This window comes from Burkholderia sp. MSh2 (assembly GCF_000731655.1).
Classification (GTDB): domain Bacteria; phylum Pseudomonadota; class Gammaproteobacteria; order Burkholderiales; family Burkholderiaceae; genus Burkholderia; species Burkholderia paludis.
Map to the genome: position 1 here is coordinate 56454 of NZ_JPGM01000028.1, position 57671 is coordinate 114124.

Sequence of the window (57671 nt, forward strand, 5' to 3'; positions counted from 1 at the left end):
CGACGACGAACGCCGGTGCCATCGTGACGAGTCGCCGCAGCCACAGGGGAATCCGGAAATCGACGAAGCCCTGCATGATCAACTGGCCGGCCATCGTGCCCACGACGGAACTGGAGATCCCGGAACTGATCAGCGAGACCAGGAAGATCGTGGCGGCGGTTGCGCCGAGCAGCGGGGTCAGCGTGCGATAGGCCGTGTCGATTTCCGCGACGTCGCTGTGTCCGAGGTGGAATGCGGAACTGGCCATCACGACCATCGCCATGTTGACAAGCCCGGCGATCGACAGCGCAACGACCACTTCCCGATTGGAAAAGCGCACCAGACGCCGCCGTCCGCTTGCGTCGCATCCGGCGGTGCGATCCTGAGTCAGCCCGGAATGCAGATAGATTGCGTGCGGCATCACGGTGGCGCCGACGATGCCGACCGCAATGACCAGCGCTTCATGATCGGGCATTGACGGTACGATCGCATGCCGGAGCACCTGCTGCCATGCAACCGGCGCAATGAACATCTCGACGAGATAGCAGAGGCCGATCACGCCGACGAGCGCGCCGATCACGATTTCCATCGGCCGGAAGCCGTTCTTTCCGATGATCAGGATGCCGTAGGTGACGAGCGCGGTGATCGCCATGCCGGCGAGCAGCGGAAGATCGAACAGCAGCGACAGGGCGATCGCGCCGCCCAGGAATTCGGCGAGATCGGTGGCCATGGCCGCGAGTTCGCTGATGACCCACATCACGTAGACGGCAGGGCGGGGAAACTGTTCGCGGCACAGTTCCGCCAGGTTCCGCCCGGTGGCGATGCCGAGTTTGGCCGACAGCGCCTGAAACAGCATTGCGACGAGATTGGCCATCAGCACGACCCACAGCAACGCATAGCCGAACCGGGCGCCTGCCTGGATGTTGGTCGCGAAATTGCCCGGATCCATGTAGGCGATCGATGCGATGACCGCGGGCCCCGCGAACAGCAGCGACGTGCCCGGTCCGCGCCGCCTGCCGGCCAGAACATCCCGGATCGCGACGGTCGTGCGATCGGTCAGGGTGGTCCTGTCTGCCATCGTGTTCATTGCAATTCCTGGATGGATCGGTCATCGGCTGCGGCGACGCACCTCCGCGCCGCGGGTCGTCTGCGTCCACCAGCCCGTCGGCGGACGCGCCGGCTTATCGTCCGGGAGCGGCGGCGTAGCGCCGCCCGACTTCCTGCCAGTCGATCACGTTGTAGAACGCCGCAATGTATTCAGGCCGGCGGTTCTCGTATTTGAGGTAGTACGCGTGTTCCCAGACGTCGAGGCCGAGAATCGGCGTATTGCCCGACATCAGCGGGCTGTCCTGATTGCCGGTGCTTTCCACGACGAGCTTGCCGCCACCGTCGACGCTCAGCCAGGCCCAGCCGCTGCCGAACCGCGTGAGCGCGGCCTTCGTGAACGCCGCCCCGAACGCTTCGAATCCACCCAGCTCGGCGTCGATCGCGCGACCGATGTCGCCGCCCGGCCGGCCGCCGCCATGCGGCGACATTACCGTCCAGAACAGACTGTGGTTGGCGTGTCCGCCGCCATTGTTGCGCACCGGCAGTTGCAGCGAATCCGGCAGGGAGGCGATCCGTGCGACGAGCGTTTCAACGGGCAACTCGTGATATTCCGTACCCTCGAGCGCCGCGTTGAGGTTGTTGACGTACGTCTGGTGATGCCTGCTGTGATGAATTTCCATCGTGCGTGTATCGATGTGCGGCTCGAGTGCGTCGACGGCGTACGGCAGTTCGGGAAGGGTGTAGGGCATCGGCAGTCTCCTTTCAGGTGGATGGCGGATTCAATGACGGACGGCGCTACTGACGTCGAGCGCGAGGGAGCCCTCGCGCAACGCGCGGACGATACGCGGATGTTCTCCGTGCCGTGCCACGTGGCGAACGAGGGCGAGATGGGTTTCCCGGCCATGGCGCAGCGCGGCCCGACGCAGGAGGGCATCGCGCCGTGCATCGAGATAAAGCGCGATCAACGCTTCGTGCGCGTCGCACAAGCCTTCGACGCAGCGTTCCACGTCGCCCTGGCTCGCCAGCAGATCCGCGAGGTTGTGCCAGGAGACCACGAGAGCCGCCACGCAGTCGTCGTGACGCGACGGCGGCGGCGTCTCGATCAACCGCTGCGCGATTTCCAGCGCCCGCCGATAGCCGGCGAGTGCGGGCGTGATGCGTCCGTCGCGCTCAGCACCGACCGCCTCGCGAATCGTGGCTTCCCAGGACGAAAGATCGGAATGCGCCGGACGCGGATCGTCCGGAACAACACGTGAGAAGTGCGGGTGCATGTCGATGGCTCCGGTTGCGGCCCCCTTTACGAGAGGAGTCCTTTTCGTACCTTGATTCCGTAATGATAATCATTATCATTACGGTTTTCCAGAGCGGCGTCTATGAAATCCAGGCGAGCGCGAGACGCGTGAATCGGCCCGATCGGCCGCTAGCCCGCAATCCGGACGACTCCCCGAAGTCTGGTGCTTGCGTGTTGTCGTATCCGGCGGATTCGGGCGCCTGGCGGCATCGACCAAGCAGCGACATCAGGCAAGGGACACCGATCAGCGTCATGACGCCGCCCGGCGGGGCTGGCGAGCGGATTGCCGGTCAGACGCCGCATCAGCGTCCCCACGACCGCGAGCATCGCGACGGCACCGACGGCGCGGACGCGGTCCGCAACGTCCTGAATGACATTGAATTGGCCCAAGTCATCTTGACCGTCCCGGTCGCGATCCTGGGCCAGTGGAAGCGGTCAGGACTATCGAGGCCATGGATCAACTGTTGCCCAGGGAAGGGAGTACGCCGGGATTAAACCGATCACGCTGGGCGCGAACAAGCGACCGTGTGTGTTCGAGAAATGTTGAGATTTTGTGGAGTAGTTTTTTTGCCACTGTCAAGGTGCGCGCATAAGAAAATCGCGGCGAAGATACCGTGCGGCCATTCACGGCTTAACGCAATAAAGACATTTAATAACATAGGCTTGCGTCAATTCATTGGCTTTCTGTTGCCAAAACTGAAATACATAATTTCTACCTTCGTCTGGGGTTCGTTGCTTTCGACGCTCTTACACTCGCCATTCCCAAACGGGCATCTATCCGGGCCTGACCAACAGAACAAGGTCCTCCGGGCGGTTGCAGACCGTTTATGAACAAGGTCGCGAGACCTGCCTCTTTTTAGAAGGGAGCTCCACGAATGAACAAGACTCTGATCGTTGCAGCGGCTGCAGCATCGTTTGCTACCGTCGCTCACGCGCAAAGCAGCGTCACGCTGTACGGCGTGCTGGACGCCGGCATCACCTACCAAAGCAACGTCCAGAACGCATCGGGCCAAGGCAAGTCGCGCTTTTCGATGGGTTCGGGCATTGACCAGAGCCGTTTCGGCCTGCGTGGCTCGGAAGACCTGGGTGGCGGCCTGAAGGCAATCTTCACGTTGGAAAGCGGCTTCAACATCGGTAACGGCAAGTTCGCGAACGGCAACGGCGGCATGTTCAACCGCCAGGCATTCGTCGGCCTGTCGAGCCAGTACGGCACGGTCACGCTCGGCAAGCAATACGACGCAACGCAAGACTACCTGGCACCGTTGACGGCAACGGGCTCGTGGGGTGGCACGTACTTCGCGCACCCGTTGAACAACGACCGCCTGAGCACGAACGGTGACGTTGCGCTGAATAACACCATCAAGTTCATGAGCGCGAACTACGCCGGCCTGCAATTCGGCGGCACGTACTCGTTCTCGAACAGCACGAACTTTGCGAACAACCGCGCATATAGCGGCGGCGTGTCGTACCAGTATCAAGGCCTGAAGCTGGGTGCGGCTTACTCGCAAGCGAACAACGCCGGTTTGTCCACGACAGGCGCGGTGAACCCGTCCATCGATACGAGCGGCAACGCATTCGGCATCCAGGGCCGTACGCGTACGTATGGTGTTGCAGCAGCCTATGCATTCGGTCCGGCACAAGTCGGCGCAGCATGGACGCAATCGCGCCTCGACAACCAGACGAACGGTGCCGGCACGCTGCGCGCTGACAATTACGAAATCAACGCGAAGTACAACCTGACGCCTGCTCTCGGCCTGGGTGCCGCTTATACGTACACGAACGCAAAGCAGAACGGCCAAAGCACGCACTGGAATCAGTTCGGCGTGCAAGCCGACTACTTCCTGTCGAAGCGTACGGACGTCTACGCTCAGGCGGTGTATCAGCGTGGTACGAAGGGCGCCGGTTTGGGTTCGTCGATCTACAACGGCGATATCAACGCGTCCCCGAGCACGAAGGTCAGCCAAACAGCCGCAACGGTTGGTTTGCGTCACCGCTTCTAAGCGTGACGGCTGTCTGGTCAGTTCCGAAAAAGCGCCTTCGGGCGCTTTTTTGATGCCTGAATTAATCACATTTCTTTGATCGATTTGTTTTATGAATTTTAATGGCGTGACGTTCGCCATTGATTAGATGTGACGCGATAACTCGCAACAATTTTACGGCATCGCTGTGGTGAAGGCGCGAATGAATCATTGTGTCCGGTGATGGGGGTATGAAATTTCCGCGAATGAAATTGTGGGGGGATTGGATGATTTCGAATGAATCCAGGGCCGCGAGTGTTCGAAGGTATTAAATGATTTTCTGAAAATTCAAGCGCGAATGCGGCGGGATTGTGACGGCGAAGTGAGGGAGCATGCTTGAGAGGTTGCGACAGTGCGTTGCCAGATATGGCTGGCAATGTTTGGAGGCGGAGTGGATGGGTGTCAATTCACGTCATCGGTTCGCTTGCGCTCGCGGGCACGTTTTTGAGCGTGTGGCGTTGACCTTGCTCTATCGAAATAGCGGTGCACCGGTATGCACATCTTGTCAGCAGGAAGATATTCGTGATAGATGGCTGGGTAAATTGGCCGAACGAGGGGGAACGCTTCTGAGTGGTCCATTCATTGGGCTATTTGCGCGTTACAAAATTCGTTGCGCAGCGGGGCACGAGTGGAGCGTGGAGGGAAGGAAGATCAGCGAGGGGCGTTGGTGTCCGATCTGCGCGCATGGTGACGCGACGCGGCGAAGCTGTTGTCCCGATGGTCTGGCTCGGCTTCACGCCAAGGCACAAGAGATAAACGGAAAATGTCTTTCATCGAACTATACGATCGAAAGTCGTCTATATAGATTTGAATGTGCAAAGGGGCATCGTTGGGAGGCCAGGGCAAACGATATCTTCCGGGGAACCTGGTGTGGTCGTTGCGCAAAATCAACCTTCTCCGGTCAAGTCGACCCCAATGGATTGGCACGTCTGCAGGCGGCCGCCCGGGAAATGGGAGGAGTTTGCTTGGCAGATGCTTATGCGGGTTCGGCCGAAAAATACCCTTTTCGTTGTGCGGTAGGCCATGAATGGAAAGCGATAGCCAGTCGAATCTGGCTCGGACACTGGTGTCGGCAATGTGCAGGTCTTAAATTGCGTCAAACAATTGACGACATGCGAGCGCTTGCGGCCGCTCGTGGCGGACAGTGTTTGTCGACGGAGTATCTGGGCAGGCGGACCAAATTGACCTGGCAATGCCATCGCGGTCACGTCTGGGCGTCTCGGCCGATAAATATAAGTGCGGGAACATGGTGCCCACGATGTGCGATTACTAACCGAACTCGCCGTAGAGACAATTGATACGTAGTAGATCGCGCTCAAACGATCTTCAGGTAGCGTGCCCTTGCTCGCGATTGCCGGGGCGCGCCAAGGTGCCGCTCCGTGATAGGCAGCCTTTGGCTGCCAGGAGCGCAGGGTTGGCGTCGCCGATACACGGTCGCGCCAAATCATCGGATGGGTGCGGCGTTCCCGCGCCGCCCGTCCCTTTTCGGATGTCGCCCGGTCGCTCGTGAGCCCGTCATCTTCGAGCTCGGGCCGCCTCCATATCGCCCCTACGCCATTCTCCAGGCGCCTCCATCAAACCTCCATCTTTCCGCGCAAAAAACTCCATAGTGCGCACGCACACTGCGATCCGGCAATGCGGGCCGTTGGGAGCCTGCGTCCGATGGAGTCCACATGAAGAATCAGAAACGAGCCTGCACCAGCGCCGTGTGCGCGCTGGTGGCGGCGACCCGCGTGTTCACGCGCGGCGAACTGATCGATGCGTGCCTCGCCGACGTCGATGCGCTGGAACGCACCGTCGACAGCCATATCAGCCGGCTGCGCAAGAAACTCGAAGGCGCCGGCGCGTCCGGAACGCCGGAAGTGATGCGCGGCATCGGCTACCGGCTGCGCAGCCGCCAGTGAACACGCGTCGGGAATCGCGGCTGCGCGGTGCGTGGATCGTCGGCTTCCTGACGGTCGCGGTCGTGCTGGCGATCGCGACCGGGTGGTTCGTCGTCTACGGCCTGATCGTTGCCGTTTCGTCCGATGCCACCGACAACCTGATCGCGGTCGTGATCCGGGAGACGCGGAGCTATCCAGCGCTCGCCGTCCTGCTGCTGGCCGGGCTGGTCGCGGCCGTCATCGACCTCGTCAAACTGGCTCGCGGAAAGGGCGCGTAGCAACGGTCCGACGCTCATCGCATGACTGCCGCCACGCAGCGATTTCTCCGTTGTTGAATCGGATTGTTTTCTGAATCGCAGGGCAATATTTAATTTCGTGAAGCTCAGGATCGCCGGCAAGAAAAATCACGACGGCGAATTTCGGATCGAATAGGCATGTATCGGATTTTTCGATTTGAATGTCGGAAATATTATTTTTCATGGGCCTGGTCAACTGCGTGCGCATGCGAGGTGCAAGGTGGGAAATCATGGAAACTTCTCTTCGTCAATCGATGGCCATTCTTGTGATCGTGAAGTAAAGGAAGGTTCGATGATTAATCGCGAAAAATTGACTCCGATCGTCGAAATCGAACCAAGGGAACGCTGGTGCCACATGATGAAATCACTCGAGGCATGCAGTGACGGCACGGGAATGAACTTGCCGCTCAAGGATCGCACGGTCGATTTACTTAGAAAAAAATCTGTGGTCGATCTGTCGCGGTGCGGCGCAACGGTCGATATTCTTGATCAACTTTCATCCAGCACGGTGGTGATTTCGTGGCGGGATTCAACCAGCGGACATTATGGCCATCAGATTTGGCACAAAGGATGTGCCAGACGGTCAACGTTATGTGCGGCGAGTGGAATGCCTATCAACCTGGGCGACGAGATTTTTCGGCCAAGCATGCGGTATGGCCGCCCTGCGAACTGGTCCGCGATGATTCTCGCGCGTCACATCTCCAGTATTGATTTTTCCCGGATCGGGAAATAGGCATGGCTCCCTTCAAACTCCCGGCCGGACGCTTACGCTGTTCGGGGCCTGGAAACCAGGCCCCTCATTGCGCCTTCCGACCGGCTGAAGTACGCATGGGCAGCTCACTACCTAAGCTCCGACGACAAAACCATCGCAATGGCCATTTTTGAATTGATGATCGCGCTGCTGCTGGCGATCCTTGTCTTGCACTATGTCGGGCATAAGCTCGGACTTCCCCCCACCGTCGCACTGATCATCGGCGGCGGTTTCATCGCCTTTCTGCCCGGCCTGCCAGAGGTCCATATCGACCCGGAACTGGTGCTGGTGATCTTTCTGCCTCCATTGCTGATGGACAGCGCCCTTGGAATTTCACTCGACCAACTGCGCCGGCACATGCTGGGCGTCGGGGCGCTGGCGATTGGTGCGGTGCTTTTCACCACGATCGTGGTGGCCCTCGTCACCCACTGGCTGGTGCCGTCCTTGCCCTGGGCAGCTTGCGCGGCCTTGGGCGCGCTGGTCGCGCCGCCGGATGCGGTGTCGGCACGCGCCGCGCTGCAGCAAGTCAAATTGCCACGCCGCCTCCTGATCCTCCTGGAGGGGGAGAGCCTGTTCAACGATGCAACGGGCCTCGTGCTTTTCCGCTTTGCGGCGGCCGCGGGCGTGACGGGCCTGTTCAGTCCGGCGGAAGCCCTCGGCAGCTTCGCACTGCTGGCGCTTGGGGGCGTACTGGTCGGCGCCTGCGTGGGTGGCGCCTGGGTGTTCCTGATGCGCCATCTCGACGACGATAGCCTGGTCATCGCCGCCAGCCCGCTGTGTGCGTGGGGCTCCTATCTTCTGGCCGAACGCTTCCACGTCTCCGGGGTGATCGCCACCGTGACGACGGGCCTCATCTGTGCCTGGTTCCAGCATCGCGTGCTCAACGCGTCGGCCCGCCTGTACGGCACGGGCTTCTGGAGCGTCATGATCTTCATTCTCGAGGCGTTCGTCTTCCTGATCATCGGATCCTCGCTGCATGAGTTGATCCAGCGAGGCGACGGGCTCGACACGATGCTGGCGCAGATGGGTGTACCGGTGCTGATCGTCGTTCTTTCCGTCATCCTCGCGCGGTTTGCCTGGGTGCTTGTCTCGGACGGCGCGCTCATCCTGCTACGGAAGTTTCGCGTGACCCGCTTCCATCCGCTCGGGCTTGCCGATGCCACGGTATTGAGCTGGGCCGGCATGCGGGGGGTGATCACCCTGGCGCTCGCCGCCAGCCTGCCGGACAGTTTTCCGGGGCACGATTTCATCCTCGTCACCGCCATTGCCGTCATCCTCGCCACCGTGCTGGTGCAGGGACAGTCGCTCGGCGCCGTGATCCGCTGGACGGGGCTGGTGGCACCGGAGAGCGACAGGCCTCGCTTGAGCACGAGCGAGGCGGAGGCCGTGATTGCGAGGGTGCAGTACGAGTTGATGGAAAAACTGGCATACAACGACGCAGGCGAACTCGTTCACCCGATGCTCCTGGACATTCACAAGCACAAGGCAGAGGACATGGCCCGTTACGCGCGGCACGCCGACGAATACAAGTCCCGCCTCGATGCACGTTCGGAAGCCGTGCTGGAGTTGATCGCGGCGGGACGTGCCGAGCTCATGCGCCTCTACCGAATCGGCGACATCGACGAGCACACGTTGCACGAACTGACGCGCGACCTCGATCTCGAGGAACTCCGCGCCATTTCCGCTACGGTTTGAGATTACGCTGGCGCCAAGGAAAGTGAATCGCAGCCGGGTTCGGAGGGGCAGCCGACTGGGTGCCGGGTGCCCTATTTGAATGGATTTTTCCGACTTGGTGAATTTTGATGACGCGTTCTTCGACTCGCGGCCGGCGGCCGCTCACCAAGGCCATGCTGTTGCCGCTTGCGACCGATCGTGTCCGGCAGCTGCAGCTCAAACATCATTTCGCCCTTGCAGCGATGCGCGGCGAACATGGAGATATTCAGTCGCTCGGCACGCTCGTCAACGTGTTGTATCTCGCGTTTCATCTGCGCGATGTGGCGGGCGAAGCCGATGTCGCGTTCTATCGCGGAGTCGAAGCGATACTCGACGCGTACGCGGAACGAGCGGAATCAGACGACTGGACGTTGCTGGACGCCGAGCGTGGCGCGCTCGAGCAGTTGCTCGCCGTGCATGATGCACAACTTGCCGCGGTACCGATGCATCGGTTTCTTGACGCCAGCGAAAAAGTCTACCGACTTGTCCAGTCGAACAGACGATTACCGATTCCGATACAAGTGACAGAGGCGAACTGAATGACTATTTCGACACGATGCCGTCGGTCATCCGGCCGACTCGCTCGGTGGGCACCATCAGCACCGCAAGCGGGGCCGTGCGCAGTTGGCCATATGCGATCCGCCAACGACGTTCTTGCCTGGAAATCGCTTCACTCCGATGCCAAGACCTGCTGACACAAATGGATGCGATGTTCGCGAGCCCGCATCGTTGTGCGCATGGCAACAAGAAAGATCGGCAATGAATTGTCGGCGGTGTTGCAGCCGCTGATTCCGGAGTTCGGGCATTCGCGCAAGGGAGGTCGGCGTCGTTCGGTCGATGACCGCGCTGCGCCAAGCGGCATCCTGTATGTGCTCCGGAGCGGCATCCCTTGGGAAGACCTTCCGCAGGAACTCGGCTTCGGCAGCGGGATGACGTGTTGGCGGCGACGACGTGACTGGCGAGCGGCTGGTGTCCGGGACAGACTGCATGTAGCGATGCTTCGTCGCTTGCGCGAGCCCGATCAAATCGATTGGGGACGAGCAAGCCTCGATGGCGCGAGCGTAGCCAGCCCCCGGGGGGGGCAGGAAACCGGCCCAAACCCAACCGATCGGGAAAGCCAGGCACGAAGCGACACCTCGTAGTCGACGCACGAGGTGTCCCGTTGGCGATTGTCGTGAGCGGTGAAAACCGCCACGATTCGATGACGTTCGAGCCGATGTTGGATGCCATTCCAGCCGTATCTGGCCTGAGTGGGAAAGCGCGCAAGCGTCTGGAAAAATTGCACGCCGACAAGGGCTACGACTGCCGTCGATGCCGTAGAGATCTACGACGACATGGCATCACCGTACGAATCGCTCGCAAGGGCGTCGAGAGCAAAACGCGTCTTGGGCGCCACCGATGGGTTGTTGAACGCACGCACGCATGCTTGGTTTGCGGGCTTCGGCAAACTCCGTATCCGTTTTGAACGGCGGATCGACATCCATACGGCGCTGCTCAAGCTTGCCGCGGCGATCATCTGCTCACGATTCGTTGATGACCTGCGTTAGCCACTCCAAGTGTCCACGTGGATTCGCGCGCCTCGGTGGAGACGGTGACGGGTGAAGTCTGCTTCAGCGATGCCCCCAAGTTTCAAGCGAGCGTTCAAGCGATGGACCGGTCGTGGGCCGCGAGAGCGGCGCGAACCTGGATCGGGGGAGGGCAGGCACCGGCGACGCTGCCGCGAGCGACGAGTGATGCACGGAGCGCGATGCGCCGGAATGCCCGCTGCCGCCGCACCGGAATTCGTGGCACGACATCGTGGCAAACCGGAGGCAGACAAATGATCTCGATCCGGAACTCATGCCGGCGGAATCGCGACGCGATGTCCCGATTCCACCAAAAACTGGCCTTGTCACACCATCCCCGATATGCCGCCGTCGGTACACTCGATCGCGAGTAGCGACGCGTACGCAAGGCGCTCGGACGTCGTCTAAAACGGCCCGCGCCCCGCTGGTTCGCCGGCTGCTGCAGTCCCGTCGCGCCGGGCGGTATGCCCGCGAACGGTCAACGAAATCTTCTGGAAGCGAGGACATCGATGGTGAAGCGTTACGACAGGTTCTTTATCGGCGGGCAATGGGTCGCGCCGCACGGCAGTGGCAGCGCGGAGGTCGTCAATCCGGCGACGGAAGCGGTGATCGGGGTCGTGCCGCTCGGCGACGCCGAAGATGCCGGGCGCGCGGTCGCGGCGGCCAAGGCCGCCTTTCCCGGTTGGTCGGCTACGCCGCCGCGCGAAAGAAGCCAGTACCTGCAGCGCGCGTTGTACGCGCTGAGCCGCCGCGCGACGGAACTGGCGCGGCTCATCACCGACGAGGTTGGCACGCCCATCTCGTTCTCGCGGCTCGCGCAGGCCGGATTGCCGGTCGTATCGCTGGGGTCGGCATCGCAACTGGCGGCGCAACTCGGTGGCGTCGAACATGTCGGCAACTCGGAGATCACGAAGGAGCCCGTCGGCGTCGTCGCATGCATTACGCCGTGGAACTATCCGCTGCATCAGATCGTCGCGAAGGTGGCGCCCGCGCTCGCGGCCGGCTGTACCGTCGTCGTCAAGCCGTCCGAAGTCGCGCCGCTCAATGCATTCGTGTTTGCGGAAATCATCGAATCGGCGGGATTTCCGCCGGGCGTGTTCAACCTCGTGAGCGGTCTCGGTAATACGGTCGGAGAGGCGCTGGTATCGCACCCGGATGTCGACATGGTCTCGTTCACCGGGTCGACCGCGGCAGGCAGGCGTGTTTCCGAACTCGCTTCCGGCACGGTGAAGCGGGTTGCGCTGGAGCTTGGCGGGAAGTCTGCGTGCATCGTACTGGACGACGCCGATTTCGAAGTCGCGATTCCGGCAGCGGTTCAGGCGTGCTTCATCAACGCGGGGCAAACGTGCGCAGCGTTGACGCGCCTGCTGGTGCCGGCGTCGCAACGCGAATGGGCAGAAGAGATTGCCGTTGCCGTCGCGGAATCGGTGCGGCTCGGCGCGCCGCAAGACGAGGACGTTGCGATGGGCCCGCTGGTGTCCGAAACGCAGCGCCAGCGCGTACGCGACTACATCGCGCTCGGCGTTGCCGAGGGGGCCGAACTACTCGCGGGAGGGGACGACGCGCCGGACGGGCTCGAAACGGGGTACTACGTCAGGCCGACGATCTTCAGCAACGTGCGCAATGAAATGCGTATCGCCCGTGAGGAGATCTTCGGCCCGGTTCTCGCGATTATTCCGTACAAGGACGACGACGATGCCGTGCGCATCGCCAACGACAGTCCGTACGGGCTCAGCGGCGGAGTGTGGAGCGGCGACGTCGCGCGGGCCAGGCGCGTGGCCGCGAGGATGCGAACGGGGCAGGTCGAGATCAATGGCGGCAAGTTCAATCCGCTGGCGCCATTCGGCGGATTCAAGCAGTCGGGCAACGGTCGCGAGCTGGGCGCCTACGGTCTTGCCGAATATCTCGAGACGAAGTCGCTTCAGCTTCCTTGAAACGGCGCGGCGGCGCTCGGAGTGCAGATGAACAAGGGCGCGCGCGAAGCGCACCTTGCGCGCCCTTGTCGGGCTCCGTCGCTGCCGGTTTTTCGCGGCGCGTCGCGCCGCTATCGCCTGCCAGCTTCGGATTCGCTCGGCAGTTGCCCGGTCCAGCGGACGTAGGCTTTCGAAAAGTTGCTCGGATTGTCGTAGCCGACCGATTCGGCGATCTTTCCCCACGACCACCCCAGACGGCGCAGTTCATGCACGCGCTCGAGCCGGGTTTCGTCCAGCAGTTGAAGGAATCTAAACCCTTCATTTTCAAGATGCCGTCGCAAGGTGCGGCTGCTCACGTTCAGAAAACGGGCGACCTCGTCGATGTCGGGCGAGCGCCCCACGTTCGCGCGCAAATAGCGCCGCGTCGTCGCGATGAAGTCGCTCTCGGTGTTCGGCTGACGAAGCATCGGCTCGATCTGCCCAAGCACGTAGGCGCTGTAGCTGGGGTGCCACGTCGGCAACTCCAGATCGAGGCAATGCGAGTGGCAGGTCATGACGTTCTCCCGTGCGTTGAAATGCACCGGGCAGCCGAACACTTCTTCGTAGAAGCCGTATTCGGCGGGGCGCGGGTAGGTGAGGTCGATCCGGTTCAGCTTGAACTGCGCGCCAAGCAGGTTTCGCGAGATGGTCAAGATCGTCGCGAAAGCTTCGTCGATCCAGTGTCGCTCGACCTCGTGCGTGTCGGGATATTTCGTCGAGATGATGCACTTGAAGAAGCCGGGCGATTCGTCGAACGAGAAATACGTCAGCGCGCCTGCGGTCTGCTGGTGCCGAATCGCGTAGCTGAGCGCTTCCCGGTAGGTCCTGAACGCATACAGCGCGAGGCCGACCAGACCGAGGCACAGGATCGTCTGCTTCATGCCCGACTTCAGCCCGACGGGCACGCCGGGCAATGCCGCTTCCACGCGTTGCAGGAATTTTCTGGATTGCGCATACGAAACGAGGATGTCGTGCTGTTCCAGGTCGCCCAGGGAAAACCCGAGACCGCGGAACAGGCGGCCTACCGCGACCCCGTGTTCGCGGGCGACGAGCGTCAGGCCCCGGATGATGTTCGGTGGCGCGTCGGCGATGGTTTCATTGCGGATGTCCATGACCGACATGTTTGCATGAGCGTGTGGCCAGAAACAACCAATCGATGACCTCAATTGACTACCAGATAATTTTTTGTCGTCTCTAGACTTTGCTCATGAAAAAACACCGATATGTTCTCTCCGTGGACCTCGGAACGAGCGGTCCGAAAGCGGTACTCGTCAGCGAGTCCGGCCGGGTGGCCGGCGCCGGCCGTGCCCACGTGAATACCCTGGCGGTTGGCGACCGCGGCGCGGAACAGGCGCCCGCCGAGATCTGGGCGGCCGTGAAGGACGCGATCAGGGCCGCGGTCGTCGGAGCAAACGTCGACGTCGGCGAGATCGTGGCGATGATCTGTTCGAGCCAGTATTCGTCGATCGTTCCTGTCGACGCGAACGGGCAGGCGCTCGCCAACATGATCCTCTGGGCGGACGGGAGAGGTACCAAGGCGAGCCTGGCTGCGGAATATCGTGCGGCCCGCAAGCTCGACAGGCCCTGGCAATTGGCGAACTGGGTGAGGCTGCATGGCCTTGCGCCGCTCGTGGCCGGAGTGTCGCTGAACCACATGCGCTATTTCCGGTTCGCATGCCCGGAGATTTACGAGCGGACGCATTGCTTTCTCGAGCCGATGGACTATCTGGGCATGAAGCTGTCGGGGCGGATGTGCACGACGCAGGGCAGCACGCTCATGTCGCTGATGGTGGACAACCGAAGGCTGGCGGCCGGCGAATACCATCCGACCTTGCTGCGATACGCGCACATCGACCGGGAGAAGCTGCCGGAGCTGGTACCGACGACCACCGTGCTGGGGCGTTTGTTGCCGGATGTCGCCGCCGAGCTGGGATTGTCCACGAGCACGCAGGTCGTCGTCGGGCTGAGCGACACGGCGGCGGGCGCGATGGGTGGGCTGGCCTTCACGGGCGAGCATGCCGGAATTTGCATGGGCACGACCGGCGTGATGGTCACGCATACGGAATCCATGAAGACTTCCATTCGCGACAGTCTTTTCACGATGCCTTCGCCGGACGAGCGCAAGTATCTGGCGATCGCCGAGAACGGGATGTCGGGCGTAACGCTGGACCGCTTCCTGCGGAACATCGTGTTCCCGAACGATGCGTTCGCGGAATTCAGAGAAAGGCGCCCGGACGAATTGTATGCGGCGCTGGATGCGGTGCTGGAGAACGTCGACGCCGGCGCCGGCGGGCTCATCTTCCTTCCGTGGCTGGGCGGCACGATGGCGCCGAAGGCGAACAGCGACATGCGCGGCGGCTTCATCAACATGAACGGACAGACGACGAGGAGCCACATGGCAAGAGCGGTGCTGGAAGGGCTCGCGTTCAACCTGCGCTGGGTGCGCGGGCCGCTCGAGGATTTTGTCGGTCGCCGGTTCACGCATTTCAACTTCTATGGCGGCGGCGCGAACTCGGCATTCATGGCCCAGACGCTTGCCGACATCATGGGTAGCCCGATTCAGCAAATGGAGAGCCCGCAATACGTGAATTCGATCGGCGCGGCGATGCTGGCATTCGAGCGGATCGGTGAGATGGAGCTGGACGATTTTTGCAAGAATATGTCGATAAATGCGCAGTTCGAACCAACCAAAGCGTTGAAGGGGGGCTACGACGACATGTTCGGCGCGTTCGAATCGGCATTCAACGCCACCCGCCGGCTATACCGGAATATCAGGAAAGAAAATGGTTATGAAGCACACCATTGACGAGTTGATCGATCGCGCGGTACGCGTCGTTCATGGTGCGGGAGACATCGCGCTCAACTATTTTCGTTCGCAAATGCAGATAGACGACAAGCATTCGCGAGGCGTATTCGATCCGGTCACCGAGGCCGACCGGCGCATCGAAAGACTCATCAGCGAGGGGCTGTCGAGCGTCGATCCGGGCCTGGCCGTGATCGGCGAGGAGTACGGTCGTTCCGGCGAAGGGAACAGCTACTGGATCATTGACCCGATCGACGGCACGAGGGCGTTCATTTGCGGCATGCCGCTGTGGGGGATCCTCGTGGGCCTCGTCATCGACGGCGTACCGGTCGGCAGCGTCATGTACCAGCCTTTTACCGGCGAAACGTACATCTCCGACTCGGGCGGCCCGCGTCTGTTCCACCGAAACACCGTTGCATCGATTCGCACGTCGGCGTGCCGATCGGTGTCCGAGGCGATCGTGTACAGCCTGGATCCGCGCCTCATCGAGCGAGCAAACCTGATGCGTCCATTTTCGCGGTTGATGGAGCAATGCCGGATGCTTCGCTGGGGCGGCGATTGCTACAGCATCGCGATGGTCGCGCACGGCTGCATTGATCTCGTCGTCGAAGCCGGGCTCGAACCCTACGACGTCGTGCCGTTGATCCATCTCGTCGAATCCGCCGGCGGGGTAGTGACCGATCTGGATGGCGCCAGGCCGATGAATGGGGGGATCGTGGTGGCGGCCGCGAACCGCGAGTTGCACGAGGCCGTCCTGGCGATCTTCCGCGAATCGTCGGGCTGACCTGTCGTCCGGAGTCCGCGGAACCGCAACGGCTGGGTGGAAGACGGGAGCTGGAATGAATTGAGGAGGGGCGATATTCATTAATTAAGGAATCCTTTTTGAAGAAATGGCAGGAGACGAAAACCGGACGTACGACCGGCGTGTGTCTGCGAGCGGAACGACGGCCGGATGGCGCGAGCGCTCGGGCCGGGAGAATCGCTATCGCGAGCGGGTGCGTGACGGTCGAGTATTGGTGGAACAGGACGGAGAACGATGATGAGAAACAGAACAGGCGGATTCATGTCGGTTGCCCTGGCGGCCGCCTTGCTGTACGTGAACGCAAGCGCAGTCGCGGCCGACGATCTCACCCCGGTGGGCGCCGAACGCGCGGCCGGCAAGGACGGGCTCGTGCCCGCGTTCGCCGGCCGGCAGGCGCCGCAGGCGGGCTGGGAGTACGGTAAGACGCGCGGGGATTTCTGGAAGCATCGCAACGAGAAGCCGCTGTACACGATCGATGCGTCGAGTGTCGACAAGTATGCCGACAAGCTGTCACCCGGCCAGATCGCGCTTGTCAAGCAGATGAAGGGCTACCGGATGGACGTCTACCCGTCGCATCGCGAATGCCAGTTGCCGGACACCGCCGAGCAGAATTCGAAGGCCAACCTCGCCGATGCGAAGCTCGGACCGTCTGGCGAAACGATCCAGACGGCGACGTTCCCCGGCGTGGCGTTTCCGCAGCCGAAGAATGGTGCGGAAGCGATTCTCAACTTCGAGACGCGGTATCGCGGACAAGCGGTCGAATGGGCGCCGGTGGTCACGTCCGTGTCGCCGCGCCCGGGGAGTAACGACTGGATCGAGATCGGCGGCACGCAGATTAACTATACCCCGACCGGCAAGGACGGCAAGGCGACGCCGCAGGGTGTCGACCAGCTCAGCATCGCGGGCTACTTCTCGGCCACGATGCCGGCCGCGCTGGCCGGGCAGGCGGTGGTGCAGCGTCAGTATTTCGATAAGGAATCCGATACGTACTACTACTTCCCGGGGCAACGCCGGGTGCGCCGGATGCCGGCCTATGTGCACGACGCGCCGCAGATCGGCTTCGAGAACCAGTATCTGATCGACGAAGTCAACATGTTCAACGGGGCGATCGACCGCTTCAACTGGAAGCTGGTCGGCAAGCGCGAAATGCTCGTGCCGTACAACGCGTTTGGCATGTACGACTTCAAGCGCAAGCTGCGCGACGTCGCGACGCCGAACGGGATAGCCGCCGACGGCCGGCGCTACGAGGTGCACCGCGTGTGGGTCGTCGAGGGGACGCTCAAGCCGACCGCACGGCATGCGTCGTCGAAGAAGGTGTTCTATCTGGACGAGGATAGCTGGCTGGCGCTAGTCGGCGAAGACTACGACGCGCAGGGCAAGCTGTGGAAGGTGCGGGAAAGCTACCCGATTCCGGTATGGGAGCTCGGCGGCGCCTGCGACAACGAGCCATTCGCTCAGTACGACCTGAGCAACGGCCGCTACGTGTTCGATGGATCGTCGATCGGCCAGGGCAAGGACATTCGTTGGTACAAGGAAACCAGCGATCCGCGTTTCAAGGCCGATTTCTTCACGGCGGAATCGTTGCGATCCGTCAGCGAGCGCTAGGCGCGCGGCATGACCGGCAGGCCCGATGCGCGCCGGTGGCGTGTGTCGGGGTCGAACATGGGTCAGGGGGAGACGACGTAAATGAGAATAATAGTTAGATATGCGATATTTTCGATGACATCGATCGGCGTGGCGACGTCGACCGCGTATGGATACGATTTCACTGCCGGACAGGGCGATCTGCAAGGTTCGTGGGTCACGAACCTGACGGCCGGCATGGGCATTCGCACGAAGAACCCGAGCTGTTCGCTCACGGGCGATCCGAACGCATTCGGCTGTGGCGCGGCTGCGAACACCAACCAATGGGGTTATGCGGACAACGGCGACCTGAACTACCGCAAGGGGCAGCCGTTCAGCACCTACATCAGCGCGACCAGCGAGCTGCTGCTGAAGATGCCGAGCGAAGGGCTCAAGTTCATGGTGCGCGGCACCGGCATGTACGACTTCATGGCCGGCAATACAAACCGCACGCCGTTGTCGAGCACGGCTGCCGCGCAGGTGGTGTACAACGCGCAACTGCTCGATCTGTGGGCGCAGAAGGATTTCACGATCGACGGGCGCAACGCGCACGTGCGCCTCGGCAACCAGGTGATCAACTGGGGCGAGAGCATGTTCGCGCAAAGCGGCATCAACGCGACGAACTCGATCGACGTGCAGAAGCTGCTGATCCCCGGTTCGCAGCTCAAGCAGGCGCTGTTGCCGGCGCAGATGATCAGTTTTGCGTCCGATCTGTCGCATGGCTTCAGCACCGAGGCTTACTACCAGTTCCAGTGGAACGGCAATCGCTACCCGCCGGTCGGGTCGTTCTGGTCGACGTCGAACATCATGGGACGCGGCACGGAGCCATTGACGCTCAACACCAACAACCTCAACGTGGCCGGCCCGAGCGCGGGCACGATTGCGAATGCGCTCGGGCCGGGCGCAGCCGGCAACCAGGACACGCTCAACGCAATCAGGAACGGGCTGGTGAACGGCGCATTCGCGGGGCCGCCTTTCAACGACATCGGTGTTCCCGTTGCGTGGCAGGCACCATCGAAATACAAGCCGCAATTCGGCGTGAAGTTCAATTACTCGCCGCGCGCGTTCGATGCGAACTTCGCGTTCTACTACCTGAACTACACGGACAAGTCGCCGGTGCTGGCGTCGCTGGCAAACGGAACGGAACAGTGGTCGTATCCGCAGAACCGGCAACTGTTCGGCGTCAGCGCGAACTTCGGGCTCGGGCCCTGGGCGATCGGCACCGAGCTGTCGTACCGGCCGCGCGACGCGGTCGCGCTGTCGAGCTGCTACGGCGCCGGCGGCCCGCTCGACCTGAACACGAACGGCGTGGCGGGTATCGACTGCCAGCAATGGGTCGACAAGAAGAAATTCCAGTACGACATCAACGGGCTGCTGGCGCTGACGCGCAGCGAATATCCGTTCCTGAAGCTGCTCGGCGCCGATTCCGCCGCGCTGACCTGGGAACTGACCTGGATCTACTACCCGGGGCTGAATTCGGGCGGCGTCACCCGGACGATCGACGGGCAGACGGTCACGCAGGTGCCGGCCGCCGGTTATATGCCGTGGTTGAACTACGGATCGGGGCTGGGCTATCCGATCGCCGCCGCACAGGGCACGGCGAGCTCGGTGGGCGCGACGATCGATTTCAACTGGACCTACGACGGCACGCTGATCCGCGGGTGGCAGGTCACGCCCGGCGTGACGTTTTCCGACGGCCTCTACGGCTACACGCCCACGCTCACCGGGAATTACATGCAGGGCGCGAAGTCGCTGAACGTCTACGTGCTGTTCAACCAGAACCCGCCGAACTGGCAGGCCGGCATCAATTTCACCGCGTTTTTCGGCGGTCATCAGACGGTGGGACAGCCGTATGCGGACCGGAATTTCGTCGGGATGTTCGTCACCCGTAATTTCTGATGGTGACGCAGTCGCGCCCGGCACGCGTCGCGCGCCGCCGCAATACATGAAGGGGTAAATGTCGTGCTCAATCGCCTGGTTAGCCATTTGGAGCGGCTTTTCTTCGGTCATCGCGTGATCGTGCTCGCGGCGATCGGCTTGTTTACCGTGGTCATGGCCGTGTTCGCCGTGCAACTGCGCATGGATGCAGGTTTCGAAAAGCAGATGCCGATCGGTCACGAGTACATCCGCACGTTCCAGCAATACCGGAACGACCTGCTCGGCGCGAACCGGATCACGGTCGTCGTGCGCGCGAGGAAGGGCTCGATCTGGACGAAGGAGGGGCTGGCGCGACTGTACGACGTCACGCAGGCGGTCACGTACCTGCCGAACGTGGACCGGATCGGCGTGCAGTCGCTGTGGACGCCGAACGCCTATGTGAACGAGATCACCGACGAAGGTTTTCGGGCCGAGCCGATCATTTCCGGCACGATCACGCCGGATCAGCTGACGCCGGCGATCGTCGAGAAGGTCCGCCGCGCGACGACGCTGGGCGGTTATGTCGGCACGCTCGTGTCGCACGGCGAGGATAGCGCGATGATCACCGCCGAACTGAGCGAGCGCGACCGGGCTGGCAAGGTGATCGATTATGTCGCGTTCAATCATTTGCTGGAACAGAAGATCCGACAGCCGTTCGAGGATGCCGGCTACGAGGTTCAGATCATTGGCTTCGCGAAGCAGATCGGCGATATCGCCGACGGCGCGACCGCCGTGCTCGGCTTCTGCGGCATCGCGCTGCTGCTGACCGCGCTCGCGGTGTACTGGTACTGCCATTCGCTGCGCTTCACGGTGCTGCTGATCGTCTGTTCGCTGACGTCGCTGGTCTGGCAATTCGGCACGCTGAAGCTGCTCGGCTTCGGCCTCGATCCGCTCGCGGTGCTGGTGCCGTTCCTGGTGTTCGCGATCGGCGTGTCGCACGGCGTGCAACAGGTGAACTACATCGTGCGCGAGATTTCGCATGGGCACAGTTCGTACGTGGCGGCACGGCGCAGCTTCAGCGGCTTGCTGATTCCGGGCGTGCTGGCGCTGATCACCGCGTTCGTGTCGTTCATCACGTTGCTGCTGATCCCCATCCCGATGGTGCGCGAGCTTGCGGTCACCGCGTCGCTCGGCGTCGCATACAAGATCGTGACGAACCTGATCCTGCTGCCGGTGGCCGCGTCGTGCTTCAACTTCTCCAGGCGCTATGCGGACAGCGCGCTCAAGCGCGCGCAGCAGCGCGCGAGGCCGCTGCGTGCGCTGGCGCGGATCGCCGAACCGCGATACGCCGGCCTGACCGTCGTGCTGACCGTCGCGATCTTCGCGTTCGCCGTATGGCAAAGCCGCGATCGCGTGATCGGCACACTTCAGCCGGGCGCACCGGAGCTGCGCGCGGACGCGCGCTTCAACCGCGACGCGACGTCGATCGCCGGCAACTACGACATGGGGCTCGACTGGCTGACGGTGGCGATCGAGTCGGGCGGCAACGCATGCGACAACCCGGCGGTGGGGCTCTACGAGGACGATTTCACGAATGCCATGCGTACCGAGCCGGGCGTCGTGTCGGTGCAGTCGTACTCGGCGATGCTGCGCCGGTACAACCAGGGCTACAACGAGGATTACCCGAAGATGAACGTGGTGCCGATCGACCCGGAGAACTACGGCGCGGTGTCTGTCGACGTGGGCCGGATGAAGGGTTTCATGAAGAGCGACTGCAGCATGACGGCCGTGCATCTGTTCCTGACGGATCACAAGGCGACGACGATCAACCGCATTCTGGAGGACGTGAAGGCGTACCGGTCGCTGCATCCGTTTCCTGGCGTGACCGTGCGTCTCGCGGCTGGCAATGCGGGCGTGCTGGCTGCCATCAATGAGGAGGTGGCGCGCAGCGAGTTGCCGATGATGCTGTATGTCTACGCCGCCATCCTGATTCTCGTGTTCCTCGCGTATCGCGACTGGCGCGCGATGCTGGCCTGCTGCCTGCCGCTGACGGTCGCGACCTTCATCGGCTACTGGTTCATGAAGGAATTGCAGATCGGGCTGACGGTGGCGACGTTGCCGGTGATGGTGCTGGCGGTGGGCATCGGCGTCGACTACGCGTTCTACATCTACAACCGGTTGCAGGTGCATCTCGCCGGCGGGCAGGACATCGTGACGGCGGTTCGGCAGGCGATGCTCGAGGTGGGGGTCGCGACGATCTTCACCGCGATCACGCTGGCGATCGGCGTCGCGACATGGAGTTTCTCGGCGCTCAAGTTCCAGGCGGACATGGGCAAGCTCCTCGCGTTCATGTTCATCGTCAATCTGCTGATGGCGATGACGGCACTCCCGGCGCTTGCGTCGCTGCTGGAGCGCGGGTTTCCGCGCCGCAAGCCGGCGCGCGCGCCCGGCCTCTTCAGCCATTGATTGACGGAGACCCGGTCATGATCAAGACGATTTTCGCGTGCGTGCTGCTGTGTATCGGTGCGGTGGTCCTGGCCCGGTCCGCGGGCACGGTGGCCGACAGCGTGGCGAGGCCCGCCCATGCATGGTCCGTACCGGCCCGCATGATGCTGCTGGATGCGGCGCGCGCAGGCTCCCGCGTCGTCGCGGTGGGCGAGCACGGCGTGGTGCTGCTGTCCGACGACGACGGCGAGACGTGGCGACAGGCGGGCAAGGTGCCTGTGTCGGCCACGCTGTCGGCCGTCACCTTCATCGATGCGCAGCACGGCTGGGCCGTCGGCCAGTGGGGCGTGATTCTCGCGACCGACGACGGAGGCGAAACGTGGCGCAAGCAGCGTATCGACATCTCGATCGACCAGCCGTTGTTCTCGGTGCTGTTTACGAACGCGCGGGACGGGATCGCGGTGGGCCTGTGGTCGCTGATGCTCACGACGCACGACGGTGGCAAGACGTGGACGCGGACCACCGTGCCGAAGCCGCCGGGCAGCGTCAAGGCGGATCGCAACCTGTACCGCGTTTTCGCGGACGGCCACGGGGCGCTATACGTCGCGTCCGAACAGGGCATGGTGCTGAAGTCCACCGATGGCGGCACGAACTGGACATATCTGCCGACGGGCGGCAAGGGGACGTTGTGGGCGGGGGTAGTGCTGCGCGACGGGCGCATCGTCGTGGGCGGCCTGCTGGGCAGTCTGTACCAGAGTGTCGACGGCGGGACGACGTGGCAAGCGCTGAACCCGCCAACCAAAAGTTCGATTACCGACCTGATCGCAACTCGAAGCGGATGGGTGGGCGTCGGGCTCGACGGACTTGTGCTGAAACAGCGCGCGGACGGCACGCCGATCGACGTGGTCCAGCGTCCGGATCGCGCGCCGTTGACCGCAGTGCTGATCGGCGCGCGCGGCAAGCCGGTCTGGTTTTCGCAGGAAGGGGTGCTGGACATGCCTTGAGACTGTGGGCCGGTGACGACGGACGGTGTGTTTCGTTGGTCCGGAGCCGCACGGGCGGCTCCGAAAATTCTTTGTTACTTTCAATTGGAGTCAAGCTGTGATCGATCCGAAAACGATTAAAGAGATGCTCTATCCGTACGCGGACAGGTTCGACACTATTTCCGGTTTCCCGGAGGCGGGTCTGGACAAGTCGGAGATCCTCGAGCGGATCCGGTTCATGTCGGAGCAGGAGGATAAGGCCTGGGAAGGCGGGAAGGTTTCCGGGTCGCTGTATAGCGGCGAACACGAGCATTACCGGTTTCTCAACGAATGCTTCGGCTTCTTCAGCCATTCCAACGTGCTGCAGCGCGACCTGTGCCCGAGCATGAACATCTTCGAGGCCGAGATCATTGAGATGACGCTCGAAATGCTGAACGGGGACGCGGTCAAGGCCGCTACGCCCGGCCATTCGGCGTGCGGGGTGATCGGCTCCGGGGGCACGGAGAGCATCCTGAACGCGATGCTCGGCTATCGCGAGAAGGCTCGCGCCGAAAAGAAGATCACGCGGCCGAACATCATCTGGCCGGTCAGCGCGCATCCCGCGTTTACCAAGGCGGCCCATCTGTTCTCGATCGAGGTCATTCGCGCTCCGCTGAACGACGACACGACAGTCGATCTCGATTTCGTCAGGGCGCATATCAACGAAAACACGATCGCCATCATCGGATCGGCGACCAACTACCCGTACGGGACGGTCGACGATATTCCGGCGCTGTCGCAGATCGCGATCGAGAAGAACGTGTGGCTCCACGTCGACGGCTGTCTGGGCGGCTGGATTCTTCCGTGGGGCCAGCAGCTCGGTTTCCCGAACATTCCCGTCTTCGATTTCCGGCTGCCCGGTGTGACGTCCATCTCGGCCGATACGCACAAGTACGGCTACGGGCTCAAGGGAACCTCGGTGCTTGCATGGCGGGACGCGTCGTTCCGCCGGTATCAGTATTACATCCTGCCCGAATGGATCGGCGGCAAGTACGCGTCGCCGGGCTTGGCGGGCAGTCGCAGCGGCGGGTTGATCGCGGCGACCTGGGCGTCCATGCGCCATCTCGGCAAGGCCGGTTATCTCGAGCGTGCGAAGCGCATTTTCGAAACTTCCCTCGCGATGCAACAGGTCGTGGCCGGCCATCCGGAACTGAAGCTGCTGGGCAAGCCGACATACTGTTTTTCGTTCAACTCGCCAGCGTTCAATGTCTATCACGTCAACGATTTCATGGCCGGGCGCGGCTGGCGTTTCAACGGGCAGCAGAATCCCGAGGCGATCCATATGTGCGTGACCGGACCGCAGACGCGCGACGGCGTGATCGATCGCTTTGCCGCGGATCTCGACGAAGCGGTGGCCCATGCACGGAAGGCGCATCCCGGGCAGCCTCGTTCGGGGGGGATGTACGGCGGCGGGGGAGGCGTCGACGCGTCGGTGGTGCCGGAGGATTTGGTACTGACGATGCTTCTCGACGCATTTACCGACGGCGTGCCCGGCTGAGCATCGCCGGTGTGTTCCCAGGCCGTCGCCGGTGCGTGACGGCCGTTTCCTTGGGACGGCACGCGGGATCGGAGACACCCGTTTGCCGTTCGCTTTCGCTTTCACAACTCATGCCGGTGTGTGCCCATGCGCGACAGATACAACACAAGACTGATGCTTCACCAGATCGCCACGTCGCTTCTCATCGGCGGGATGGCGTTGCTGATCACCGGCATCCAGCCGATCCTGTTCGGCGCGATGGTAAACGAGAAGCGCATGACCCTCGACGTCATGGGGCTGGTCATCATGGCGGAAATCGTGGCGCTCGGCGTTGGGGCCGGGCTGGCGGTGAAGCTGCCGCTGGAGCGCTTCAGGCGCGTCGTGTTGGCGGCAGGCGGGCTGGTCGTGGTCGGCAACGTGTTGACCGTGCTGCCGCTTTCCCTCGTGCTGCTGTTTCTGGTCCGCATCGGCACGGGGCTGGCGGAGGGCGTGCTGGTCTGGTCGACGGCGTGCATCATCGTTCGGACGACGTTTCCCGCGCGGAATTCGGGCATTTTCAGCGTCGCGCAGGTGCTGATTCAGGCCGTGTTCGCGTCCGTGCTGACGAGTCTGGTCATGCCGGGATATTCGTGGCGCGGTGGGTTCCTTTTGCTGGCCGCCGCGGTGCTCGTGTGCTCGATGCTTGGCGCCGTGCTGCCGAAGCGGCTCGGCGCGGTTTCAGAAGCGTCGGCCGGCCCGTTCGCGTGGGACGTTGCCAGGTTTCTGCCGCTGATGATCGCTTTTCTCCAGCAGGCGGGGTTCGGCGCCGCGTGGGCTTACTTCGAGCCGCTCGGTCAGGATGCGGGGATGAGCAGCCTGCAGGCGGATGCGCTGATCTCGACGGTGCTGTGCGTCGAGGTCGTCGGCGGGCTGGCCGGCACCCTGATGTCACGCCGCCTTGCGCCTGCTCCCGGTGTGCTGCTCGCGGCAGCGGCGACGATCGTGTCGGCCATCGGCATGGGGATGGTTTCGCGAGGATCGATCGTGGAGTTCTCGGCGTTCGCGATGGTCTACGGGTTCTTCTGGCCTTTTGTGATGCCGTATCAATTCGGACTGGCGCTCAAGTCGGATCCGTCCGGAAAGGTTGCGACGTTGTTGCCGGCGGCACAAGTGCTCGGCGTCGCTTTCGGGCCGCTGGTGGCCGCGTTGACCATTGACGGAGGACACGTTCGCACTGCAGCGACGGTTTGTCTCGTACTCACCGCGTGCTCGGCGGTTGCCTGCGTTGTGTCCATGTGCGGTTCGGTATGGAAGCCGCTGCAAAGGGCGGCGAATTGAGCATCGTGACCTCGGGCGCTTCTTGTCGTCATGTTCACTTTTTCACTGGCGGGCTGTTCAGGCTGGCGGCGTATTCAATTGCCACTGGCGCCGGACAGTCAGTGTCCTTGCCGTTGTCGTTCCCGACGGGCGCCGCGAGGACAGGATTCAGTTCCCGGCTTCCGGCGATCAGGCTTGCCACGGGCGCGGAAATGTTTGCTTTCGACGAGGGGTGTCACGGCTTTGGGACGTCCCGGTCGCGGGCAGCGCAATCAGCAGTGCGTGTGAAACGTCAGGTTGGCGAAGTGTCGGATATTTTCCGACGAAATTGCATTACCTCGCTGTATGACTATTAACTGGAGACAAATTGATGATCGAGTCTTTTAGTGTCGCCAATGCGCCGGCGATAGTTGCCGGTCAGGCGACGCGTGCAGACCGTCGTGCGAACGGCGCACGGCTGGCGTGCCGTCCCCCGAGGAGTGAGGCATGACAAAGAGACACTGGACCGGATCGTATGACCCGTTTCCCGCCGAGATCGACCCTGATCGCCATCCTTCCGTAAGCGCGATTCTGGACGACGCGATGCACCGCTTCGCCGATCGTCCGGCATTCCATGCGTACGGCCGCACGCTCACCTATGCCGACGTCGATCGCCTGTCGACCTCGCTGGCCGCCTATCTGCAGCAGGTCGTCGGGGTTCGGAAGGGCGACCGCGTGGCCGTGATGCTGCCCAACGTGCTCGCGTTTCCGGTGGCGTTCGTCGCGGTCGCGAAGATCGGCGCGATCCAGGTCAACGTGAACCCGCTCTACACGGCGCGCGAGCTGGAGCATCAGCTCAACGACGCGGGCGTCGAAGTCGCCGTGGTGTGCGGCGGGTCGATGGGCACGTTCGCCGACGTGGTCGGCAATACGCGCATCCGCAGCGTGCTGAGCGTGGGCCGCCGTGATCTCGGCGTGTTCGACGCGCCGGCCGGCGTGTGCGAAGCGCTGCCGACCGGCTCGATCGCGCTCGCGGACGCGCTGGCCGCAGGCGAAACGCTCGCCTGCGAACCGGTCGCGCTGAGCGGCAGCGACCTGTTGCTGCTGCAGTACACGGGCGGCACCACCGGGCTGTCAAAGGGCGCCGCGCTGTCGCACCGCAACCTCGTCGCGAACATCGAACAGTTCGCGGTGCTCGTGCCCGACGCGCGGCGGCCGGGCGAAGAGGTCATCGTCACCGCGATCCCGCTGTATCACATCTTCGCGCTGACGGTGAACTTCCTGTCCTACTTCGCGATCGGTGCGCAGAACTGGCTGGTCGCGAACCCACGCGACATGGACGGCTTCGTCGACGTGCTGAAGGCCGCACGGCCGACCGTGTTCGTCGGCGTCAACACGCTGTACGCAGGGCTCGCGAGCCATCCGCGCCTGAAGGAAGTCGACTGGTCGCGCCTGAAGCTCGCGGCCGGCAGCGGCGCGGCGGTGATCGACGTGATCTCGTCACGCTGGAAGGCGGTGACGGGCACCTTCATCCGCGAAGGTTACGGCATGTCGGAGACGTCGCCGGTGGTGTCGTTCAACCCGCAGTTCATCGACGCGTTCACGGGCACCACGGGCCTGCCGCTGCCGTCCACCGACGTGAAGCTGCTCGACGAGCAGGACAACGAGGTGGCGATCGGCGGCGCGGGCGAGATCTGCGTAAAGGGGCCGCAGGTGATGGCCGGCTACTGGCAGCAGCCGGACGCGAACGCGCGCTCGTTCACGGCCGACGGCTATTTCCGCACCGGCGATATCGGCGTGTTCGACGACAAGGGGTTCCTGCGGATCGTCGATCGCAAGAAGGACATGGTCATCGTGTCGGGCTTCAACGTCTATCCGAACGAGGTGGAGGCGGTCGTGACCGCTTTCCCGGGCGTCGCCGAATGCGCGTGCATCGGCGTGCCGGACGAGCGGACGGGCGAGGCGGTCAAGCTGTTCGTGGTGGTGGCGCGCGACGCGTTCGTGGCCGAGGCGGACCTGATCGCGCATTGCCGCGCGAGCCTCGCGGCGTACAAGGTGCCCAAGCGCATCCGTTTCGTCGAGCAGCTGCCGAAATCGACGGTCGGCAAGATCCTGCGCCGGGAACTCAGCCGCACCGACTGATCGCATCGGCGCGCCGCGCAAAGCCCGGCGCGCCCAGGGCCCTGAAGGCCCCGCGCGGGCCGCTTAACGACACTGCGAGCGGTTCGATCGACGGGGACGCGATGACCGGTACAGATTCACTTTCCGCCCGGCCTGGGCCAGGGTCGAAGTAATCGGTAGTAGCCAGGGCGATGAATTTGACGCGCTCATAGCAGAACTTCGTGATGTCGTCGCGAGGGCCTGGTACATCACACCCCGGTAGCCGGAAATGCTTGAATAGGTCGCGAGTCGCGGCCGCCGATACTTGCTTATCGGTTGAACGCCTCCGGTCGGACATTAACCGGCTGGAGTCGCCATGATGCGTCCAGAAGATACTTGAGCGCCTGACCCGGTGGATCAACCTGGTGGCCGCCAGTGTCGGTCTCGCCTTTCAGGCGGGGAGGCTGATCTGGTTCTTGTGGCCTCGCCACTCTAATGGACAGCCCGCCCGGGAATGGGCGGGCTGTTCGTAACAGGTGAAATGGCGTCGCGCCCGGCAGGTTGACGAGCTTGGAAACGATGCCCGCAACGGCCACGTTCAATGCGGCTCGGGCGGCAGATACTGTACCCCGAACTGCTTGGCCAACTGCGCGAGAGGTCGATCGCGCGTCCAGAGCCAGGTGCTTGGGGTCAACAGCACCGACGCCAGCAGCGTGCAATCCACGGCGCCGCATCCGCGCCCATGCAATCGTTCTCGGTCGATCCAATCCACAACCTCGACAGGCGTCGCACGCCGGGTTTGCCGCAACAGCGCGAGGTTTCCCAGTGTTCGCGTGCGCGGCTCGGGCAGTGTTCCGCATGCCAGCTCGAGCAGCACCAACGGATGCGTGAGCACGTTATCAAAGCGCAGTAGTTGGATCAGCGCCGGTAGCGGTCGTCGGAAGTGCTCGACCCATACTGACGTGTCGATCAAGACGCTCATCGGGCGGGTGCCTCTGGAGCGCGACGCGGTACGTCCGGCATGTCGGGTACGCAACCGCCCAGCGCAGCCAGGCGTTGGCCGGCTTGGACGCGTACGAACGTTTCGAGCGCCGCCCGGAACAGGTCAGCAGGTGCCATGTCCGACTCGGCGAGTTCGATCGCGCGCGCGTAGAGAGAGTCGTCGACGGTGACGGTAGTACGCATGATGCCTCTATTGATGCGATTGTGCATCAATAGAGGCATCACATTCTGCTGGCTCAATGCTTGACCTGTGGCACGGTGCAAGGAATTATCGAGGGCCTGAGAGAAGCCCTTCATCACATCCAATGGATACCAAAGCGGATCATTCGCGTCGATGCAGATATTCGCGATATCGAAGAAGATATCGATGACGGCGTCGACCGCGAATAGCCGTATCACGGGTCTTTTGGCCCGTGACCGTGAACGCCACCCCGGGTGAAGTGGAGTCGGGCCACCTCGACAGAATGCGTGTCCGCGGGTAATAGTTGGACAAATAAAATGAGAGAGAGGGCAAGCATGCGCAATGGACAATCCCCGCCCGGGCAATTGCATGCCCGCTGGCGGTGCGGCAGCGGATGACATCACGCCGCCGGCGACAACGATCGCCGGCTTGGCAGGGACGGTGTCCGGCAAGCATGATTCATGCATGGGCGTCCGGCGCAATCATTCCCACGTGGCAATAACACGAGGCGCCCCTAATCTACCGCGTTCGTGCGCGAGTTCGCGGAAGGCCGCAAGTGCCAAGCACGCATGTACGGCGCGAAATCTCTTCGGTGTAACGACCGACGCTTCGAATTTCATTCTCGCGAGCCCCTATGAATCTACGTAGCATTGATTTGAACCTGCTGGTCGTGCTCGATGCGCTGCTGACAGAAAAGCACGTGACGCGGGCCGCGACGAAGGTTGGATTGAGCCAGTCGGCCATGAGCAGCGCGCTGCGACGCTTGCGAACGTTGATGCGAGATGATTTGCTGATACGCAACGCCTCGGGCATGGAGCCGACGCCACGTGCGCTGGAACTGGAAGAGCCGCTTAGGCAGTTTCTTCGCCAAGCCGAGCGATTAATCAAATCCGACCGTTCGTTTGATCCGCGAACGACCGAGCAGCATTTTCGACTCAGGATGTCCGACGTGCTTGAATATCTGTTGATGCCGACGTTACTGGCACAACTCGAAAAAGAGGCGCCGGGTGTGACACTTGACGTGATGCATCTGCCGCCACGCGAGACCGTGATCGCGCTCGATGCCGACGATATCGATGTCGCCGTGAGCATGGATCTGGAGCACACGAGCGCGGTGCGATCGACGCCATTGTTCAACGATCGCATGGTGTGTGTGCTGGCACGGGAACATCGGCACGCAGACGACGAGATGACGATGGAGCTGTTTCTCGAGCTGCCGCACCTGAAGGTATCGATCAGCGCTACCGATGGACGCTATGTCGATGCCACGCTCGCTGGCATGCAGCGGGTCCGTAACGTGGCATTGAACGTGCCGCATTGGCTCGTCGTTCCCCACCTGTTGCGCCACTCGTCGATGATTGCGGTGATGTCCGCGCGGCTGGCCGACCGCTTTGCAGAGGACGGCCTCGTAATCAAGGAACTGCCGTTCGTCTCGACAGGTTTCCATTGGTCGATGTACTGGCACCGGCGCCACGACAGCGTACCCGCGCACGCGTGGATGAGGGAGCGAATCCGCGCCGCGGTCGAGCCGCTGGCCTGACGCTGCGTGGTTTTCGTCATCCATCGCGTGTCGATGCCGCGGAATCGGCCTGACCGCGGCCGATCTTCGTGCAGGCGAGCAGGATGCCGACGGCGCCGCAACCTCACTCGTCGATCACCGCGGGGCCGGACATAACGCGTTGCACGGGCGAGAACACTGCGCCGAGTGCCTCGAACTGCGTGAGGAACTCGGGAAACGAGCAGATTACATCGTGAAACCCGTCGATGTGGCTCGGTTGGCGGAACTTCAGCGACGCGACGAACAGCGACATGAAGTTGCGATGATCGCCGCAACTGGTGAAGAATACGCCGCCTTCGTAGTCGGGCCTGCCGCGGGTGACGAAACCGTCGATGTCGCCTTGCTGGTTCCACAACAGCGAGATGTTCGCGCCGAGCTTGGTGGCCTCGGTGACCATAGACTCGATGCGCGACGATTTGTGAAGCCGCGTCACCGAGCCGCCCACGACGCGGAATTCGCCTTCCACGAACAGGCTCAGCGCGACCAGCGTCGGGATGATGTTCGGGCCGTCGCTCACGTCGACCTCATGCGCACCAGACATCCTGGCATGCACGCTGGAAACCAGCAGTTCCTTGGCTGTGTCGTCGTGCATCACCTTCACGCCGAGCGCCTTCACCACGTCGATGAAGATCTGCTCGCCCTGGAGCGTGTCGCTGGTGATGCCGCGGATCACATACTCGCCGGGGAAGATCGTGCATGCGAACAACAGGTAGGACAGTGACGTGTAGTCTGCGTTGATGTGTGAATCGAATGCCGAGTATTCGCCGGGGCGAACGGAGAAATGGCTGAACCGTGCGTCGACGTCGATATCGATCGATGCCCTGCGCAGGAAGTCCACCGTTTGCGCGATGTACGACTTCGACAGCACCGGTTCGCTTTGGTGAATCGTCATCGGCTGGTCCGACAGCGGCGCCAGAAATAGCAGTGCGGTAACGAATTGCGAGCTGACGTCGCCCGGCAGTTCCGCGTGCGTACGCGAGATCCGTTGCCCCCAGTTGATGACGGGCGCCTTGCCGGGGTCGCCGATATGCTGGATGTTCGCGCCGAGCGAAGCGAGCGCGTCAAACAGTGGCTTCATGACCCTGCGGCGCAGCGTGTGATCGCCGGTCAGGATCGTCGGGGCGCGGCGTGCGGATGCAATTGCCGACAGCGTGCGGAACACGAGCCCCGAACCCTTGGCGTCGATAACGAGGGTGTCGTTCGTGAAATCGCGGCCCACGCCCACTATCTCGAGAAAACCGTCGTGCTCGCTGATCTGCGCGCCCAGTTGCCGGCACGCCTGCTTCATTGTGTCGGTTTCGAGGCAGCGCAGGTCATTGTGGATGCGGGAGCGACCGGTCGCCAGGCTCGCGGTGATGATGGCCCGCTGGGTTTCCGGCTTGGACGCGGGAACAGACATGGCCGGCTTCAGTTGCGATGCGGGATTCACTCTCAGGTACATGATGACCTCGGTTGTCTTCGTTGTTTACGTTCACATCGGGGCGATGCGGATATCAGCGTTGCTCGAACGGCTGCCGGGGCAGGGTCGCCCGGCAGCGGCGCTGGCGGAGGGTAGGCTCGGCCGCCAGGGCCCGCAGACGCATCACGCAACTGCATAACCAGCCGTTTTCATGTCCGACATCGGTTTGTTCAGGTGAGAGCCTTCCTGCACCTCATAGAGGGATCCGAAATCGCGCTCCGCGATCGGCAGGTAGTGCAGGCCGGCTTCCACTCGCGCCATGCGGGCCGGTTGGCCGCGCAACAGTCGAACGCCCGGCTCGTTGTGGGCAGCGTGCGGGCCGAAGTAGATCGGAAACGCGTCGGCTGCCCGGTAAGCCGGCAGGAATGTCCGGCGCGGGAGTTTGGACGTGTTCCGTTCGGACGCGTGCAGCGTCAGGCAATGCAGGAACAGTACGCTGCCCGCCTTGACTTCGACATCAACGGCTTCCGATTCGACGACGTCCGACACTGTGCCGCGAAAGTGGCCGTCGATGTCGTGCGATCGGAGTCCGCGGCGATGGGAGCCGGGGACGACGCGCAGGCAGCCGTTTTCCCGCGTCGCGTCGTCGAGGAAAATCAATGCGGTCACTAGGTCCGAGTTCGTATGAGGGTAGTACGAAAAATCCTGATGCCACTTCACGATGCTGCCAACTTTCGGGCCCTTCATGTTGATTTTGCTGTAGTGGAACAGCACGTCGTCGCCGATCAACTGCTGTACGCAGTCGAGCACCGCAGGATCGGCGGCAAGACGTTCGAACACGTCGTGCTTCTGCGTTGGTGACCAGATGCGCCGGACGGTCGAACCGTCCTGGGGCTCCATCTCGAATGCCTTGCCGAGATTGCTCGGGTCGAGCAGTTCATCGATTGCACGGATGGCTTCGTCGATTTTCTCCTGTCCGAGCACGTTTTCGACTACCACGAATCCATGGCGGGCATAGAACTGGGCTTGCTGAGCAGAAATCATCACATCTCCTTCAACAAATGAATGAAAAACGATTACCGGATGGCTGGTTGATGCCGCCGGTACTTTGGCGGCCATGCGTGAAGCGCGAAGCGAGGTGGGACGCAGATCTTGACGATCGATCATCCGAGACTCTCTGCATTCAAGTTAGTACTACGGTGAAATAGAGTGAGTAATGGAATAGCCTGAACCGCACGACCGGCTGCCGCTCATTGTCCTGAAGCTGCCACGCATCGGCATGCGGCAATACCTAGTCCAGCGCGATGTTTCCAAGTAGCGCCGTCCTGAATCGATCCTTGAGGTAGGACCCGTCTCGAGGTGGCATGACGAGGGGCGGCTTGTTCGCCGCGATCTTGACCTGCGAAAACAGTGGGCCGTTGCGTGAATGCACCGAGTAGCGAAGTTCGTTCACTTCCTGGGGTGTACGGGTTACCGATGCGCGCTCGATGCCACATGCCCGCGCTACGCCTGCTAGGTCGACTCCGCTGGCGGTATGGGTGCGTTGCCTGCCGGTTTCGCAATAGCATTCGTTGTCGAGTACGACAATCGAAAGGTTCCGCGGTTGCTGTACGCCGATGGTGGCGAGCGCGCCGAGTTGCATCAGCATCTCGCCATCCCCGGTGACGACGAGCACGGGGCGCTCGGGCTGGGCGAGTGCGAGTCCGAGGCCGACCGTGGAAGCGGCTCCCATCGCACCCCAGACGGGGAAGTTGAGCGGATGATCGCCGGCGGCGGTAATGTCCCACACTGCCGACCCCAGGCCGCCGATCACGAGGAGATTCTCGCGAAATTCGAGCAACGTCGATACGACCCAGCGACGTTCCAGTAACCCATTCAACATCACGTTTTCAGGCATCGGTTTTCCTTGGCGGTGCTTTGTCCGGTTTCGAAGGTGCGAACGGTCAGACGGCAGACGTGGGAAACTCGGGTATCGGTCCGATCGGGTCGATGACAGGCGAGCCGATCGATGGCTTTCGACAGGCCTGAATCGATCCCCCAATGTTGCCGCACCGGCCGCCGTGTGAAGCCGAAGCGACCAGGTTCATCATTTTCCGAACGATTTGGCACCGATCACGCGCTGTGAAATGAGCACGGCGGTTGCCTTGTAGCCGTAGAAAGCCATCTTGAGTGCGGCCTCGACGCTCGGGGCGATGTCTTCTGCCGTTGCGGCATGGATGACGGCGAAATCGAACAGTTCGAAGCACTGGCGTGCAGCCTGTCCCATCGGAATCTGCCACGGGACAAACTCTCCCCATTCCCCCCGCATGGTCACGAGGATGACGGCCGGCATCGTGCAACTGCGGATCAGCGAAAACAGATTGACGCAGTTTCCGACGCCGGACGACTGCATCAGCAGCACTGCACGTTGTCCGCCCAGCCATGCACCTGCGATCACACCGACCCCCTCTTCCTCGGTCGTCAAGGGCAGCGTTCGGATCGAATCATCAGCATCGAGTCTCTCGATTAATCGGGCAAGGCCGGCGTCGGGTACATAGGCGGTTTGCCGGACGTTGAACCTTTTCAACAGCGCATAAATCTCGTCAGGCCATTCGGCCGCATCGCCCGGGGTGCCGAAGTCGTACGACTCGACGTTCGAGGTGGGGTGTGACGTCTGCATTCTTCGTACCTCGGAAAGCGAGCGGGTTGATCTGTACTCGCATGGTTGGGGTATTACAAAACGTCTTGTTGTGCACAAGTTGTGTGCGTCTCCCGGAACATGGTTGCGGGGCATTGCATCGCGCATCCCTTCTTGGGGATGTGTCGGTTACGTCCCATATCGCGAAATCAACGTTGAGCCGGAAAAACCGACGATTTGCTTTCAATGAAACAGGCAAGAGAGATGGTTTTCGGTAATGGTGAATTTTCGCAATAAGACTGCTTGATCGGCTTGGGAATCGATCAATGGTCTCGCTTGATGCATCCAGGAGGGCAATCATAAACGTTTAAATAAAATATTTGAAATTGATATTTTTGATACCGTTATTTATTTGCTGGATGTAAATCTCGACGGTATTGTCGCGAGAGGATGAACGCACGCCGTGTTGGAAGCCGGGCGGTGCTCCAGTTGAGGGCACGGGATCCGGTCGAAGTGGCATGCGAACACCGTGACCTAGGTGGGCTACGAAAGGGACGGCGGCATATCGGCAGCATCCGGCCGTTCTGCCGGCGACGGCTTCGCAGTCCGCATGCGCCTCCGATTCGATTGAATCGTTGATTTCCGGGAATCCGGTTGCCAAAGCCGAGGAAAAACTGCAATCTTTAATCCTGATTTAGATATTTTTAGTATTTCAGGATTTCCCGGCGTCATATTGATGATGCGGCGGGTGCGCTTATACTTTCAATAAATGGCGGTATGCGAGAGATCGATTTAGGTTGAATCGTGAATTATTCCTGGTGTCTGTCGACGTAATCCTGAATGCTGGTAAGGGTGGCCGTCGCGAGGTCGCCCGGCCCGCGTGGTTTCGATTGCGCCGTCGTTGTTGGCGTTGGCGATCCGCGATCACAATCGGTCAGTCTCGGGAGTCGGCCATTTGGTGCATATGACTGCTTCACGCATCACTTCCTTTGACGAACAAGCGGCCACCGAAGGAAGCCCGTTCACAGACTCGCAGGCCGGCGAGGCTCACCTCTTAGACCACGCATGAAACGTTATCTGAACTATATCGATGGGGCTTTTGTCGGTCCTGATTCCAATGCATGGCTAGCCAGTGTCGATCCCTACAAGGGCGAGGCCTGGTGCGAGATTCCGCGAAGCAACGAGTATGACGCGAGGCGCGCAATCGATGCTGCCAGCCGCGCATTCCGAAGCGATGCGTGGTCGTCGCTCAACGCGAGTCGGCGGGGCGCGTTGCTGCGCCGAGTAGCCGATCTGATCAAGGAAAACGCCGAGGCGCTGGCACGCACCGAAGTCATGGACAACGGCAAGTTGATCACCGAGATGCGTGGTCAACTTCGATACATCCCTGAATGGTTCCACTACTATGGCGGCCTGGCCGACAAGATCGAGGGCAGCGTGCTCCCGATCGACAAGCCGGACTATCTGACGTTTACGCGATACGAGCCGCTCGGCGTGGTGCTCGCCATTACCGCGTGGAATTCACCGCTTCTGCTGCTGACCTGGAAACTGGCGCCGGGTCTGGCGGCCGGCAATACGTTCGTGATCAAGCCGTCGGAGCATGCGACGGCATCGACGCTGGAGTTCGCGGCCTTGTTTGAGCAAGCCGGATTTCCTCCCGGGGTCGTCAACGTCGTATCCGGCTACGGGTCCGAGATCGGAGATGCGTTGACGAGCGACAGTCGCGTCGCCAAGATCGCGTTCACCGGCTCCGATTCGACAGGGCGCAGAGTGAACGAGCAGGCCGCGAGGGGATTCAAGCACGTAACGATGGAACTGGGTGGCAAGTCGCCGAACATCGTCTTTGCCGACGCCGATGCGGAACAGGCGATTGCTGGGGCGATCTCGGGCATCTTCGCTGCAGGCGGGCAAACCTGCATGGCCGGATCGCGCCTCCTGCTTCAGGAGTCGATCTATGATGAATTTACGCGGCGGCTGGTAGAAGCGAGCGGGGCGGCCGTACTGGGAAACCCGATGGAGGATGCGACGCAGGTCGGCCCCATCGCCAATCGACCGCAGTACGAGCGTGTGCTGTCCTGCATCGAGATGGGGCTGGACGACGGCGCACGGCTTGCACTGGGCGGCCGCCCGTTCAAGGGCGGCGATGCGAAGCATGGTTTCTTCATCGAGCCCACGATTTTCCGTGATGTTTCTAACGATATGCGGATTGCGAGACAGGAAGTCTTCGGTCCCGTACTGTCCGTCATTCCATTCAAGACCGAGGAGGATGCGGTCGCCATCGCAAACGACAGTCCGTATGGTCTCGCCGCTGGTGTCTGGACGACCAGCATGGGCAAGGCGCTGCGCATGACGCGGAATCTCGAGGCCGGGACGGTGTGGGTCAACTCTTATCGCGCGGTCAGTTATCTTGCGCCGTTCGGCGGGTACAAACAAAGCGGTATCGGTCGAGAGAGCGGGTACGAGATGATCAAGGAGTACCTGCAGACCAAGACGACGTGGATCTATTCCGGCTCGGGCAGTCCCGACAATCCGTTCGTGATGCGATAGTCGACGACGCGAGCCATGCCGTGTGCGTTGCATTCGACCGGCTCCGCGACAGTGCGATCAGAGCCGGGGGGGTGTCAGCAACCTCGATCTGATCGCATGGTCGTACCGGTTGTGACGTTTGCGATCTGCACGTGCTGGCCGGTGGCAGTGCTGCTGATGCACAGGCAGAATCGCGACAATCCCTCCACCCCGCCACGCAGTACGTCACCGGGCTTGACGAGTAGGGCGGGTTGAGTGGCGCCGGTGAAAACAAGATCTCCTGGGCTCATCTGCCGCTGCCGGCCGCAGTTGGTGAGCAATTCCGGGATCTGCCATGACATATCGCCCAACGTCGCCTCGAGAACCGGTCGATTGTTCACGTCCAGCCACAGCAAATTGTTTTCGCACTCGAAGGTGGTGGCTGCAACGGGCATGCTGCAGCCCGTCTGGCGAATCGTCGGCGCAGATCCCGACGCTCCGGATGGCCTCTCAGAGAGGGACGCGACGAAATGAACGGCAACCCCGTAAGCCGACACTTGCGGGTGGGACCCCGACAGCGGCATGCTGGGCGCGGGCTCGCCGATTACGGCAAATATTTCGATCTGACACGAGACGGCGACACCGGCCGGACATGACATGCCACGCTCCAGCGAAACGATCGTACGCATGTCGCGCGCGCGAAACACGGTATCGTCCGTCCGCTTGTGCGGCGGAACATTGAAGTTGCGATCGATCTCGAAAGCGCGATGGATGTCGATGCAGCGCTCCGTGCCGCGGAGGAGCAGTTTCAGGTGTGCCGGCGACGCGGAACTTGCCATCCCGGAGCCCATGATCGGTCGCGCGTTTGCCATGTCGAAGTGTGTTGCATGCAAGGCGTGAGTCACGCGGTTACTCGAGCGTTTCCAGTTCGCCCGAGCGGTGTTCCTCGGGTTCGCGGGTGGAGTCTGTCGCCGCATTGTCGTGCAGCTCACGCAAACTGCGTGCTCCCCGAACACGTGCGGCCTGCTTTTCCCAACTGTCGCGGTCGGTCAGGTAGCGCGGCTTGGCCGCACGGATGGCGCAAACATCGGCTGCTCCATCGCGCAGCAAGTATTTCACGACACCGGTGATGGCGCTGGCTTGGTGGCTGATGAATTGGTCGATGGTGCGTCGCAGGTCGGCAAACCATCGTCCCTCGATTGCTTCGCGAACCCAGATCTGCTCCAGCGACAGTTTTTCCCGCAGCAGTTCAGGGTCGAGCGTGGCCATTTCGAGGTGGCGATAGGCATTCATCAGGAGGTGCGCGGCCGGCGCCTCGCGAACTTCCAATACCTTTTCTCCGTCGTCCAGATGTTCCAGGCCGCAATAGCGTCCGATGCCGTACGAACCGATACGGTCGTTCAACCGGGCGATCAGGTCGACCAGGGGAAGCTCGGCGTCGTCGATTGCCACCGGTGTTCCCTGGTCGAAGCGGACGGAAAGGCTGCTTCGCGAGGCGGAGCGGGTTCGCTTTGCCGTCCACGTGAACAGTTCATCCGGTACGTGGAAGGCCTCCGGATTGTCGAGTGATCCGGATTCGAATTCCCGGCACCAGAGGTTTGCGTCACCACTCATGCCACGCGCCTGAAACGCGGTGAGCCCGAACCGGCGCAGCTCTGCGATTTTCTCCTCGCGTGTCAGCGCCGAGTATTCATAGGGGCTGCCGTGGAATCCGTCGAATCCCAACTGATGCAGCGCCCCGTTCAGCCGGCGCAGGCTGTTCTGCGACTGATTAGCCGTGTGTACGATGGCATCGCATCCGAGCTTCGCGGCCTGATCGACCGCGATGCGGCAAATGACTGGTCGCGACAACGACGAACTAATTGGATACATCGCCATGTACTGGGCATTGCAGCGTAACGCCGGCAACACCGCATCGCGAGCGAAAGTCTGGCGTCCGTCGATGACCAGCGATTTCGCGCCGAAATGCGATGCAATCAGTTTGAGATCGTCGCGATTGACGCCGTCGCCGAGATCGACGGTCAAGGCTGTTACCTCGAGGCTGCGATGCTTTGCCAGTTCCATCAGCACATAACTGCTGTCGACGCCGCCGCTGAACAAGGTCAGGACATGCTTGCAGGTGCGGGACACGTATTCCAGATCGGCAAGGCTTCGAATTCGATGTTGCGTCTTCATAATGTTCCTTGGCGTTGAATGGATCGTCGGACGGCATTTCCGACGGTCGTACTGCGAGGCCGCGACCGTTGCTCGTCGCAATACGGCACGGGCGGCGGCAAGTGCGCGAGTCGGATCAGGCGGTGAAAGTTGGCTGCCGCGGCCGGTCATGCCGACGTCGAAACTGTGATGCGGCAAGGCCGAACGGCTCGCGTCATGCAGGTTGCCGGTCCGGCAACAATCGAAGGCAACTGGCCACGGTGCCGAGCAGCGCGAAAGCACTGCCAGCCCAGAGTGCGACGATCGGGCCGTTTGTCCCCGCGACGTGAAAGCACAGTGCAACCAGCGCGGCACCTAGCGTTTGCCCCAGCAGTCGCGCCGTCGCGACTATGCCGCTGGCGCCGCCGCTGCGCTCGGGCGGGGCGCTGCCCATCAGCGCCTTGAGATTGGGGGCCTGGAAAAAACCGAATCCGGCACCGCACAATAGCATTCGCCACGCAATGTCGAGTGTCGACGGCGCGTGTGGTAGCGTGGCCAGCGAAGCCATGCCGAGGGAGAGTGTGAAGAGGCCGATGGTGCCGAGGATGCCCGCTGGGTATCGATCCGCGAGCCGCCCGGCGACGGGCGCCATGATTGCAACGACGGCCGGCCACGGCGTCATCAGGAAACCGGTCTCGACCTGATTGTTCCCGAGGCCGATCTGCAGGAAAAACGGCAGCGAGACGAACGCTAGGCCTTGCGTCGAGAACGAGCAGACCGATGTAAGGGCGGACAACGAAAAGACGGGGCGACGGAACAGGTCGACCGCCAGCATCGGAGCGGGGTGATTGGCCTGGCGTTTCAGCAGCGCATAGCCGCATACGGCGGCGCCGATCCATTCGGCGGCGATAGTCGGCGTCATGCCGTCGTGCGAAATCGTTCCGAGTCCAAGTATGAGGAGTGCAAAAAAAAATGCACAGAGCAAAGCTGCGACGGCATCAAAACGATGCCGCGCGCGATGGGTGACCGGCAATGTGCCGGCGGCCATCGCGATGGAAAGCAAGCCGACCGGCACATTGACCAGGAACAGCCAGTGCCACGATGCGATGGAAAGAATTGCCGATGCCACGGTTGGGCCGACCGTGAATGAAACCGCAACGACGAGTGCGTTCAATCCCACTCCGCGCCCGAGTAGTTTGGCTGGATACGAGAAGCGAATGAGGGCGGTGTTGACGCTCATGATGGCGGCCGCGCCGACGCCTTGCAACGCGCGCGCCGTGGCGAGCGAAGAAAGCGACCATGCGAGGCCGCAGGCAAGCGAACTCAACGTGAACAATACAAGGCCCGCAATATAGATGCGTCGATGCCCGGTGATCTCTCCCAGCGATGCAAATGGAAGCAGTGTTGCGATCATCGCCAATTGATATGCATTGACCACCCAGATCACGGACGACGGGTCGGCGCCGATGCTGGTCGCAATGGTTGGCAGTGCCGTATTGGTGATGGCCGTATCGAGGTTGGCCATTGCAACCGCAAGCGAAATGGCAATTAGCGCCGCGATCCGTTGTCGCGTCGGCAATCCATCCCGGGATGAGGCGCTGAGGGGTGGCAAGTCGGTGGAGGACATTGCGTAACGAGGCGAGGTTGACGAACGGATACTGTCGCATTTGCCCTGGAATTAATCCAATGGATGTTTGAAATGCCTGTATCTATTTGATGGATAGTGTCGTGGATTGCCAGGTTGTGCGGGACACGCGTGCGGCAACTGCGTGGAACGTTTAGCGTGTTGTGCCAAGGCCGTGTTACCGAGCAGTGTCGGCAGATCGTACTCGCCGTGGTGCATGCGGTACTGGTCACAGCGCAGAGGTGATCCGCTTTAGGAATTCTGGACCAATCTGAGAGCGAGTTTTGCGGCAAACTTGACGCTGAACCAGGAGGTGGTTTGCCATGAAACGGAAGCGCTTTTCGATCGAACAGATTGTGGCCGTACTGAAGCAAGCAGAGCTGGGGATGCCGGTAGCGGATCTGATCCGTCAGGTCGGGATTTCCGAGCAGACGTTCTATCGGTGGAAGAAGCAATACGCGGGGATGCAGTCTGATCAGCTGCGCACGCCGAGCGAGGTCCGCGACGTCGACGAACGGGGGGCGCGCGCAAGCTCGATGCGGCCGGCGGCGTCCTCGTGCATGCCGTGCAAGTAGCGAGAACCCAAGCGGATCAGTCGCTTCATTCATGCGTTGAGGCGAGCCGTCGCTGAAGTGTCGGGCAACATTTGTAACGTGCGGCGCAACGGCATCGCGCTAGACGGTGGTGAGCGAGCCAATTGTGACGAGCTGTGGCGAAGCCAACCAATCGCGCAAGGCGCGCGATGAATGGAAACCTCTATGCGCCAAAAGCAGAAAGAGATCGAGCAGGCGCTGAAAGACGTTCAGGATGGGAGAAGCGGGCTGTGACCTAAAAACTCCACGTACTGCGGATGTGCAACGAATCGGTAGGCGGGCAGTCTGATCGGGTTCTGCTTGCACTTGCCGCGCGGATGGGCAGCCCACGCGGCGGAAGCGGGCGTCCTAATTGTGAGGAGCGAAGCGGGATCGCGCCTCGGCATGGCGACAGACCGCGCAAAGAAGTCGGCAACTGCTTCGCTTACTGCAGGTCAGGCGGTACGTATTGAGCCTCGAATTGTTCCGCCAGTTGCGCGAGCCGCCGATCGCGCGTCCAGAGCCGGGTGCTCGGGGTCAAGAGCACTGATGCCAGCAGGGTGCAATCCACTGCACCGCATCCGCGCCCATACAGCCGTTCCCGCTCGATCCAGTCCGCTACTTCCCCTGGCGTCGCGAGGCGCGTTTGGCGCAAAAGCGCGAGATCTCCCAGCGTTCGTGCCCGCGGTTCGGGCGGCGTCCCGCACGTGAGCTCAAGTAGTACCAGTGGGTGTGTAAGGACGTTATCGACGCGCAGAAGCTGGATAAGCGCTGGTAGTGGCCGCCGGAAATGCTCGACCCACACGGACGTGTCGACCAAGACACTCATCGGGCGGTTGCCTCAGGGGCGCGGCGCGGGACATCTGCCATGTCGGGCGCGCGACCGCCCAGGGCGGCAAGGCGTTGACCGGCCTGGACACGCACGAAGGTTTCAAGTGCCGCCCGGAACAGGTCGGCCGGAGGCATGCCCGGTTCGGCGAGTTCGAGTGCGCGCGCATAGAGAGTGTCGTCGACGGTGACGGTGGTACGCATGATGGCTCCTTTGATGTCTTTTAGCATCAATTTTAGCATCAATTCAACAGCGGCTCAGTTGCTGATAAACGGATCACATGCCGGCCTGAACTGGGGCCGTGACACTTTCGTGGCCGAGAGCCGGCTGAGAAGGTGGTTGCGGCTGGCGAAAATTCGTCATGACGCTGCTGGCGCGCGCATGAGTGGGCGTCCCGATCCGTATGGCCTAAACGCTGCGCGACCATGCGTGCTCGAGCGAATTTTCCGTGTGCCAATGTGGCCGCGGGTGCAGGCAAGCTTGTCGTGCTACGAGCTGTTGCACAAATTACGACTGAGGAGAGAGGTTTGGCCCGAAAAACTCTCTCTGCCTCAGTCGCAATCGATACGCGCAGCCGGTGGCGAGCATCAATTTTACTCAGACCCCATTTAATCGATAATACATATTATGTCAAATAATATACCCACAATACTAAGCGCCACCGCGCCTGCGCGCGTCCCCCGTCATTGGTCTCGCCGATGTTGAGCATTTCAAGCAAGACAACGACGTGTTCGAGCATCTCCAGGGAGATGCCTGCCTGGCGGCCAGCCAGCATCGAAGGGTTGTTGAGCACACACACGCATGGCTTGCTGGATTCGGCAAGTTGCGCATTGGCTTCGAGCGTTCTCTTCAAACCCATCTCGCTGTGCTCCGCCTTGCATGCGCCGCTATCCGCACTCGGTTCGTTGACCGGTTTTGTCAGCGACTCTACCGTGGTCACCGAGCGACGTCGCCAAGACCGGTGTCAACTCCCCCGCATTTCTCTGCAGCGCGGACGACGATGCGCGAACTGCACACGTCCCGTTTTTCTACGACATACATCCACACGGCCTCATGTTTAACTCATGCCCAGCCGGGTCGGGCACATTCCGAATCCTGGCGGCACCATGAATTTCCATGAAGCGAATCAACGCTTCCTCGACTTCTCGCGTGCGGCTTCGCGGCCTTCGTACAGCGCTAACGAACCGGCTATGGAAACGGCCTTGCGCATCGCGAAGCCGCGCCGGGTGTTCAGCCCGATTCCCTCCAGGTGAAGATGACCGACGCATCACCATGAAAACGATGACCGGACCTTTAGTCGTGAACAACGCCGAACCCGAGAATGCCTGCAGCGCGACCTCCAGCAGCCCGGCAGCAAGTGTGCCGCTCGAGTACCCGCCCGCATGCGTCTGATCTGTTTCCCTTACGCGGGCGGCTCGGCCGCCGTCTATCGTGGCCTGCAACCGCTATTGCCCGGGATCGAGGTGCACCGTCATGAGCTTGCCGGCCGAGGCAGCCGCCTGTCGGAGCCAGCCGTGCCCGATATGGCGACGCTGATCGACGCGTTGCTGGACGACCTGGGCAGTTGCTTCGATCGTCCCTTCGCACTGTTCGGCCACAGCATGGGCGCGGCGATTGCCGTCGAACTGGCGCTGCGGCTTCCCGCCCATGCGCAACCGAACCTCCGGCATCTGTTCGTGAGCGCGCGCGCTGCACCGGGCAAGGAGCGCCCCGCTCGACGGATGCAGGCGCTGGACGACCGCGCGTTCATCGATGCGTTGCACGAGATGGGCGGTACACCGAAGGCGGTGCTGGAGAACCGCGAAATGATGGCGTTGATGATGCCGGCGCTGCGCGCGGATTTCACGATGATCGAAAACTACCGGGCCGTGCCCGGGCGCAGGCTGGCAGTCGACATCACCGCGTTCGCGGGCGTGGCGGATGAACAGGTCCCTGCCGATTCGGTTTCAGGCTGGGATGCCGTGACGACCGGGCGCTGCGATTTTCATGTCATCGACGGCGATCACTTCTTTATCCGGAGCGAAATGCGGGCGATGGCCGACATCATTGCGACGCGCCTGCGGCGCGCGGATCAGGTTGCACCGAACGCCCTGCAAGCATGACGGGCATCGCACACGTCGGGATCCGCATCGCGCGATCGGCGTGCCGTGATCGTCGAAGCGAAGCGCATCGCGGTCCCGCCGAAGGTGCCCGGGGGCAACTCGCCACTTACCTACGCGTCAAACCTGGAGTGCAATTGTGCAACGTAATCGAAAGCGGATCCTCGTAACCGGTGGCGCGGGTTTCCTCGGTTCGCATCTGTGCGAGCGCCTGGTCGAACTCGGTCATGACGTCCTGTGCGTCGACAACTATTTCACCGGCACCAAGCAGAACGTGGCCGCGCTGCTCGGCAACCCGAGTTTCGAGGCGCTGCGCCACGACGTGACCTTTCCGCTGTACGTGGAGGTGGACGAGATCTACAACCTCGCCTGTCCGGCATCGCCGATTCACTATCAGTTCGATCCCGTGCAGACCACCAAGACCAGCGTGATGGGCGCGATCAACATGCTGGGGCTCGCGAAGCGCACGCACGCACGCGTGCTGCAAACTTCCACGAGCGAAGTGTACGGCGACCCCGACGTGCATCCGCAACCGGAGACGTACCGGGGCAACGTCAACCCGCTCGGGCCGCGTGCGTGCTATGACGAAGGAAAACGGTGCGCGGAGACCCTGTTCTTCGACTATCACCGCCAGCAAAACGTGAAAATCAAGGTGGTACGGATCTTCAACACGTACGGGCCGCGCATGCATCCCAACGACGGTCGCGTCGTGTCCAACTTCATCGTGCAGGCGCTGCGCGGCGAGGACATCACGCTGTATGGCGACGGCAGCCAGACCCGCGCGTTCTGCTATGTCGACGACATGGTCGGCGGCCTGATCCGGATGATGGGCACGCCCGCGGACATCACCGGCCCGATCAATCTCGGCAATCCGCATGAGATCGCGGTCAGTGAGCTCGCGCAGATCATCTTGCGCCTGACGGGCTCGAAGTCGCGAATCGTATTCCGGCCGCTGCCGAAGGACGATCCGACGCAACGTTGTCCGGATATCGACCTCGCACGCACCCACCTGGACTGGAAGCCGACGGTCGGGCTCGAAGTGGGACTGCGTCGAACCATCGACTATTTCCGCTCGACCCTGCCTGCCTGACGCCACGCCGGTGTCCCGCTTTCCCGTGGCAGACGCGGTACGGAGACCATGCTTCAATCAGCCGTACCGCTGCACCGTTCCCGTTGCACCATTGGCCGACACGAAGCGATGCGGATTCGCCAGTGTCCATCATCCGCGCTGCAAGCCGGATCCATAAGCATGGAAAAACTCGATTATCTCAAGCATGTCGAATCGAACGCGCGAACCTACGCGACGTCGTTTCCACGGCTGTTTACCCATGCCGAAGGCATACGCATGCGCGACTCCGACGGGCAGGAATACATCGACTGCCTGTCCAATGCCGGAACGCTCGCACTCGGGCACAATCACCCGGAAGTCAACGAAGCCGTCATGCGGTTCCTGTCCTCCGGTCAACTGCAACAGGCGCTCGACCTGGCGACGCCGGCCAAGCACGCGTTCGTCGAACAACTGTTCTCGATGTTGCCGAACGCGATCGCCGATACCGGCAAGATCCAGTTCTGCAGTCCGAGCGGAGCGGATGGCGTCGAAGCGGCGATCAAGCTGGCCCGGCATCATACGGGCCGCCCGACGATCATGGCGTTCCACGGCGCCTACCACGGCATGACGGCCGGCGCACTCGCCGCATCGGGCAATCTCACGCCGAAATCGGCCGGCAGCAACGGGCGCGACGTTCATTTCCTGCCCTACCCCTATGCGTTTCGCTGCCCGTTCGGCACCGACGGCTCGGCAACCGATCAACTCAGCATCAACTATATCCGGACGGTCCTGTCCGACCCCGAGAGCGGGATCACGAAACCCGCGGCCGTCATCGTCGAAGTCGTGCAAGGCGAAGGCGGCTGCATCCCCGCTTCCGACGCCTGGCTGATCGAGTTGCGCGAGCTGACGCTGCGGCATGAAATCCCGCTGATCGTCGATGAAGTGCAGACCGGCCTCGGCCGAACCGGTGCGCTGTTCGCCATCGAGCATTCCGGCATCAGGCCGGACGTCCTGGTGTTGTCGAAGGCGTTCGGCGGCGGCTATCCGCTGTCGGTGGTGGTCTATGACAAGCGCCTGGACACCTGGCCGCCCGGCTCGCACGCGGGCACCTTCCGCGGCAACCAGATCGCGATGGTGGCCGGTTTGTCGACCATGCGCATCGTCGATCGAGACGGGCTGTCGGCGCACGCGGAGACGGTCGGCAAGCTGCTGGTCGCCGGCCTCGAACGTATTGCCGAACGCTTCCCGAGTCTAGGCCAGATCCGCGGCCGCGGCCTGATGATCGGCGTCGAAGTCGTGCTGCCCGGCCGCGATGGCCAACCCGGCCCGCCCCATGCGGCGCTCGCGAAAGCCATCAAGCTGCATTGCCTGCGCAACGGGCTCGTGATCGAAACCGGCGGCCGTCATGGCGCGGTACTCAGGTTCCTGCCGCCGTTGATCGTCTCGGAAGCGGACATCCACGAGATTCTCGACCGCTTCGAACAAGCGGTGGAAACGGCCTCCCGCGCATAGGCACGCCGCAGTAACCGTGAAGACCGGTCGGTCCGCGGTGCGTCGCGATCCACATTCAGATAAGGAATAGTTGACCATGCTGGGCATGACGGAACGCAAGCTGCTTGCCGCCGGGGCCTCGCCGTTGCTGCTGGAGCCGGCATCGAGCGGGCGAGTGAACGGGCACGATCTCGTGCTGGCGGTGAACGACAATCGAGTCGAACTCGAATCGCGGCTTCTGGAACATGGCGCGCTCCTGTTTCGCGGTTTCGACGTGTCAACGGTCGCCGAATTCGAGGCGTTTTCGAACGCGGTGTCGGCTCGTCAGTCGGACTACGTCTATCGTTCCACGCCACGCACCTCGATCGGCAACGGCATCTTCACCGCCACCGAGTATCCGCCGAGCGAGACGATCGCGCTTCATTGCGAAAACGCGTATCAGCGCAGCTGGCCGCTGCGCGTCGCATTCTGCTGCCTTTGCGCGCCCACGGCCGGCGGCGAAACGCCGATCGCCGACATGCGGGAGGTGAGCCGCAGGATCGGAGCGCGCATCCTGGAGAACTTCGAGGCGAAGCGGGTCCGCTATGTCAGGCACTACCGGCGGCACGTCGACATTCCGTGGGAAACCGTCTTTCAGACCACCGACCGCAGCCAGGTCGCGGCCTTCTGCGCAGACAACGGCATCGAGCACGAATGGCTCGACGACGACACGTTATGCACCGCACAGATCAACCAGGGCGTGGCCTACCATCCGGTCACCCGTGACAGGGTTTTCTTCAACCAGGCCCACCTCTTCCACCTCTCGAACCTGGACGCATCGCTCGCCAGTGCGGTCGTCAGCCTGTTCGGCGAGGATCGCGTTCCGCGCAACGCGTTCTACGGCGACGGGAGTCCATTCGATCTCGACGACATCGAGCAGATCCGCAACGCGTACCGCGAATGCGCGATCCAGTTCCCCTGGCAGCGAGGCGACGTCCTGCTCGTCGACAACATGCGATTCGCGCATGGTCGCAATCCCTTCAACGGCGAGCGCAAGGTGATCGTGTCGCTGCTGGACCCCTGCTCCCCCGACACGGAAACGCCGTCGGGCAGGTAGTCGGCAAACCGTGACTGCGCGAATGAATGACCGGCCCGATTGAATACGCGCACGAAACGCCGTGTCCTTGAATTACAGGGCAGACGCCGATTTGGCGCGATGCTCTAATCTCAATATAACCCGGTTCAAGAAGCAAGGCTGGCGGGCGCGCCGCGACTGGTCCTGAGGTCGAGCGACGCGACAGTGAACCCGGTATGCGCCCGGCACAGGGCTTGCATCGCGGACTGTCTTTGCCCGCCGGAATGAACGCACGGAGTCACAAGTGCCGTTCATTCAGATCAACGTTTGGCAGACAACGAAGGTTGAGTATGCTTCCCGATACAAAATTCAGGACTGTTACGGAAATACTGCGGTTTCGCGGCAAGATCGAACCTGAGAAGACGGCGTTCATTTTTCTCGATAACGGCGAATCGGAACTGGCCCGACTCACGTATGGCGACCTGGACGAGCGCGCGCGCGGCATCGCCGCCCGCCTGCAGGAGATTGCACAACCAGGCGATCGTGTCCTGCTGGTCTATCCGCCCGGACTGGAATTCATCTGCGCGTGGGTGGGATGCCTGTACGCCGGCCTGATCGGCGTGCCCGCCTATCCGCCGCGCAGGAATCGCCCCGCCGATCGCCTCAAGTCGATCGTGGCCGACGCCGGGCCGGTCGTCGCGCTGACCGACGCAGCCACGCTCGGCGGCATCGCGCATCGCGCGGACGGTTACTCCGACACGCTGGAACTGCGGATCCTGGCGACCGATCAGGGCTTCGACGCACCGGCCGGGCAATGGCGCGCGCCGGACATCACGCCGCAGACGCTGGCGCTGCTGCAGTACACGTCGGGCTCAACCGGTACGCCCAAAGGCGTGATGATCAGTCATGCGAACATCCTGAGCAACATGGCGGTCATCGCCGAAGCCAGCGATGCCGATGCGTCGGCCGTGTTCGTCAGCTGGCTTCCGGTGTTTCACGACATGGGTTTCTTCGGGAAGGTGCTGCTGCCGATCTATCTCGGCGTGCTGTCGGTGCTGATGGCGCCGGCGGCGTTCGTGCAGAAGCCGCACCGCTGGCTGAAAGCCATCACGAAGTATCGCGGCACGCATTGCGCGGCACCGGATTTCGCGTACGACCTGTGCGCACGCAAGATTTCGGACGAAGCCGGCGAACAGCTGGACCTGAGCAGCTGGCGGGTGGCATTCAACGGCGCGGAACCGGTGCGTGCGGAATCGGTGGCGCGCTTTTCGCGCGCATTCGCATCGCGCGGCTTCCACGCGGAAACCATGCGCCCGGTGTACGGCATGGCCGAGGCGACCTTGTTCATCTCCGGCCAGCCGGCGCGCTCGCAGCCGCTCGTGGCCGACTTCGACGCCGACGATCTTGCGCAAGGCGTGGCGACGCGAAGCGCGCACGGCAAGCGCCACGCGCTGGTCTCATGCGGCCGCGCCTGGGCGGGGCATCGCCTGGAGATCGTGAACCCGGAGACCGGTCAACGCTGCCAGCCCGGCCGAATCGGAGAAATCTGGGTGACGGGCCCGAGTGTCGGCGTCGGCTACTGGAACCGCGCCGAGGAAACGGAGCGCACCTTCCGCGCGAGGCTGGCCGGCGATGACGCGCGCTACCTGCGCACGGGCGATCTCGGCTTCGTCGATGGCGAGCACCTCTTCGTCACCGGCCGCCTGAAAGACCTGATCATCGTCGCGGGCCGCAATCACTACCCGCAGGATCTCGAGCAATCGGCCGAGTCGAGCCACCCCGCGCTGGCGCCCGCCGCATCGGCGGCGTTCTCGATCAACGTCGATAACGTGGAGCGGGTCGTCGTCGCCGCCGAAGTGCGCCGCGAAGCGCTCAACACGCTGAACGCCGAAGCCGTCGCCACGGCGATCCGGCGCCAGCTCGCCGAAGTGCACGATGTCGATCTGTATGCGGCGATCCTGTTGAAACCGGCGACGATCCTGCGCACGTCCAGCGGAAAAATCCAGCGCAGCCGAATCCGGCAAGCCTTCCTCGATGAACAGGGGCTCGCGATCGCGGGCGAATGGCGGCGTTCGTTCTCCCGGGAGGCCGCACGCCCGGCCACCGGGGGGCGCGACACGCATGAACTGGTGCAATGGTGCATCGAGCGGGTCGCGCATCTGTCGGGCATCGCGCCCGGCAAGCTCGACCCCGACGCGCCGTTCAGCACCTTCGGGCTCGATTCGAAAGACGCGATCCTGCTCTCGGGAGAATTGCAGGACTGGCTCGGGCAGCCGGTTTCTCCTACGGTCGTCTACGATTTCCCGAGCATTGCCCTGCTGGCGCGCCATTTCTGCGGCGCCGGGCATGCGGCGTCGGACGACACGCCCGTTGCCGCCGCACGCGCGGATATCGCCATCGTCGGCATGGGATGCCGCTTCCCCGGCGCCAGTCATCCCGACGCATTCTGGCAGCGCCTGCTGGAGGGCCATGACGCGGTCGGCGCGTCGAACGCACGCGCCGGCGGCCTTCCGACCACGGGATTGCTGGACCAGGTCGATCAGTTCGATGCGGAATTCTTCGGCATCAGCGCCCGCGAGGCCGAAACGATGGACCCGCAGCAGCGCCTGCTTCTCGAGGTGGCGTGGGAGACGTTCGAGCACGCGGGGATCGTGCCCCGGCATCTCGCCGGCAGCCGCACCGCGGTCATCGTCGGCATCAGCAATGCCGACTACGTCCGGCTGGCGCAGGAACAAGACGCGGATGTCGGTCCGTATGTCGCGACCGGCAATGCGCTCAGCGTCGCCGCCAACCGCATTGCCTACACGCTCGATCTGCGCGGCCCGAGCTGGGCGGTCGACACGGCGTGTTCGTCGTCGCTCGTCGCGGTTCACCACGCGTGCCGCGCGCTGCAGCGCGGCGAGAGCGATGCGGCGCTTGCCGGCGGGGTCAACCTGATCCTGGCGCCGCAATTGAGCGCGTCCTTCACGCAAGCGGGCATGCTGTCGCCGGATGGCCGCTGCAAGGCGTTCGACGCGGATGCCAACGGCTATGTGCGCGGCGAAGGCGTGGGCATGGTGCTGCTCAAGCGTCTCGACGATGCGCTTGCGAACGGCGACACCGTGTTCGCGGTGATCCGCGGTTCGGCGGTGAACCAGGATGGGCGCAGCAACGGTCTGACCGCGCCGAACGGCCCGGCTCAGCAGGCCGTGATTCACGGCGCGCTGCGCGATGCCGGCGTGCGGCCGCAGGACATCGGCTTCGTCGAGGCGCACGGAACGGGCACGCCGCTGGGCGACCCCATCGAGCTGAACGCGCTGACGGCCGTGCTGGGCGAATCGCGGCAACCTGAAGCGCGCTGCTGGATCGGTTCGGTGAAGACCAACATCGGCCACCTGGAATCGGCTGCGGGCATCGCGAGCCTGATCAAGACCACGCTGGCGCTGCACCATCGCACCATTCCGCCGAACCTCCATTTCCGGTCGCTCAATCCGCATATCGCGCTCGACGACACGCCGTTCCGCATTCCGCAGCAGGTCGTACCCTGGCATCCGGAACACGGGCCGCGTGTGGCCGGCGTGAGTTCGTTCGGCTTCGGCGGCACCAATGCGCACATGATCCTGTCCGAAGCGCCGCGCGCCGGAATGGTCGAAGACGATCCGGCGGCGCCCGCGACGCACATCGTGACACTCTCCGCGCGCACGCCCGAAGCGTTGCAAGCGCTGGTGGCGTCCTATGCGGCGTATTTCGACGCCCATCCCGAGGTTCGCTTGCGGGAGGTCGCGTCGACGGCGAACACCGGGCGCACCCACTTCGCGCGGCGGGCGGCCATCGTCGCATCGAGTCTCGATGCGTTGCGTTCACGGCTGCATGCCGTTTCGGCCGGCGAGGCTGCCGACACACTGCCCGCGGTGACGTTTCACTTTTCCGCCGACGACGGCGCCAGCGCCGATGCGGTTCGGCAATTGCGCTCGGCGAGCCCCGCTTTCAGCGCGCTGATGCAGCAGCAACCGGACGCGGCCGAGGCCGGCTTCACGGCCTTCCAGCGCGCGCTCGCGCAACTGTGGATGTCCTTCGGCATCACGCCGGACGCCGTCAGCAGCACGGGCGAAGGGCATCGCGCCGCGGCCTCGCTGGCGGACGTGCCGCAGGCCCCGGACGGCGCCGCGGCGGGCACCCCTGGCATCGTCATCGAGATCGGTGCGCGGGCGGCCGCCTGGGACGCGATCCTGCACACGCTCGCCGAGCTCTACGTCCGTGGCGCATCCGTCAACTGGCACGCTGTCGAACCGCCCGCCCCGTCCCGCCGGCTCGCACTGCCGACCTATCCGTTCGAGCGTCGCAGTTTCTGGCTCAACCCGCGTGCGCCCCGGCATCCGTTGCTCGGGCGCCTCATGACGCAGCACGCGCATTTGCCCGGCACGTGGATCTGGGAGTCGAGTCTCGACGCACCGGACACCGCCTTTCTCGCCGGTCATCGCGTGAAGGGACCGCCCGTCCTGCCCTATTCCGCCTATGTGGAAATGGCGCTAGCGGCCACCGCGGAGATCGGCGCCGACGGCCATACCACGCTGAAGGACCTCGCACTGCATGCCCCGTTGCCGCTGCACCGGCATGCATCGCGCGCCGTGCAGACCGTGCTGAGCCGCCAGTCGTGGGGACCGTTTTCGTTTGCCGTCTATCACCGGATCGAGGACACGAGCGCCGCCGCGACATGGCAGATCTGCGCCAGTGCCGAAATTCACGAATCGGATCGGAGCCACGCATGAAATTCGGCCTGATGTTCTTCGCCAGCAGTGAAGAGGCGCTGTCCGGCAACAAGTACCAGCTCGTGATGGAGAGCGCGCGCTTCGCCGATGCGAACGGGTTCTCCAGCGTCTGGGTGCCGGAGCGCCATTTCACCGAATTCGGCTCGCTGTACCCGAATCCCGCCGTCCTGCACGCCGCCCTCGCCGCGGTCACCGGCCGCGTGCAACTGGTCGCGGGCAGCGTGGTGGCCGCGCTGCACAACCCGATCCGGATCGCGGAAGAGTGGTCCATGGTAGACAACCTGTCGAACGGTCGCGTGGGCGTGTCGTTCGCCTCCGGATGGAATCCGGACGACTTCGTGCTCGCGCCTGACAAATACGCGACCCGGCAGGACGACATGCTGACGACGCTGCGCGCCGTCCGGAATCTGTGGCGCGGCGGATCGCTGAATGCGAACAATGGCGTCGGCAAGCCGGTGCAATTGCGCATCTACCCGACGCCAGTGCAGCCGGAACTGCCCGTCTGGGTGACCGCCGCCGGCAATCCGCAGACGTTCGTCCGCGCCGGCGAAGTCGGCGCCAACCTGCTGACCCACGTGCTCGACCAGGACCGGGACCAGCTCGCGCACAAGATCGCCCTCTACCGCGAGGCGCGCGCGAAACATGGCTTCGACCCGGCGGCCGGCACCGTGTCGGTGATGCTGCACACGTTCGTCGGCGACGATGAGGCGCGGGTGCGCGAGCAGGCGCGCGCGCCGTTCTGCAACTACATCCGCAGCAACATCGGACTGCTGAACGGGCTGGCGCAAAGCCGTGGCCAGTCGGTGGACGTGCGTGCGATGGGGGCGCGCGAACTGGACGAGTTCGTCGAGTTTCTCTATGAACGCTTCGCGCAATCGCGCGGCCTCATCGGGACGCCGGAATCCTGCGTCGAGCGGGTGCGGGACCTCGAGTCGATCGGCGTGGACGAAGTGGCGTGCCTGCTCGATTTCGGTCCGCCGGTCGAGCTGATCCTGGGCAATCTTCCTCACCTGCGCCGGCTGCGGGAGCTGTGCGCGCCGAAACGGCGCGCCGAGCCGGCGAGATTCGATGCCGCCGAGGTGCAGGCGCGCTGCACCGAAACGACGTCGGGCGCGGACTTCAACGGCGAAATCCGGCAGTACGGCGTGCAGATCGACGGCGTGTTCGATGCGATCCGGCAAATCTGGCGCACGACCGGTGAGGCGCTGGGGAAAATCAGCCTGCCGGCCGACGCGCTGGCGTCGTCGCAATTCCAGGTGCATCCGGCGTTTCTCGATGCGTGCAGCCGCGTGCTCGCGGCCGCCATCGATCCGGACGCGCTGGAGGCCGGGGACCTGTACCTGCCCAGTTCGATCGGTGCGGTACGGATTCATCAGCCGCCGTCGTCAGCGGAGGCATGGAGTCACGCGACGCTGCGCAAGCCGGCCGGGCAACACGCGCTGGAGGGCGATATCCACGTCCACGACCTCGCCGGCCGGCTGCTGATCGAGATCGATGCGCTGCGGTTGCAGCAGGTGCGCACCGGGCGCGCCGCCGAGCGGCACGACTTCGCCGCCCTGCTTTATCGGCGTGTCTGGAGACCGTCGAGCATCGAAGCGGCAACCGGCGCTTCGGCGCAGGGCGAGTGGCTGATTCTCGCGGACCGTGGTGGCGTCGGCGCGCAACTGTCGGCCCTGCTGGAAAGCGCGGGCGATACGTGCGCGCTGCACTTCGCCGACGCGAGCGCGGCGCTGCCCGCGCTCGACCGGCCGCTGAAGGGCGTCATCCATCTGTGGAGTCTCGATCTCGCGCCCGCCGATGTCGCCGCGAGACGGCGCGCCAGCGCGAGCGTGCTGCAACTGGTCAGGGCGCTTGCGTCGCGCGCGCCGTCGGCCCGGCAGGCGCGTCTGTGGCTGGTGACGTCGGGTGCGATGAACGTTCTGGATGGCGAATCGACCGCCGTGGCGCAAGCGCCGCTGTGGGGGTTGGGCCGGGCGATCGCGGTGGAGCATGCGCCGCTGTGGGGCGGCCTGATCGACCTCGATCCCGCGCGGCCGTCGGCGACGGACATCGTGCAGGCGGTGCTGGCCGGCGGCCGTGAAGACATGATCGCGTTTCGCGGCGGACAGCGCCACGTCGCGCGCATCGCCCGCGACAATCGCGAATTCGTCAGCCACCGGCCGGTCAGGTTCCACCCTGACGCGACCTATCTGGTGACCGGCGGGCTCGGCGGGCTCGGCCTGCGGCTCGCGGCCTGGCTCGCCGGCAACGGCGCCGGCAAGGTCGTGCTGCTCGGGCGCAGCACGCCTTCCGCCGCCGCCGAAAAGATCCTGCAGACGCTCGACGCCCGCTTCGTTCGCGCCGATCTGTCGCGTCGCGAGGACGTCGCGGACGCGATCGGCGAGATCGCGCGTTCGATGCCGCCGCTCAAGGGGGTGTTCCACCTCGCCGGCGCACTCGACGATGCGCTGCTGGCCCGTCAGGACGACGACTTCTTCCATCGCGCCGGCAGCGGCAAGGCCGACGGCGCGTGGTATCTGCACGAGCTGACGGCCGACCTGCCGCTCGACCATTTCGTGCTGTTCTCGTCGATGGCCGCGCTGATCACCATGCCGGGCCAGGGCAACTACGCGGCGGCGAACAGTTTCCTCGACGCGCTGGCGCAGCATCGGCGCGCGCAGGGCAAACCGGCGCTCAGCGTCAACTGGGGGCCGTGGGCCGAGATCGGCCACGCCGCCACCGACTACGGACGGCGCGCGCATGAACAGCTGGGCGCGCTCGGCGTGGGCACGCTGTCGCCCGAACTGGCCATCGCGACCCTCGAACGGCTGATGGCGTCCGGCGTTGCCCAGTCCGGGGTCGCGCGCATCGACTGGCCGACGCTGTTCCGGGTCGATGCGCCGGCTGCCGGGTCGGCGTTGTTTTCCGAGCTGGCGCAACCGGCCGCGCAGCCTGCGCAGCAGGAGACCGCATTGCTGCGCCAGCTAAACGCGTGCGCGCCGCGGGAGCGGCTCGAGCTCATCGCCGGCACGCTCGCGAAGATGCTGGCCGAGACGTTGCGTCTGCCCGGCCCCGACGCCATCGCGCCCGAGCAGTCGCTGCTCGATCTCGGCCTGGATTCGCTGATCGCGCTCGAACTGACCGACCGCCTCGCCAAGGTGTTCGGCAGGCCGTTCCGCGCGACGCTGTTCTTTTCCTATCCGAACCTGCAAGCGCTCGCCGGGTACGTGCTCGGCGAACTGTCACCGTCGCTCCCCGCGCCTGTCGTCGACGAAACATCGGACGACCTCGACGAGGACGACCTTTCCGAACTGATCGCGCAGGAGATCGGCGCCCAATGAACGCCAAGGCCACGCAAGCACTGAAAGCCGCGCTCGACGAACTGCGCCAGCGGCGCGCGGAAATCGCGGCGCTGCGCTCGGACCGCAACGAACCGATCGCCATCATCGGCATGGCTTGCCGCTTCCCCGGCCGCAGCGATACGCCGGACGCATTCTGGCAATTGCTCGACAACGCGCGCGACGCCGTCACCGAAGTGCCGGGCGAACGCTGGGACATCGACCGCTATTACGACCCCGATCCGTCCGCGCCCGGCAAGATGGCGACCCGCCACGGCGCGTTTCTCGAACGCGTCGATCAGTTCGACGCGGCGTTCTTCGGAATCGCGCCGCGCGAAGCGACCTATCTCGATCCGCAGCAACGGCTCCTGCTCGAAGTGGCCTGGGAGGCGCTCGAGAATGCCCATCTCGCGCCCGAGCGCTTCCGGCAGTCCGCCACGGGCGTGTACGTCGGCATTACCTGCTTCGACCATGCGATCCAGGTGTCCAATGCGGCGATGCCGTCGAGCAGCTACGCCGGCACGGGCAGCGCGCTTAACATGGCCGCGGGCCGGCTGTCGTTCGTGCTGGGCCTCACCGGCCCGAGCATGGCGATCGATACGGCCTGCTCGTCGTCGCTGGTCTGCCTGCACCTCGCCTGCGAAAGCCTGCGCTCGCGTGAAACCGGCATGGCGCTCGCGGGCGGCGTCAACCTGATGCTGTCGCCCGAGGTCATGGTCAGTTTCTCGCAGGCACGCATGCTGTCGCCGGACGGACGCTGCAAGACCTTCGACGCGTCGGCGGACGGCTATGTGCGCGGCGAAGGGTGCGGCATGGTGGTGCTCAAGCGCCTCGCCGACGCGCTCGCGGACGGCGACCGGGTGCTCGGCATCGTGCGTGGCACCGCGGTCGACCAGGGCGGCGGCGGCGGCGGGCTGACCGTGCCGAGCCGCGATTCGCAGGAACGGGTGATACGCCGTGCGCTGAACCAGGCCGGCCTTGCGCCCGGCGACGTCTCCTATGTCGAGGCCCACGGTACCGGGACCTCCCTCGGCGACCCGATCGAGGTCGAAGCGCTGGCGGGCGTCTACGGTCCCGGCCGCACGGTCGGCGAGCCGCTCGTGATCGGTTCGGTCAAGACCAATATCGGGCATCTCGAATCCGCGTCCGGCATCGCCGGCCTGATCAAGGTCCTGCTGTCGTTCGAGCACGACCGGATTCCGGCGCACCTGCACTTCACGCAACCCAATCCGCATACGCCGTGGCAGGACATCCCGATCCGCGTCGCGGCCGATCCGGTCGCATGGCGTCGCGGGGAGCGCCGGCGCATCGCCGGGGTCAGCGCGTTCGGATTCAGCGGCACCAATGCGCACGCGATCGTCGAGGAACCGCCGGTCGCACCGGCGCACGCGGCGCAGCGCCGGTTGCTGCTGCTGTCGGCCAGATCCGAGGCGGCGCTGGCGGCGCTCGCGTCACGCTACGAGCGCACGATCGCCGGCGCGACGCCGCAGGAGCACGCCGCCATCTGCCGCGCCGCCGCCACCGGGCGGAGTCACTATCCGTTTCGCACGGCCTATGTGTCGGGCGGGCGGAGCGCGTCGGCGGCCGTGGCGCGC

At 63.1% G+C, this 57671-nt stretch carries 42 protein-coding genes and 4 pseudogenes (2 of these 46 cut by a window edge); 30 read left to right on the forward strand and 16 right to left on the reverse strand.

Translation table 11 applies throughout. From position 1 onward, the window contains the following. From GQ57_RS18590 to GQ57_RS18600, 3 genes are all read right to left on the reverse strand, one after another. On the reverse strand, positions 1–1066 hold the 5' portion of the coding sequence (locus GQ57_RS18590; protein ID WP_034198658.1) for an Nramp family divalent metal transporter. 233 nt of this gene lie to the left of the window's left edge; 1066 of the gene's 1299 nt are visible here — the first part of the coding sequence; its start codon is at positions 1064–1066; the stop codon falls past the left edge of the window. Positions 1067–1160: 94 nt separating this feature from the next. Further along, on the reverse strand, positions 1161–1775 hold the full coding sequence (locus GQ57_RS18595) for a superoxide dismutase (RefSeq protein ID WP_034198659.1): 615 nt from the start codon (positions 1773–1775) through the stop codon (positions 1161–1163). Between the two features lie 30 nt (positions 1776–1805). Next, entirely contained in the window at positions 1806–2297 is a 492-nt protein-coding gene (locus tag GQ57_RS18600) for a hypothetical protein (RefSeq protein WP_034198660.1), read from the reverse strand. A 62-nt stretch (positions 2298–2359) separates the two neighbouring features. On the opposite strand from GQ57_RS18600, the gene GQ57_RS18605 reads away from it, so the two are divergent. From GQ57_RS18605 to GQ57_RS18620, 4 genes and pseudogenes are all read left to right on the forward strand, one after another. Then, positions 2360–2812, forward strand: a complete 453-nt coding sequence (locus GQ57_RS18605) for a hypothetical protein (protein WP_034198661.1) — start codon at positions 2360–2362, stop codon at positions 2810–2812. A gap of 380 nt (positions 2813–3192) precedes the next feature. Next, on the forward strand, positions 3193–4317 hold the full coding sequence (locus GQ57_RS18610; protein ID WP_034198662.1) for a porin: 1125 nt from the start codon (positions 3193–3195) through the stop codon (positions 4315–4317). Between the two features lie 1745 nt (positions 4318–6062). Beyond that, positions 6063–6239, forward strand: a pseudogene (locus GQ57_RS18615) (winged helix-turn-helix domain-containing protein); the annotation flags it as partial. Beyond that, a complete protein-coding gene (locus tag GQ57_RS18620) occupies positions 6236–6496 on the forward strand; it encodes a hypothetical protein (protein WP_034198663.1) in 261 nt (86 codons plus the stop codon). The pseudogene GQ57_RS18615 and the gene GQ57_RS18620, both read left to right, overlap by 4 nt. Here GQ57_RS18620 and GQ57_RS41865 read toward each other — a convergent pair. Next, positions 6468–6746, reverse strand: coding sequence for a hypothetical protein (locus GQ57_RS41865; protein WP_152603296.1), 279 nt, complete (start codon positions 6744–6746; stop codon positions 6468–6470). The genes GQ57_RS18620 and GQ57_RS41865 overlap by 29 nt on opposite strands. 60 nt (positions 6747–6806) lie before the next feature. Between GQ57_RS41865 and GQ57_RS39655 the strand changes: the two genes are divergently transcribed. The 5 genes and pseudogenes from GQ57_RS39655 (at position 6807) to GQ57_RS18640 (ending at position 12477) form a co-directional block, all read left to right on the forward strand. After that, a complete protein-coding gene (locus GQ57_RS39655) occupies positions 6807–7247 on the forward strand; it encodes a DUF3331 domain-containing protein (RefSeq protein WP_081896701.1) in 441 nt (146 codons plus the stop codon). Positions 7248–7385: 138 nt separating this feature from the next. Next, positions 7386–8960, forward strand: a complete 1575-nt coding sequence (locus GQ57_RS18625) for a Na+/H+ antiporter (protein WP_034198664.1) — start codon at positions 7386–7388, stop codon at positions 8958–8960. Positions 8961–9067: 107 nt separating this feature from the next. Then, positions 9068–9517 carry a hypothetical protein gene (locus GQ57_RS18630; RefSeq protein ID WP_034198665.1) on the forward strand — a complete coding sequence of 150 codons (450 nt, stop codon included), beginning with the start codon at positions 9068–9070 and terminating at the stop codon, positions 9515–9517. Between the two features lie 198 nt (positions 9518–9715). Next, positions 9716–10525, forward strand: a pseudogene (locus GQ57_RS39660) (IS5 family transposase). Positions 10526–11055: 530 nt separating this feature from the next. After that, entirely contained in the window at positions 11056–12477 is a 1422-nt protein-coding gene (locus tag GQ57_RS18640) for an aldehyde dehydrogenase family protein (RefSeq protein WP_034198691.1), read from the forward strand. A 110-nt stretch (positions 12478–12587) separates the two neighbouring features. Here the strand turns inward: GQ57_RS18640 and GQ57_RS18645 are convergent, their stop codons facing one another. Further along, entirely contained in the window at positions 12588–13553 is a 966-nt protein-coding gene (locus tag GQ57_RS18645; RefSeq protein ID WP_235215091.1) for an AraC family transcriptional regulator, read from the reverse strand. On the opposite strand from GQ57_RS18645, the gene GQ57_RS43790 reads away from it, so the two are divergent. From GQ57_RS43790 to GQ57_RS18690, 10 genes are all read left to right on the forward strand, one after another. Continuing rightward, positions 13467–13655, forward strand: coding sequence for a hypothetical protein (locus GQ57_RS43790; RefSeq protein ID WP_235215092.1), 189 nt, complete (start codon positions 13467–13469; stop codon positions 13653–13655). The genes GQ57_RS18645 and GQ57_RS43790 overlap by 87 nt on opposite strands. A 47-nt stretch (positions 13656–13702) precedes the next feature. Continuing rightward, positions 13703–15301: a xylulokinase gene (locus GQ57_RS18650; RefSeq protein WP_034198666.1), complete on the forward strand. Its 1599-nt coding sequence runs from the start codon at positions 13703–13705 to the stop codon at positions 15299–15301. Continuing rightward, on the forward strand, positions 15285–16082 hold the full coding sequence (locus GQ57_RS18655; protein WP_160257532.1) for an inositol monophosphatase family protein: 798 nt from the start codon (positions 15285–15287) through the stop codon (positions 16080–16082). Before GQ57_RS18650 ends, GQ57_RS18655 begins: the two co-directional genes overlap by 17 nt. Positions 16083–16361: 279 nt before the next feature. Beyond that, entirely contained in the window at positions 16362–17705 is a 1344-nt protein-coding gene (locus GQ57_RS18660) for a DUF1329 domain-containing protein (protein ID WP_235215088.1), read from the forward strand. Positions 17706–17819: 114 nt separating this feature from the next. After that, positions 17820–19622 (forward strand): DUF1302 domain-containing protein, encoded by a 1803-nt coding sequence (locus GQ57_RS18665; protein ID WP_425321992.1) that lies wholly within the window; start codon positions 17820–17822, stop codon positions 19620–19622. A 63-nt stretch (positions 19623–19685) separates the two neighbouring features. After that, entirely contained in the window at positions 19686–22046 is a 2361-nt protein-coding gene (locus GQ57_RS18670; protein ID WP_034198669.1) for an efflux RND transporter permease subunit, read from the forward strand. A 17-nt stretch (positions 22047–22063) separates the two neighbouring features. After that, positions 22064–23029: a WD40/YVTN/BNR-like repeat-containing protein gene (locus GQ57_RS18675; RefSeq protein ID WP_034198670.1), complete on the forward strand. Its 966-nt coding sequence runs from the start codon at positions 22064–22066 to the stop codon at positions 23027–23029. A gap of 25 nt (positions 23030–23054) precedes the next feature. Next, the gene (locus GQ57_RS18680) at positions 23055–24545 is read left to right on the forward strand and encodes a pyridoxal phosphate-dependent decarboxylase family protein (RefSeq protein WP_235215089.1); all 1491 of its coding nucleotides are present in this window, start codon (positions 23055–23057) and stop codon (positions 24543–24545) included. 126 nt (positions 24546–24671) lie between these two features. Further along, the gene (locus GQ57_RS18685) at positions 24672–25841 is read left to right on the forward strand and encodes an MFS transporter (RefSeq protein ID WP_052001384.1); all 1170 of its coding nucleotides are present in this window, start codon (positions 24672–24674) and stop codon (positions 25839–25841) included. Positions 25842–26306: 465 nt separating this feature from the next. Continuing rightward, on the forward strand, positions 26307–27941 hold the full coding sequence (locus GQ57_RS18690; protein ID WP_034198672.1) for an AMP-binding protein: 1635 nt from the start codon (positions 26307–26309) through the stop codon (positions 27939–27941). Positions 27942–28497: 556 nt separating this feature from the next. Here the strand turns inward: GQ57_RS18690 and GQ57_RS39665 are convergent. Both GQ57_RS39665 and GQ57_RS18695 read right to left on the reverse strand, forming a co-directional pair. After that, a complete protein-coding gene (locus GQ57_RS39665) occupies positions 28498–28881 on the reverse strand; it encodes a type II toxin-antitoxin system VapC family toxin (RefSeq protein ID WP_081896702.1) in 384 nt (127 codons plus the stop codon). Continuing rightward, positions 28878–29084, reverse strand: a complete 207-nt coding sequence (locus GQ57_RS18695; protein WP_034198694.1) for a DUF2191 domain-containing protein — start codon at positions 29082–29084, stop codon at positions 28878–28880. Before GQ57_RS18695 ends, GQ57_RS39665 begins: the two co-directional genes overlap by 4 nt. Positions 29085–29716: 632 nt before the next feature. Between GQ57_RS18695 and GQ57_RS18700 the strand changes: the two genes are divergently transcribed. Continuing rightward, positions 29717–30622 carry a LysR family transcriptional regulator gene (locus GQ57_RS18700; RefSeq protein ID WP_031397747.1) on the forward strand — a complete coding sequence of 302 codons (906 nt, stop codon included), beginning with the start codon at positions 29717–29719 and terminating at the stop codon, positions 30620–30622. Between the two features lie 103 nt (positions 30623–30725). On the opposite strand, the gene GQ57_RS18705 is transcribed toward GQ57_RS18700, so the two are convergent. From GQ57_RS18705 to GQ57_RS18720, 4 genes are all read right to left on the reverse strand, one after another. Beyond that, positions 30726–32081 (reverse strand): 3-phosphoshikimate 1-carboxyvinyltransferase, encoded by a 1356-nt coding sequence (locus tag GQ57_RS18705; protein WP_031397746.1) that lies wholly within the window; start codon positions 32079–32081, stop codon positions 30726–30728. Positions 32082–32222: 141 nt separating this feature from the next. Next, entirely contained in the window at positions 32223–33206 is a 984-nt protein-coding gene (locus tag GQ57_RS18710) for a phytanoyl-CoA dioxygenase family protein (protein WP_235212636.1), read from the reverse strand. A gap of 124 nt (positions 33207–33330) precedes the next feature. Next, entirely contained in the window at positions 33331–33936 is a 606-nt protein-coding gene (locus GQ57_RS18715; RefSeq protein WP_152601646.1) for a thiamine pyrophosphate-dependent enzyme, read from the reverse strand. Positions 33937–34125: 189 nt separating this feature from the next. After that, a complete protein-coding gene (locus GQ57_RS18720; protein ID WP_031397743.1) occupies positions 34126–34698 on the reverse strand; it encodes a phosphonopyruvate decarboxylase in 573 nt (190 codons plus the stop codon). Positions 34699–35721: 1023 nt separating this feature from the next. Here GQ57_RS18720 and GQ57_RS18725 point away from each other — a divergent pair. After that, on the forward strand, positions 35722–37203 hold the full coding sequence (locus GQ57_RS18725) for an aldehyde dehydrogenase (RefSeq protein WP_034198673.1): 1482 nt from the start codon (positions 35722–35724) through the stop codon (positions 37201–37203). A 74-nt stretch (positions 37204–37277) separates the two neighbouring features. On the opposite strand, the gene GQ57_RS18730 is transcribed toward GQ57_RS18725, so the two are convergent. From GQ57_RS18730 to GQ57_RS18740, 3 genes are all read right to left on the reverse strand, one after another. Beyond that, positions 37278–38066, reverse strand: a complete 789-nt coding sequence (locus GQ57_RS18730) for a fumarylacetoacetate hydrolase family protein (RefSeq protein ID WP_160257533.1) — start codon at positions 38064–38066, stop codon at positions 37278–37280. 4 nt (positions 38067–38070) lie between these two features. Further along, positions 38071–39336 carry an argininosuccinate synthase-related protein gene (locus GQ57_RS18735; protein WP_052001385.1) on the reverse strand — a complete coding sequence of 422 codons (1266 nt, stop codon included), beginning with the start codon at positions 39334–39336 and terminating at the stop codon, positions 38071–38073. A 193-nt stretch (positions 39337–39529) separates the two neighbouring features. Beyond that, positions 39530–40921, reverse strand: coding sequence for an MFS transporter (locus tag GQ57_RS18740; RefSeq protein WP_031397739.1), 1392 nt, complete (start codon positions 40919–40921; stop codon positions 39530–39532). Positions 40922–41241: 320 nt separating this feature from the next. On the opposite strand from GQ57_RS18740, the pseudogene GQ57_RS18745 reads away from it, so the two are divergent. Continuing rightward, positions 41242–41424 (forward strand): annotated as a pseudogene (locus tag GQ57_RS18745) (transposase); the annotation flags it as partial. 511 nt (positions 41425–41935) lie between these two features. Here the strand turns inward: GQ57_RS18745 and GQ57_RS39670 are convergent. Both GQ57_RS39670 and GQ57_RS18750 read right to left on the reverse strand, forming a co-directional pair. After that, positions 41936–42319 (reverse strand): type II toxin-antitoxin system VapC family toxin, encoded by a 384-nt coding sequence (locus tag GQ57_RS39670; protein ID WP_081896704.1) that lies wholly within the window; start codon positions 42317–42319, stop codon positions 41936–41938. Then, positions 42316–42522 (reverse strand): DUF2191 domain-containing protein, encoded by a 207-nt coding sequence (locus tag GQ57_RS18750; RefSeq protein WP_031397730.1) that lies wholly within the window; start codon positions 42520–42522, stop codon positions 42316–42318. The genes GQ57_RS39670 and GQ57_RS18750 overlap by 4 nt, the downstream gene beginning before the upstream one ends. Before the next feature lie 566 nt (positions 42523–43088). On the opposite strand from GQ57_RS18750, the pseudogene GQ57_RS39675 reads away from it, so the two are divergent. The 8 genes and pseudogenes from GQ57_RS39675 to GQ57_RS18785 form a co-directional block, all read left to right on the forward strand. After that, a pseudogene (locus tag GQ57_RS39675) lies at positions 43089–43238 on the forward strand (IS5/IS1182 family transposase); the annotation flags it as partial. A 463-nt stretch (positions 43239–43701) separates the two neighbouring features. Further along, complete coding sequence (locus GQ57_RS18755; protein WP_034198675.1) at positions 43702–44421, forward strand: thioesterase II family protein; 720 nt, start codon at positions 43702–43704, stop codon at positions 44419–44421. Positions 44422–44557: 136 nt separating this feature from the next. Next, positions 44558–45508, forward strand: coding sequence for a UDP-glucuronic acid decarboxylase family protein (locus GQ57_RS18760; protein WP_031397728.1), 951 nt, complete (start codon positions 44558–44560; stop codon positions 45506–45508). Positions 45509–45667: 159 nt separating this feature from the next. Then, positions 45668–46978: a diaminobutyrate--2-oxoglutarate transaminase family protein gene (locus GQ57_RS18765; protein WP_034198676.1), complete on the forward strand. Its 1311-nt coding sequence runs from the start codon at positions 45668–45670 to the stop codon at positions 46976–46978. A 76-nt stretch (positions 46979–47054) separates the two neighbouring features. Continuing rightward, the gene (locus tag GQ57_RS18770) at positions 47055–48053 is read left to right on the forward strand and encodes a TauD/TfdA family dioxygenase (RefSeq protein WP_034198677.1); all 999 of its coding nucleotides are present in this window, start codon (positions 47055–47057) and stop codon (positions 48051–48053) included. A gap of 308 nt (positions 48054–48361) precedes the next feature. Beyond that, positions 48362–52759 carry a hybrid fatty acyl-AMP ligase/type I polyketide synthase gene (locus tag GQ57_RS18775; RefSeq protein ID WP_034198678.1) on the forward strand — a complete coding sequence of 1466 codons (4398 nt, stop codon included), beginning with the start codon at positions 48362–48364 and terminating at the stop codon, positions 52757–52759. Continuing rightward, complete coding sequence (locus tag GQ57_RS18780; RefSeq protein WP_034198679.1) at positions 52756–56079, forward strand: type I polyketide synthase; 3324 nt, start codon at positions 52756–52758, stop codon at positions 56077–56079. Before GQ57_RS18775 ends, GQ57_RS18780 begins: the two co-directional genes overlap by 4 nt. Next, positions 56076–57671: part of a type I polyketide synthase coding region (locus tag GQ57_RS18785; protein ID WP_034198680.1), annotated on the forward strand (this coding region is incomplete at its 3' end). Its footprint extends 8957 nt past the window's final position; the window shows 1596 of its 10553 annotated nt. The genes GQ57_RS18780 and GQ57_RS18785, both read left to right, overlap by 4 nt.

Coding starts and splice junctions, on each gene's coding strand:
- GQ57_RS18595 (WP_034198659.1), bottom strand. CDS start 1,775: ATGCCCTACACCCTTCCCGAACTGCCGTACGCCGTCGACGCACTCGAG.
- GQ57_RS18610 (WP_034198662.1), top strand. CDS start 3,193: ATGAACAAGACTCTGATCGTTGCAGCGGCTGCAGCATCGTTTGCTACC.
- GQ57_RS39670 (WP_081896704.1), bottom strand. CDS start 42,319: ATGAGTGTCTTGGTCGACACGTCCGTGTGGGTCGAGCATTTCCGGCGG.
- GQ57_RS18660 (WP_235215088.1), top strand. CDS start 16,362: ATGTCGGTTGCCCTGGCGGCCGCCTTGCTGTACGTGAACGCAAGCGCA.
- GQ57_RS18715 (WP_152601646.1), bottom strand. CDS start 33,936: ATGCCTGAAAACGTGATGTTGAATGGGTTACTGGAACGTCGCTGGGTC.
- GQ57_RS18770 (WP_034198677.1), top strand. CDS start 47,055: ATGCTGGGCATGACGGAACGCAAGCTGCTTGCCGCCGGGGCCTCGCCG.
- GQ57_RS18710 (WP_235212636.1), bottom strand. CDS start 33,206: ATGATCGATCGTCAAGATCTGCGTCCCACCTCGCTTCGCGCTTCACGC.
- GQ57_RS18675 (WP_034198670.1), top strand. CDS start 22,064: ATGATCAAGACGATTTTCGCGTGCGTGCTGCTGTGTATCGGTGCGGTG.
- GQ57_RS18600 (WP_034198660.1), bottom strand. CDS start 2,297: ATGCACCCGCACTTCTCACGTGTTGTTCCGGACGATCCGCGTCCGGCG.
- GQ57_RS41865 (WP_152603296.1), bottom strand. CDS start 6,746: ATGATTTCCCACCTTGCACCTCGCATGCGCACGCAGTTGACCAGGCCC.
- GQ57_RS18735 (WP_052001385.1), bottom strand. CDS start 39,336: ATGAAGACGCAACATCGAATTCGAAGCCTTGCCGATCTGGAATACGTG.
- GQ57_RS18750 (WP_031397730.1), bottom strand. CDS start 42,522: ATGCGTACCACCGTCACCGTCGACGACACTCTCTATGCGCGCGCACTC.
- GQ57_RS18625 (WP_034198664.1), top strand. CDS start 7,386: ATGGCCATTTTTGAATTGATGATCGCGCTGCTGCTGGCGATCCTTGTC.
- GQ57_RS18775 (WP_034198678.1), top strand. CDS start 48,362: ATGCTTCCCGATACAAAATTCAGGACTGTTACGGAAATACTGCGGTTT.
- GQ57_RS18725 (WP_034198673.1), top strand. CDS start 35,722: ATGAAACGTTATCTGAACTATATCGATGGGGCTTTTGTCGGTCCTGAT.
- GQ57_RS18740 (WP_031397739.1), bottom strand. CDS start 40,921: ATGTCCTCCACCGACTTGCCACCCCTCAGCGCCTCATCCCGGGATGGA.
- GQ57_RS18630 (WP_034198665.1), top strand. CDS start 9,068: ATGACGCGTTCTTCGACTCGCGGCCGGCGGCCGCTCACCAAGGCCATG.
- GQ57_RS18605 (WP_034198661.1), top strand. CDS start 2,360: ATGATAATCATTATCATTACGGTTTTCCAGAGCGGCGTCTATGAAATC.
- GQ57_RS18720 (WP_031397743.1), bottom strand. CDS start 34,698: ATGCAGACGTCACACCCCACCTCGAACGTCGAGTCGTACGACTTCGGC.
- GQ57_RS18765 (WP_034198676.1), top strand. CDS start 45,668: ATGGAAAAACTCGATTATCTCAAGCATGTCGAATCGAACGCGCGAACC.
- GQ57_RS18695 (WP_034198694.1), bottom strand. CDS start 29,084: ATGCGTACTACCGTCACCGTCGACGACTCTCTCTACGCGCGCGCGATC.
- GQ57_RS39665 (WP_081896702.1), bottom strand. CDS start 28,881: ATGAGCGTCTTGATCGACACGTCAGTATGGGTCGAGCACTTCCGACGA.
- GQ57_RS18690 (WP_034198672.1), top strand. CDS start 26,307: ATGACAAAGAGACACTGGACCGGATCGTATGACCCGTTTCCCGCCGAG.
- GQ57_RS18780 (WP_034198679.1), top strand. CDS start 52,756: ATGAAATTCGGCCTGATGTTCTTCGCCAGCAGTGAAGAGGCGCTGTCC.
- GQ57_RS18700 (WP_031397747.1), top strand. CDS start 29,717: ATGAATCTACGTAGCATTGATTTGAACCTGCTGGTCGTGCTCGATGCG.
- GQ57_RS18755 (WP_034198675.1), top strand. CDS start 43,702: ATGCGTCTGATCTGTTTCCCTTACGCGGGCGGCTCGGCCGCCGTCTAT.
- GQ57_RS18705 (WP_031397746.1), bottom strand. CDS start 32,081: ATGTACCTGAGAGTGAATCCCGCATCGCAACTGAAGCCGGCCATGTCT.
- GQ57_RS18655 (WP_160257532.1), top strand. CDS start 15,285: ATGAAGCACACCATTGACGAGTTGATCGATCGCGCGGTACGCGTCGTT.
- GQ57_RS18665 (WP_425321992.1), top strand. CDS start 17,820: ATGACATCGATCGGCGTGGCGACGTCGACCGCGTATGGATACGATTTC.
- GQ57_RS39655 (WP_081896701.1), top strand. CDS start 6,807: ATGATTAATCGCGAAAAATTGACTCCGATCGTCGAAATCGAACCAAGG.
- GQ57_RS18650 (WP_034198666.1), top strand. CDS start 13,703: ATGAAAAAACACCGATATGTTCTCTCCGTGGACCTCGGAACGAGCGGT.
- GQ57_RS18685 (WP_052001384.1), top strand. CDS start 24,672: ATGCGCGACAGATACAACACAAGACTGATGCTTCACCAGATCGCCACG.